Genomic DNA, 54,303 nt, shown 5'->3' on the forward strand with positions numbered 1-54,303 from the left:
TCGTCAGCGTCGTCTCTCCGGTCATGCCGTCTTCGTCCTCTCTTGCCGCCAGTGCCGTTCGGCCTGGCGCGTTCTCTTGTCCTGCTGTCGCTGCGCGGATGCCACCCGGCACGGCTCGCACCGGCACCTGTGATTCGCGTAGCAGTTCCCCGTCTCGGCATGCTTGTGCTCCGGCGGGCAGATCCCCATCGGCCGGCGCCCCTCCCACCCGGGAGCCTCCGAATGCAGCCGCATGCGGTACGACGGCGACACCGCGTAACGCGCGAGCACCCCGTCGATGAACACCGCGAAATCGAGATCACTCACCACGGCTCACCGTCCGGGTGATCCTCGTAGTGCTCCGTCAGCCGCTCCTCGTAGACCTTCCGCTGCATCCACTCGTCGCGCAGAAGGCGGGCATCCCGGCAGGGTCCACACTTCCGACGCCCCGCCCCGTGCGGCATGTGGTCGTCGCAGAACATCGGCGGCGCGTCCAGCACCAACGGCCGCGACGGCGGCTCGCCCTCGTCCGGCACCGGCTCGCGCACCGCTGCCCACGCATCGGCCCGCGCCGCGTCCTCGGCCCGCACCTGCTCCCGCGCACGCTCCCGCGCCCACTCGCCCGCCCGCGCATCCCGCCCGCGCGCACCTCCCCCCACAGCCACGGACTTCCATGGACGATCCGCCGGGGGCTCCGGGGTGTGGATCTTCGTACGCCGCAGATCGACCTTCAGCGGATGCAGCAGCAGCAGCCACTCGCACCCCTCGGCCCGGTACGTCGCCAGGAAACCGACGTCGATCAGCGTCAGCAGCTGCTCGAGCACCATGTCCGACGCCGTCGACACCGGCAGCGTCGGATGCATCGCCGACGCGATCCACTCCGGTTCCGCCGGCCCCCTCCCCATCGGGTCCAGATTCAGCCACAGCCACATCGCGAGCGGTTTCGCCCCGTCCGGCACCGGCTCGAGGTGCGCCCAGTCCTGCGGGCTTATCATGCGTTGCTTCGTTGACACCCTGATCGTTCCCTCTTGCGAATCCTCGAATGCACGCGTTCAGCGCGTGCTGCACGTCCTCCGGCTCGACATAGAACGACTCCGTCCACCCCGACCCGCCACGCCCCAACACCCACTCCGCGTCACGCCACCCACGGAACGCGGGCAGGAACCACCGCCGCAGTTCCCGCAGCGCCTCCCGCTCCCACGTGGCATCCGTGTTCCGGGCGCACACGATCACCTGCCCGCCGTGCCGAATCATGTGCTCGATCCGGGACCACTTCCACGCCCGACCGACCTTGAACGTCCACGACTTCTCGAACCACACGACGTACGTCATCGCGAACTCGCGGCGCTTCATGCGGCACGTCCCGAGAACACCGACCACGCCCGCGCGACGCCGCCCGACCCAGAGAACAGGTCGTCGAACTGATCCTGCGGTTCCGCGCCGAGCAGATCGAACACCCACCGGCAGAACGCCGCCGGCTTGGCACCGACGACACGCCCCGGCTCGGTTGTCCGCGCGCCCGGCCGGTACGCGAGCACGTCGACACGTCGCGCGGATCCGAGCGACGCGTCGGCGGCGGCCACCAGCGACGCATTCGCGGCCGCGCGGCGCGACGCGTCGCGACCGCCGGCCGATGCTACGGGTCGCGGCGTGCCGGCGTCACGCGACGCGTCGGGCAGGTCCTCCACGACGCGTTCACCTGGTCGACGCGACACCTTCTCGCCCGCCATGGTGGAACGCGACGCATCCCGCCGGCCGCCCCAATAGATGACCGGCTCCCACGCGTTCAGCGGGCCCGCGCTACGCGTCGGCCGCTCACCGCGCACCCACACCGCCACACGCGACCCGGCCGGGCACATCGCGAGCACCGACTGTAACGCCTCGGCCGACGTCGACAACGCCCACCCGTCATATCCGTCGCAGAGCTGCTCGATCAGACGCCTGTGATCGACCTCGCCCGCATAGTCGGGGTGGCTGCCGTAGTACCGGCGCGACTTCCCCGGGTAGGGCGGGTCGGCGTACGCCAGGCGCAACACGTCCTCGCCGACGTCGGTCGCGACGCCTACACCCGAATTGAACCGGTGCCGAGCCTGCCGGCACCGGACCGAGCAGCACACGGCATCCCGGCGCGCGGCGGTCGGGATCGGTCCACGGCACCACGCGCACGTGCGATCGGTCATCACTGCTCCCGCTCATTCGCGGCCGCCCACCGGTCGGCGCGCTCGCACCACTCCCGGTACGCGGCAGGCTCGAAGTAGCGGGACGGTCTCCGCTCCACCTCGAGCGCGTAGCGCTGCCGGTTCTCCCCGACGGTGGTCATCGCCGACCCCCTCGGCCCGCGGGCGCCGGAACGGGCGGCAGCCCCATCCGCACCCGGTACGTCTTGTGCGACTCGGTCACCTTCGAGCACAGGCCCGCGGCGTCGAGCGCGAGCGCCGGCTGACCGCATGCCTTGCACTTCGGGTAGTCCGCGTGCATCCGGTCGATCCGCGCCGACGTCGCCGCCCACAACCGCCGGTTGTGCTCGGCGCGACGCGGGTCGATCGTCAGCCCGTCCTCGGACCAGCCACCCCGCGGCAGCCGCTCCGCGGTCGGCGTGCAGCAGCCCAGCTTGCACGCGCTCACGCGGCACCCCGCCACTCGGCCTCGTGCGCCTGCATCCACTGCCGCTCGAACTCGTCGAACGTCACCCGCGGGAACACCTGCCAGTGCTCGACGAGCTCCGGTGACGCGTACGCGAGCGCCCGCACCGCCGGCCCCATGAACAGCGACTCCCCGTCGATCCCGGCGCGGCGACCCCGATCGTTCAGCAGGGCGCCGTTCGTCGCGTCGACCGCGCGCGCGTACGCCGCCTCCCGGTACGTGTCGAAGTCCTCCCGACAATCCCGCCACAGGTCGAACGCCTCCCGAATGATCCGGCTCACGCACGGCCCCCTCCGTGCACGCGACGGCGGGCGCCGTCGAACATGACGGAGAACGCCCACATCGCCGCGACGAGCGCCGCGAGCCGCTCACCCTCGAACCCTGCGATCACGGACGCCGCCGCCAGCAACACGAACATCACAAGCGCCTCCATCACTGATCACCCCGCCGCGGAGCCTCGAGCGCCCGGTGCGTCAGCATCCAGTCGCGGCGGGCACGCCGGGCCTCGGCCGCGTTCCACACGATCACCCGCCCCACCCCGGCGAACACCTGCACGATCACCTCGGCGACACCGCTCAACGCGGACACCATCACCTCGGCCGCCGCGCGGAACACCGCGCCGATCTCGCCCCACTTGATCGCACCGACTGCGGCCACCGCGGCGCGCGCCTCCCGCTGCGCCTTCCGGATCGCCCGCCCCTTGTACCGGCGCTCCCGCCTCGTCTCACGCATCACGCCGCCACCTCCGCGGGCTCCTCGACGGGCGCGAACCCGCCGTCGTTGTCCAACAGCACCCACCCGTGCAGGAAGTGCTTCAGCGGCACCTCCAACGGGCGGCGGATGCCGATACGCGGCACCCGGAAACCGAGCCGTGCGGGCACCTCGTTACGGGTCACCTCGCCGTGGCATCCGGTCACGCCGTCGCCGCACAGGACGACACCGTTCGCCGCGTTGGCGAGGTACGCGCGCGGCTGCACACGGCCCCGACTGGCTCGCTTCACGCCGCCCTGTCCGCGGTCCTCCCTGTGGTGAATGGACCAGCCGCCCGGACCGCGGCCCCGACGCTCCCACACCTGGAACGCACCGCACAGCGCGCAGCGGCCTCGGTCCCGATCCCAGATCAGTAACACCGTCGCCGGCTTGAACTCCCCCGGGCCGGTCATGGGCGAACCATCCGCTCGGCCAGATCGCGTAGCGGTCGCTCGACTCGACGCGCTCGACTCGTGTCCCGCATCCGCATGGCCTCGCAGCGGCGCTCGTGGCGCAGCATTGCGTAGCGCGTCGACACGTCAATTCGTTCGCGGATGCGCCGCTCAGCCAGGACGAGCAGGTTCTCGATCGTGTACAGCATCGGTACCCGCTCGTCGTCCTCGTCGTCCTCGTCCATCGCCGACCAGACCGTGTGCTCGTAGCAGTAATCTCCGAGATCCCCCGAGTACCCCTGCGCGTCGTTCCACTCATCCACGGCCGCGCTGATGTCACCCCAGAACGCGTAGTCGCCGAGATCGCTCGTGCTCGTCCCGCACCCGGGGAAGTCGCACACCAGGGCGTAGCCCATCTGCTCCTTGACGCTCACCGCTGCTCACCTCCGCGGCGGTCCCGCTGCGCGCGCGACTCGGCGCGACGCCCGCGAGGCTTCTCGAGGTGCGGCACGTCGGGAGCCGGGGGCCGCGGCACGACCGCCGACGGTCGGCGCGGGGCTGACATCACGGCCGCCTCGAGCGCTCCCGGCTCGAGGTGCACGACAGGCCCGACCCCGAGGCGCGCGAGCAGCCCGTCGGCCAGCTGCTCGATCTCGGCGGGCGGCGGCGGCGCGGGATACCACCCCTCCTCACCCCGTTCGGACGCGGCGCGCGGCTTACCCGGTTCGGGGCGGTCGCCGATGACGTCGGCGAACGCGCGTCCCAGCGCCGCACGCAGCACGTACGACTCGAGCCGCTCCGTCGGGTTCGCTTCCCAGATGTCGCGCCACAGGCGGCCGTCGTTGGTCAGCACGGTTTCGCCGGGCAGCGCCTCCACCCAACGGCGGAACACCACCGTCGGGATGCCGTCGCGACGGACCGTGGCGCGCGCCGCGGCGGGCGGCCCGTCGTGCAGCCACAGCGGCACCCACACCTCACCATCGGCGGTGAACTCCACCGGTTCGATCTCGAGGCGGGCACCTGTCGACAGGGCATACCGGGTGTACTCGGCGAGCGTCTGCGCGACGTCGTCGACCGGAAGCGGCACCGGGGCCGCGGTCGGCCGGTGGATGCGCGACGGCTTGTCGTCCGTGGGCAGCTGGATATCGGTCATCGTTCGGCCTCCGTGGCGTCGATGTGGTCGTACACGGCCCACTGCGGGGGGCGTGCAATCTGAATCTGTGACGGGTATCCGGGCCACACGCCCGAATCCCGGGATGCCGCGAACAGTTCGCGTGCACGCTTGGCGCGGGCGGTGCCGATCTCGCGGTAGTCGTCGTCGAGCACGAACACGGCGACGAGGTACGGGGGATCCTTCTCGACGACGACGAACGCGAACGCGTCGATCTGCTCGCCGATGAAACCGAGGGTGTCTTCGTAGTGCGCGGCCTGCACGTGATACCCGTGATCGGCGACGGCCTTCGCGAACTTGACCGACGTCGCCGCCCCGTGGAACGTCTTCAGGTCGACGCCGACGCGGCCGAGGAAATCGAACCGGGCGCGGCACTCGACACCCGTCTCCGGATCGGTGCCGAACACCGAAACCTCCGGATGCCCGGCCTGCTCGAGCAGCACACGCGCCGTCGGGTGCGACAGCACCGCCTCAGCCATGCCGTCGACCTCCGCGGCCTCGGCGCGCTTCAGCGGAACCATCCCGCCCGCACGTGCCCACCCCTCGAACGCCTTCGCGAGCTTGGTCGACGCGGCACCGTTCGACGCGAGCACGTTGTCGTGCACCTCGCCCGTCTCGGGATCCTCGAACACGTGATCTCCGGTGCCGTCCGGGTACACGGCCACACCCGCACCGACGCCGAGCACCTTCGAGTGCGCCAGCGTGCCGACGTCGAACGCCTTCCGCGGTTCCCTCGGCTGCGACTGAGCGAACTCGAACCGGGCGGGCGCCTCGAGCAACTGCCGGGCACCGGTCGACGACAGCGCCGGGTGCGCGTGATACACGTCCTCGGGGAGCCCGTGCACGACCCGCCCCTGAGCGCGGGTCACGATCGCACCCCCGCCAGCGTCGCGACGATCTCGCCCCTCACAGCCGACCAGCGACGACCAGCGACGCGAGGATCTCCGCCCCCGTCACCAGCCCGAGCCCCTCCGGGCGCGGCCGTCGCTGCGGCGTCGCTCCGCGGCCCCGGAACTTCGACCGGGCGCGCTTCCGCGGCCCCCTCTTGGCGTGCCCCACGGCCGCTCCCTCTCGTACGGTCCAGGTGCCAGCGCACCGCCAGCCACCCCCACAGGAACCCCGCGATCGGCAGACCCACCTGCCACGGGAAGTAGTCCGGATTCATGCGCTCGGCCCCTTCGGGATCGCGTCAGCCGGGATCCGCGGCGGCCACGACCTGCCGCAGATGCAACGGTGATCGCCGACGTGATCCGCCGGCAGCTTGCAACGGTGCGTGTACGACGACTGCGGCGCGTGCGGACGCGACTCGATGTCGAACGACTTGCACCGGTACGACGGAAACGGGACGGGCGTGCCGTCGCCGTACTTCCGGCCAGACGGGGGCGTGCTCACGGCCGGGCCTCCCTCGCGGCTTCGAGGACGTACCGCATCCAGTGCGCGTCCGACCAGTCCTCGCCGCATCGGCACTTCTCGGTCGCGTAGAGGTAGATGTGGAATTGCGACATCGTGGCTCGCGCGTCCAGCGCTGCCGCCACCTCGGCGTCGGTGACCGTCCCGCGCTGGTGGACCCCGGCGGCGGCCGTGAGTGCGGCGCGCGTGCGGGTGCGCCAGAACTCGGCGTCTTCGTAGTCGGTGTCCGGTCGGTTCTCCGGGTGCGCCTCGCGCTCCCACTCTTCGAGCGCTTCCCACTCGTCGATACGGAGGAAGCAACCTTCGTAATCGGCGTGGAGAGCTGCGGCGCGCGCCCCAGCTTCCACCTCGGCGTCGGTCGGTTCGTTGACCGTCCCGCGTAGGCGAACCTCGGCGAGAGCGGCGGCGACGGGGTTGTGCTCGGCGGCCACTTCGAGCCACTGCGCCAGGTCTTCCTGGTTTTCGGGCATGCCGTCCGATCCCGATACGCACCATCCGGCGGCACAGCACGGGCATGACTCGCACGCCCCGCTGCCGCACCCGTGTTGACAGCAGTACGCAGCCTGGCGACGCGCGTGCTCGACGAGCGCCTGGACGCCGTGATCCTCGATCACGACCTCGTAGACCTGTTCGATGGTTAGTGCTTCGCGTACGTCGTCGGCGGGCGGGGTGACCGTCCCGCGTAGGCGAACCTCGAAGCGGGACACCATGTCATGCAGGGCCACGTAGTCGGCGTATTGGATTCGGCCGGACTCGTTCAGCACATCGAGCTGGTCGAGCGCTTCGCGTACGTCGTCGGCGGGCGGGGAAGACAGGGCATCGATCGCGTCGGCCGCGTCACGCATCAGCGACGCGCGCGCTGACGTGCTGCCTTCCGCGAATCCGCGAAGCTCCGCGATCAGATCCCGAGACATCAGGCGTTCCTCTCGTCGCTCGTGTACGTGCAGAGCAGGCACCCGAACATGCGGGTCGTCGTGTCGAACGTGCGACCGTCCGCACCGCAGCACGGGCACGCGACGCGCACCATCACGACGGGGTCGGCGTCATCCCGCCCGCGGGTGTAGGCGGCGAACGGCCCGTCGGTGGACTCGGGCGGGGTGAACGCCGCGGCGATCGCGGCGGCGGACACCGGCCGGGACTCCGCGGCATCCAGGGTGAGCAGTGCCATGTCGACCTCCTCAGGTCGGATTCGGGCAGCACGGAACATCGGCCGTGTCGCCGGGGAAGGGGTGAGGGTCAGGGGGTCAGCGGGCGAGTGCCCACACTTCGGCGCGGCGGGTGCCGGTCGGGCCGGGCTTGAACGTCGGCGTCCGTGTCAACCAGCGCTTGCGTTCAAGCTCGGGGCAGCAGGACCGCAGACGCTGGTCCGAGTAGGTCGATCCGAGGCGGCGGCCCCACTCGATCACCTCGTGCTCGGCGAGAGCCGTCACCCCCTCGCCGCGCGCGATCTCGAATATCGCGAGGACTTCCATCTGCGACCGGGCGAGATCCGCGTCGGCGACCGCCTCGGCCGAGGTGACCGGGTCCGCGTCGCGCGTGCGCAGCGTCTGCCCCATCAGGCCACCCCCTCGACTCGGATACGATCGTGACGTTCGGCCCACCGGTCAGCGCGACCGATCACCTTCGCAGCCCGGGACCGACGAGCGATCCGCTCGCCCCGCTCCACCCGCACCCTCGCCGACTCCGACGCCGAATACGGGGGCACACCCGGCACGGCCACCGTGCGCACCGTGTGGCTCACGGCTTCACCGGCCGAGTGAATCCGTGCGTACGATCGGCGGCCTTCATCGCCACCACACACGCGAGGTTGTCGGCCGCGCGGTGCGATGCCTGCGCGAACTGCCGGGCGTACCCGTCTTCGGCGAGCACGCTGTGCACGGTAGCGAGCGCCATGCGGTCCCGCTCCATCCGCAGCGCCTCGTCGTCGAGGAGATCGACGGATGCCTCGGCGATGCGCCGGGACCGGGCGAGCACCTCACGCGGCGTCGGTGCGACCGGGCGAGGACGCTCCTCGACGACCGGCTCGACGACGGCGACGGCGCTCACCGGTCGCCCCCCTCGGGGAAACCGACGTACGCGAGGCGGGACAGCAGCGCACGGGAGAGCGCGAGAGTCTCGGCCGCGGTGAGGTAGCGAACGCCGTCCTTCTGCTGCATGACGACGACGCGCTGACCGTCGATCGTGGTCGTGTCGATCGTGAACGTGTCGCTGTCGAACGATGCATCGACGACGAGAGCGACAGGTCGCTCGGCGGTGAGAACGGTTTCTGCGTGGCGGTCAGACTGCATGTGCTGCCCCTTCAGGCGTGGTGGACTGTGACGCCGCGGCCTGCGTCGGGTCGGTGAGTCGGCGCTTCAGCCAGGCGTCGAGATCGACGGGATAGAACGCGTTCAGGCGGCCCTGCTTGAACTTGCGCGGCCCCTCCCCCGCGGCCAGGAGATTGCGGAGGGTCTGATAGCTCAGACCGGTGTAGAGCGCCGCCGCCCGGGTCGATAGAACCGGGCCGCTCCGCTCGCAGGTTTCGCTCACGAGGCCACCGCCAGAGCGGGACGCTCGGCGGGCCGGATCAGCGACACGATGTCAACCGCGAGTGCCGCCGCGATATCGGCCAGTTCGTCGAGCGACATCGCCGAGGGGTGCGTCTTGTGAAGCCGCCGGGCGAGCGTCCGCATCGGGATGCCGGTTGCCTCCGAGAGCCACTCCTGCGTGCGCCCCTGGGTTTCGAGCGCCTCGCGGATACGTCCGGCGGCTCGTTCTGTGATGGTTGCTCGTGCCATATGGCAATCGTAAGAGTCCGCTTGCCACTTGGCAACCAACCTGCCAAAGTTGGCACATGCCCTCCGGTACTCGCCCACTGCCCGGCCCGCTCAGCATCGAAGTCGCCCGCATACTCGCCGCATCCGTCCGCGCGAACGACGTCGCGCAGGCCGATGTCGCCGCAGCGGCCGGAATGTCCGCATCGCAGCTGTCCCGCATCCTCGCGGGACTCAAGCCCCTCACGCTCGACCAACTGGATGCCCTGTGCACAGCGCTCGGCGACGACGTCGTGCAAATAATCTCCGAGGCGGATGCCTCCACGCGTGCCGCCACCCACGCCGATAACGTCTCGCCCTTCCGACGCCGCAATGTCGGAACCCCCGCGCAGGATGTGGGAGACCTCGCCGCCGTTGCTCGCCCCGCCGACCCCGAACCAACCGACGAACAGCCCTCCTATGACGACCCCAGTTGATCGCCTCCTCCTCGACTTCGCCGACACCATCGGCGTGACGATCGAGTACACGCGCATGCCTTCCGAGCACGACGGCATCTATGACCACGACGCCCGGCGCATCCGCCTTCGCCGCGGGATGTCAGCGCGCCACCATCGCTCCGTGCTCGCACACGAGCTCGGCCACGCCGCGTTCGGTGACGAGCCGACCCGCTTCGGACCGGTGCGCGCGAAACAGGAGCGCCGCGCCGAGGAATGGGCGGCGCTGCGCTTGATCGATCTGGACGACTATCGCCACCTAGAGTCCGTTCACAGCGGACACCCCGGCGCGATCGCTGTAGACCTCGACGTCATGCGCAGCACGGTGATCGCCTTTCAGGGGCTGCTCGAGCGACTCGGTGACGCTGTCTACGTCCGCCCACGCATGGGCGCAGGTATGTGGGATCGGCGCGAGGGTGTCGCCTAATGGCCCGCCCACCGCTTGAGCTCGAGACGTGGGGGCGCGTCCGTCGTATGACGGTGAACGGCAAGCCGACGGCCCGCGCCTATTACCGGGACTCGGACGGGGTCACGCGGTCGATGGACCGCCAGGGCAAGACGCCCGCCGAGGCCGAACGCAACCTAGTGCGGGCGCTGAAACAGCGCCTCGCCCCCTCGAGCGATGACCTGACCGCGGACACCACCGTCGCCGACCTCGCGACACGTTGGCTCGCCTCACGAACTCGACTCGCCGAGGGCTCGGTGCGGATCTATCAGAACGCCATAACGAAGCACATCACCCCGGGCCTCGGCAGCGTGCGCCTGCAAGAGTGCAGCGTGCCACGGCTCGACCGGTTCCTCGTCGCGCTCGCGCGATCGTCCGGCCCGGGCACAGCGAAGACGACGCACGTCGTGCTGAGTGGGATGTTCACCCTCGCCGCCCGCCACGGAGCCGTGCGCGCCAACCCAATGACCGACGTGCCGGCGCCCGAGCGCGCGAAACGGAAGACGCGGACCACCGCCCCCGATCGCGCGGCCGTTCAGGGCATCCTTGACCGGTTCGAGCAGTGGGACGCCGGGTCCGAACCTCGCGACGAGAGCGATCGTCGGCCGCGGCGAGCGCGCGCGAGCGACCTCGCCGAAACCGCGAACATGTTTGTCGGCTCAGGCATGCGAACCGGCGAAGTCTTTGCGCTCCGCTGGGATGCGCTCGACCTCGTCGCGCAGCGGGTCATCGTCCGAGGCACGATCGCGCAGGACCGCGACGGGAAGATGTTCGTTCAGGAGGTGACAAAGAGCGAGGCGGGTTACCGCGAGCTCGAACTACCTGCCGAGACGGTCGACATGCTTATGCGGCGACGAGTCTCGTCGTTCTCGCAGTTCGTGTTCCCCTCGAGCGTCGGTACGTTCCGACACCCGAACAACTACCGCACGACGTGGCGCGATGCCCTGAAGGGAACCGCATGGGAGGGCGTCACGCCGCGCAGCTTCCGCAAGACCGTCGCGACCGTCGTCCGCGACGAACTCGGGATCGAAGCGGCCCGCGATCAGCTCGGCCACGAGGAGACGAAGACGACCGAGCGCAGCTATGCCGACGAGATCCACCGCGGCCCCGCCGCCGCATCCGTCCTGTCGAAACTGCTCGCGCGAAAACCGTGAGTAGATCGTGAAACGGCCCCGCACCTAGCGATGGATGCGGGGCCGTTTTCCGTCTTTTATCTGCACTTTTCCGTGCCGGCTACAGGACTTGAACCTGCAACCCCCGTATTACAAGTACGGTGCGCTACCAATTGCGCCAAGCCGGCGAGACGGTCAGTCTATCGGCGCGCGAGGCCGTGGCCGGAGCGCGTCAGCCCGCGGGAGTCGCGCTCGGCGTCGGCGTGGGCGTCGCGGTCGAGTAGTAGGCGTTGCTGTCGACCGTGAGCACGAACTGGGCGAACTCCTTCGGGTCGTCCATGCGGCCGACGTAGGGCGTGCCGTTCACGAGCACCGTGGGCGTCGCGGTCAGCGCCTGGCCCTTGGTGTCGGGCAGACCCTTGATGGCGCGGTCGGTGGCGGCCTTCGCCCACGAGGTGAAGGTCTCGTCCTCGATGCACGCGCGCACGGTGTCGGGGTCGCTCACGCCGGCGCCCTGGGCCATGTCGGCGAGCTTCTCGTCGCTGTAGCCGTCGGAGTCCACCGCGGGCTGGTTCACGAGCAGTTCGTGGTTGAACGCGAAGAACTTGTCGGACGCGTGGGTCGCGACACAGGCCGCTGCCCCGGCGGCGCGGAGGCTGTACTTCGTGCCGTTCGACTTCGAAGTGAGCATCGCCACCGGGTAGTACGTCAGGGACGCGGCATCCTGGGACACCCACTTCGAGAGCTGCTCGGCGTTGGCGAGCTGGAACTCCCGGGCCTCGGTGGAGAGGTAGTCCACGTACACGCGGATGTCGACCGGGGCGGCCGTGGTCGACGGCGTCGGGGTGGGTGTGGGGGTCTCGGTGGGCGTGGCCTCGGCGGCCAGCGCGGAGGCATTGCCGTCGACGGTCTGGTCGGCGCGGGGGTCGGCGATGCCGGTCGCGGCCGTCACGACGAAGCCGTCGTCGGAAGCGGCATCCGGGAGCGCCTGCGAACGACCGTCCCGCGACGACAGCGCGTACGTGACACCGGCGGCACCGATCGCGACCACCGCGACAGCGCCGATCGTCACGAGCGAGCGACGGACGATCCGCGCCCGCGTCTGCCGCGCCTTGACCTGCTGCGCCTTCTCACGGACCGCCTCCCGGCGGGCGTTCTCGGCGGGCAGATTCGGCGTCTGGTCGTTGGACATGGGACCTCTCGGGCGCGGTCGGTGACCGCTGACGATGTTGGGAACGCACGGGTAGGCGAACGAGCACCGATGGTAGTAAGCCTGGCTGAGAAATGCCCAGACGCATGCCATACTGACCCTGCGCCCACTGTCGCGCGCGCTCGGGGTCGCCCCCGTTCATTCCATTCACTACGGATCGTCCGGCACGTACCTGCCGGTGAAGGAGAAGAAGAAATGGCGTCCGTCACCTTTGACAACGCAACCCGCCTGTACCCCGGGGGCACTCGTGCCGCGGTCGACAAGCTCAACCTCGAGGTCGCCGACGGCGAGTTCCTGGTGCTGGTCGGCCCCTCCGGCTGCGGCAAGTCCACGTCGCTGCGTATGCTCGCCGGCCTCGAAGAGGTCAACTCCGGCCGCATCCTGATCGGTGACCGCGACGTCACCGACGTGCCGCCGAAGGACCGCGACATCGCGATGGTCTTCCAGAACTACGCGCTGTACCCGCACATGACCGTCGCCGAGAACATGGGCTTCGCCCTGAAGATCGCCGGCGTCGGCAAGGAGGAGCGCGCCGCTCGCGTCCTCGAAGCCGCCAAGCTCCTCGACCTCGAGGAGTACCTGACCCGCAAGCCCAAGGCCCTCTCGGGTGGTCAGCGTCAGCGCGTCGCCATGGGCCGTGCCATCGTGCGTCAGCCCCAGGTGTTCCTCATGGACGAGCCGCTGTCGAACCTCGACGCCAAGCTCCGCGTGCAGACGCGCACCCAGATCGCGTCGCTGCAGCGCCGCCTCGGCGTCACCACGGTCTACGTCACCCACGACCAGACCGAGGCCCTCACCATGGGCGACCGCATCGCGGTGCTCAAGGACGGTCTGCTCCAGCAGGTCGGCACCCCGCGCGACCTGTACGAGAAGCCGAAGAACGTCTTCGTCGCCGGCTTCATCGGATCGCCCGCGATGAACCTGTTCCCGGTCGACCTGGCCGAGGGCGGCGTCCGCTTCGGCGACCTGGTCGTCCCCGTCGAGGCCGACGTCATCGGCAAGGCGCACGGCAGCGAGGTCACCATCGGTGTCCGCCCCGAAGACATCCAGGTCGCTCCCGCCGACGGCCGCGGCCTCTCGGTCGTCGTCGACCTCGTCGAGGAGCTCGGCGCGGACGGCTACCTCTACGGCCACACCGACATCAACGGCAAGCGCACCGACATCGTCGCGCGCGTCGACGGCCGCCGTCACCCCAACGCGGGCGAGACGGTCGTGCTGGCGCCGGTCCCCGGTCACGTGCACGTCTTCGACCTCGAGTCGGGCGACCGTCTGACCGACAAGGCCATCGCCTCCGCCTGATCTCACGCACCGTCGCGGCGCGGGGAGTCTTCCACGACTCCCCGCGCCGCACCCTTTTCCCCGGAGGAACCGTGGCCGAATCCCTCAGCATCACCGCCAGCGCGGTCGATCCCGGACTCTTGCAGCTGCCGTGGTCGACCGGCCTCGCCGACTGGCCGAGTTCGCACATCGTGGCCCTCCCCAAAGGCATCTCCCGGCACCTCGTGCGGTTCGCGAACCTCTCCGGTCGCGTCGTCGCGATCAAGGAGACGACGGAGGAGATGGCCCGGCGCGAGTACGACATGCTCGGCAACCTCGACCGTCTCGCCGCTCCCTGCGTCGACCGGGTCGCGGTGATCGCGGGGCGCACCGACGCCTCCGGCCGGCCGCTCCCGGCCGCGCTGGTGACCGCGCACCTGAAGTTCTCGCTCCCCTACCGTGCGCTGTTCACCCAGGTGCTCCGGCCCCACACGGCCACGCGCCTGGTCGACGCCCTGGCCGTGCTGCTCGTGCGCCTGCACAACGTGGGCTTCTACTGGGGCGACGTGTCGCTGTCGAACACCCTGTTCCGTCGTGACGCGGGCGAGTTCGCCGCCTACCTCGTCGACGCCGAGACGGGCGAACTGCACGGCAACCGTCTCACCCCCGGCCAACGCGCGCACGATCTCGACATCGCCCGCACCAACATCGCGGGCGAGATCATGGACCTCGAGGCCGGCGGACGACTCGAGGGCGGCGTGGATGCCATCGCCATCGCCGACGGTCTGGTGTCGTCGTACCATTCGCTGTGGGGCGCACTCACCGACAAGGAGACGTTCGCCGTCGACGAGTCGTGGCGCATCACCGAACGCGTGCACCGGCTCAACGCCCTCGGGTTCGACATCGGCGAGATGTCGATCAAGACCGCGAGCGACGGCACGCAGGTCTCGATCCAGCCGAAGGTCGTGGATGCCGGGCACCACCAGCGTCGTCTGCTGCGGCTGACCGGACTCGACGTCGAGGAGAACCAGGCGCGGCGCCTGCTCAACGATCTGGACGAGTTCCGCGCGCGCGTGTCACGGCTCGGCGCCGACGAAGAGATGGTCGCGCACGAGTGGCTGACCCGCGTCTTCGAGCCGATCGTCATGGCGATCCCGTTCGACCTGCGGGCGAAGCTCGAACCCGCCGAGGTCTTCCACCAGGTGCTCGAGCACCGGTGGTACATGTCGCAGGCGCGCGGTCGGTCGGTCCCGCTGGCCGAGGTCGTCACGTCGTACATCGACGACGTGCTGCGTCACCGGCGCGACGAAGCGACCGTCATGGGCCCGCCCACCGACACGATGTCGCTCGCCACGATCGCGGATGCCGCTGCTCCCGCGACGGGCGAGGTGCCGACCACCGACACCGACGTCATCGACTGGCGCGACCTGGTCTGACGACGCGACGACGGCGCCGCCCCCGCGGGAGCGGCGCCGTCGTGTTTGCCGGGTCAGTATCCGACGGCGAAGTTGTCGCGCGAGTGCTTCGGGTTCTCGATCTCGTCGAGCACGGCGACGGCGAAGTCGGCACCCGAGATGAACGAGTCGCCCTTCTCGTCGACGACCAGCACGTGACCGCCGTCGCGGTATGTGCCCGTGCGCTCGCCCGGCGCCCATACGCCGAACCCGCCGGCGGGGTGCACGTAGAACCAGTCACGGTCCGCGGAGCCGGCCTGAAGGTCTTCCAGGACGCCGATGGCCTCGGCGGCCTCGGGCTTGTACTCGTCGGTGAACCCCTCGGTGTCGATGAGGCGCGGGCCGCCTTCGGCGACCAGCGATCCCCCGGCGCCGCCGACGACGCCGAGGCGCACGTTCTCCGGCAGCACCGAGTTCAGCTGCGCGATGGCCGGGCGGAGCTTGCCCAGCATGTCGCCACGGGGAGCGACGGCCGAGACCACGACGTCGACTCCTTCGATGCCGGCGAGGAGGCCGGGAACGTCGAGGACGGTGCCCTCGATGTAGGTCGCGCCCTCCACGCGCTCGGCCGGCACCGATCGGGCGACCGAGACGACGGTGTGGCCGCGGCGGACGGCCTCGGCGACGATGTGGCTACCGGCGTAGCCGGTTCCTCCGATGACGGCGATGCGGGTCACGGGTGTTCCTTTCCTCCGGTCCGCGATCCCCCGCGGACGTCTCCCCCCAGCGTGCCGGTTCCGGGCCCCATCGCGAAGCGCGGACGCCCGAAACCGACACGATTCACAGCAGGATCTGCAGAGGATTCTCGATGCGCGCCACGAACGCCGCCAGCCACTGGGCCGCGAGCGCACCGTCGAGTACTCGATGGTCGGCCGAGAGCGTCACCGACATGACCGTCGCCACCGCGAGCGACCCGTCCTCCTCGACCACCGGTCGCCGCGTCGCGGCTCCGACGGCGAGGATGCCGGCGTGCGGAGGGTTGATGATCGCCGAGAACGACGTCGTGCCGTACATGCCGAGGTTCGACACCGCGAACGACCCTCCCTCGAGTTCGTTCTGCTTCAGCCGCCCCTCTCGCGCCCGTCCCGCCAGGTCACGGACCGTGGTGGCGAGCTCGCCGATCGACAACCGGTCGACCTCCCGGACGACCGGGGTGAGCAGCCCGCCCGGCACCGACACGGCCACGGCGATGTCCGCCGCGGAGAAGCGACGCGTGGTATCCGGGGTCCAGATCGCGTTCGCGTCGGGGACGTCGCGCAGCGCGCCTGCGACCGCCTTCACGACGAGGTCGTTCACCGAGATGCGCTGCTCGCGTCCCTCGTTGATCTGCGTCCGCAGGGCCAGCAGCGCGTCGACGCGGCAGTCCGCCTGAAGATAGAAGTGCGGGACGGTGGCCTTCGACTCCGTGAGCCGCCGCGCGATGGCACGACGCATGCCGGTGTGCGGCACGTCCTCGTACGCGCTCCCCGCCGCTGCCGGAGCGGGCGGTTCGGGGGCCTCGGGGGCGGGTTCCGGATGCCGCTCCGCCGACGCCGGGGTCCAGGCATCCAGGTCGCGGCGGACGATGCGTCCGCGCGGGCCCGATCCGGGGACCTCGGCGAGGTCGATGCCGCGCTCGGCCGCAAGGCGGCGCACGAGCGGCGAGGCGAACAGGCGACGCTCCTCGCCCGCCGGGGACGCGACGGGGGCCGGACCGGGTGCCGCGGGCGCGGGGGCTGCGGCCACAACCGGCGCCGCCGGTGCCGGTGCCGCCGGAGCCTCGGCCGCTTCCTCGGGCGCGGCGGCGACGTCGGTGTCGGACGGCGTCGCGGTCGCGGGGGCGGGCGCTCCCCCGGCGGCGGCGAGCGCGGCATCCACGCTCTCCCCCTCCTCGGCGAGAACGGCGATCGGGACGCCCACGGCGGCGGCGTCACCGGCGGGGAGCAGGATCCCGGCGAGGATGCCGGCGCGTTCGGCCTCGTACTCGACGACCGCTTTCTCGGTTTCGATCTCGACGATGGCCTGGCCGGCGCGCACGGGGCTGCCGACCTCGACGAGCCAGCTCTGGATGGCCGCTTCGGCGGCACCCGTGGCGATCTCGGGCATGCGGACGACGACGGCCATCAGCGGATCCCTCCCGCCGCACGCACGCGCTCGAGGCCTGCGACGACCTCTTCCGTGCGGGCGATGGCGGCCCGCTCGAGCACCTTGGAGATGCTCGGGCTCGCCTCGCCGCCGGTGACGCGTTCGACGGGCTGGTCGAGCCAGTCGAAGAACCGGCGCTGTATCTCGTCGGCGAGCCAGGCCCCGTAGGACGGTCCGCGGGAGCCCTGCTCCACGATGAGGACGGCATTGGTCTTGCGGATGCTCTCGCCGATGGTGTCCCAGTCGAGCGAAGCGCGGTCGAGCCAGCGGAGGTCGATGACCTCGGCATCCGTCCCGGTCTGCTCGACCGCTTCGAGCGCGTGTCCGACCATCGACAGGTAGGTGAGCACGGTGACGTCGTTCCCCTCCCGGCGCACGGCGGCGGATCCGGGCGGGATGACGTAGTCGAGGTCGGCGTCGGGGACGCGGTCGGGCGTGCCGTAGAGGTCGACGTGCTCGATGACGAGCACCGGGTCCTCGAGGGCGAGAGCGGCGTTCATGAGCCCGACGTAGTCCGCGGCGGTGGAGGCGGCGACGATGCGCCACCCGGCCTGCGTCGCGAAGATCCCGGCCGGATCCATGAGGTGCTGCGAGCCGTAGCCCGAGCCCATCGCGATCTTGGTCCGCAGCACGAGCGGGACGGTGTTGTTGTCGCCGAACATGTGCCGCGCCTTGCCGACCTGGTTGAACACCTGGTCGGCGGCCACCCACATGAAGTCGGGGTACATGAATTCCACGACGGGGCGGAACCGGCCGTCCATCGCGATGCCGCCGGCGGCGCCGAAGAAGCCGTTCTCGCTGATCGGGGTGCCGATGACGCGGTCGGGGCCGTACTTCTCGACCAGCCCCTTCGTCGCCCCGTTGGTGCCGCCGCCGAGGCGGTGCACGTCCTCCCCGAGCACGATGATGCGCGGGTCGGTCTCCATCCGGCGGTCCATGGTCTGCGCGGCCGCGTCGACGAACTTCAGGTCGCGCCACCCGCCGGTCCACTGCGCCGGTTCGGATGCCGTGAGGGCATCGAGCTCGGAGGCATCCCCCCGGATGCCGGTGTCCACCACCGCGGGATCGGGCCACAGCTCCGGGCGGATGCGGCGTCGGCCGGGACGCTCGGGGTCGGCCTCGACCACGGCCGCGACCGACTGCGCAACGGCGGCCACGGCCTGCTCGCGGACCGCCTGCGCCTCGGCGTCGTCGAGGAGGCCGAGGCGGCGCATCTCGGATGCCATGCGCTCCAGCGGATCGCGCGCGCGCCACTGGCCCTCCTCGTCCTTGGTGCGGTATCCGAATGCGCTGCCCGGGTAGGGGCCGTTCTGGTGGAAGAAGCGGTAGACCTCGGCCTCGACGATCGCGGGGCCCTCCCCCGCGCGCATGCGCTCGAGCGCTTCGCCGGTGGCGAGGTGCACGGCGAGGGGGTCCATGCCGTCGACCCGCCACGCGGGGATCGAGAAGCCCTGGCCGCGCACCGAGAAGCGGGTGTCGGCGCTCGCCTCGTCGGCGCGGGTCGACACCGCGTACAGGTTGTTCTCGATGAAGAACGCGACGGGGAGCTTCCACGTCGCGGCGAGGTTCATGGACTCCAGTACCGAACCGATCTGGCTCGACCCGTCGCCGAAGTAGTTGATCGACACGTCCGAGGTGCCGGCGTGCTTCTGCGCCCACGCATGGCCGGTGGCCAGCGGCGCGCCGCCGCCGACGATCGCGTTGGTGCCCAGCGCTCCGGCCTCGAGCCACTGCAGGTGCATCGAGCCGCCGCGGCCACCCGAGAAACCGGAGGCGAGCCCGAGGATCTCGGCCAGCGTGCGGTCGAGCAGCGTCTGCAAGTCCGGCGTCACGAGCGCGGCGGGGTCGAGCGCACCGCCGGAGACGTACGCGAGCGTCTTGGCGAGGAACTGGTGGTGCCCGCGGTGCGAGCCGTTCACGGCATCCGCGGGTCGGAGGGAGACGATCGAACCGACCGCGCCGCCCTCCTGACCGATGCTGGAGTGCGCGGGGCCGTGCACGAGGCCTGCGCCCGCCAGGTCGAGCACCGCCTCCTCGAAGGCCCGGATGAGATGCAGCTGACCGAGCATCGTCCCGAGCAGTTCCGGGTTGGCGGCCTTCCAGTCTGCGGCGGTCGTCTCCAGCTGCACCCACTCGACACCGGTGTTCAGCCGTTTCCGCTTGGCCATGTCGCTCCTCACGCGTCGTTGCGTCCACCTATACAGGTCGTTCGCTCACACTGTACGATCGGATTGTCTCCAATACAAGGCGCAACCGCCACGAGATACTGTCGAAAGACGCCATCGTCGGCGTCAGTGGATCCAATGGAGGATGCGACATGGGACTTCCGGGACTGCGCGGCAGCGACCACATCGGCTTCACCGTGCCCGATCTCGACGAGGCCGAGACCTTCCTCGTCGACGTCCTCGGTGCAGTGCCGGTGTACACGCTGCCCGGACGCAGCGGCGAGGGCGACTGGATGACACGACAGCTCGGTGTGCACCCACGCACGGCGATCCGCGAGATCCGCTTCTACCGTCTCGGCAACGGCACGAACCTCGAGGTCTTCGCGTACGACGCCGCCGACGGGCAGGCGCCGCCCCCGCGAAACAGCGACATCGGCGGGCACCACCTCGCGCTCTACGTCGACGATCTGGATGCCGCGGTCGCCCACCTCCGCGCCCACGACGTCGACATCATGGGCGAACCGGTCGTCAGCGGCGCCGCGTCAGCGGGACAGCGCTGGATCTACTTTCGCGCGCCGTGGGGCATGCAGTTCGAACTCGTCAGCTACCCCGACGGCAAGGCCTATGAGCAGGATGCCGACACGTTGCTGTGGCACCCCGCGAGGCCCGCCGAGTGAGCGGCCCGCTCACCGTCGCCCGCGATCACGGGCGCGCCGGATCGGGGATCGCCGACACGCTCCGCGACGAGATCCTCCGTGGCATCCATCCGCCCGGAACCCGGATCCGGCAGGAGGACCTCGCGGCCCGGCACACGACGAGCCGCATCCCGGTGCGCGAGGCGCTGCGGATCCTCGAGGCCGAGGGCCTCGTGACGCTAGTCGCCAACTCGGGCGCGTGGGTGTCGCGCCTGACCCTCGCCGAGTGCGAGGAGCTGTACCTCGTGCGCGAGCGCATCGAGCCGGTGCTCCTCGGGATGAGCGCGCCGCTCCTCTCCCCCGACGACCTGGACGCCCTCGACGACTTGGCGGCGCGGATGGAGCACGCGGATGCCGAGGACTTCCTGCGCCACGACCGGGAGTTCCACTTCGCCACCTACGCGCCGGCGCACACCGTGATGCTCGGCGACACGGTCGTGGGCCTGTGGAACCGGACGCACCACTACCGCCGCGCCTTCGTCACCGCGGCGCACGCCCGTCACGACGGCACCGCGCACCTGGACCACCGGCTGCTCGTCGCCGCCCTCCGCCGCGGCGACGCCGAGGAGGCCGCCCACGTGCTCGAGCGGCACATCCGGCGCACGCGCATCGAGCTGGAGCGGCATCCCGAGATCTTCGGCGAGGAGCAGGGCGTCAGGTGATGCGCCATCCCCGGTCGACGTAGAGGTTGGTCGCCGAGACGCCCTCGTTGTGGAGCAGGAAACGCGTGGCATCCACCACGTCGTTCATCGTCGCGAGCTCGCCGCCGGGCGTGCGGGACGAGTAGCCGTCGAGGACCCCCGCGGGCTTCCCGGCCCAGAACGGGCTGTCGCCGATGATTCCCGGGTGCAGCGCGTTCACGCGCAGCGGGGCGAGTTCGAGCGCGAGGGCCGTCGTGAGCCCCTCGACGCCGCCGTTGATGGTCGAGACCGTGACCGAGCCGGGGTACGGGGCGTCCTTCGCGCGTCCGCCGAACAGCACGATGCCGGTTGAGCGCTGCGGAACGAGCCGGTCGAGGAGCGTGTGGACGGTCTCGGTGTACCCCACGAGCTTGAGTGTCACGAGGCGCCGGGCGCGCGCGATGTCGTAGTCGCGGACGGTGTTCGCGTCGCGCTCGATCGCGGCGAGCACCAGGCCGTCCAGTTCGCCGACGTCGGCGAGCGCGGGCGCGATGTCCTCCGGCTCGGAGATGTCGACCGCGATACCGCGGACGTTCGGGCCGATCTCCCGGGCGATCGCCTCGGCTGCTGCCGCGTCGCGACCCGTGAGCGTCACCTCGTGCCCGTCGGCGGCGAGCGACGCGACGATCTCGCGTCCGATCCCGGATGTCCCGCCGACCACCAGATACCTGCGGCTCATGCCGCACCTCCCTCTCTCTCGTCATCGGATGCCGGCAGGAGGCCCCGCCGGGTGACCTCCGCAGCGGCACCCCAGTCGAGGCGCGCGAGGTCGGGTTCGGCCAAGGCTCGCTCGAACACCGCCGTCAAAGCGGCGAGCGTCGGCAGGTGCGTCCCCGTCTCGCCCGCGATCTCGGCGCTCAGCCGGAGATCCTTGTAGCCGAGGGCCACGTCGAACCCCGGCGGGTCGTACGCCTGCCGCGCGATCATCCCGCCGTAGCCGCTGTACACGACCCCGGCGAACAACGTCGACGTGAGGATCTCGACGAACAGTCCGGGATCCACGCCGCGCGCTTCGACTAGGGCGACCGACTCCCCGATGGCCTGGATCGCGTGGATGATGTCGTAGTTCACCGCGATCTTCACGGCGTTCGCGGTCGATGGCTCCGCGCCGAGCGGCCACAGGCGCGCGGCGAACAGCTGCAGGAACGGCTCGACCTCGGCGACGTCGTCGGGCGCGCCCGCGACGAGCACGTTGAGCTTGCCCTCCGCAGCGACAGTGGGGCGCCCGAGCACCGGAGCGGCGACATAGCGCGCGCCCGCCGCCGCGAACCGGCGCTGCAGCTCCCCCGCCCCGGCGGGGCTGATCGACGCCATGTTCACGTGCACCCCGCCCGACGCGGATGCCACGGATTCGGCATCCAGGACGGACAGCGCCGCGGTGTCGTCGGCGAGCATCGAGAACGACACCGGGTGCGCGAGCGCCTCGCCGGGCGTCGCGCAGGCCACGGCACCGGCGGCGACGAGGTCGTCGACCGGCCCGCGCGAGCGATTCCACACGTACACGTCGTGCCCGGCGTCGACGAGGCGGCGAGCGAGCGCCGCGCCCATCGAGCCGAGGCCGAGGAATCCGACCGACGCCATCACGCCTCCCCGCGGCCCCACGTCGTGTTCAGGTGCGACTGCGAGTCGCGCTGGTTGTTGAGCGGGCCGCCGACCGCGATGTACCGGGGACCGGCGATCAGCAGCTCCTCGGCGGGGAACTTCGTGATGACCTCGCACCCGTCGGCGGTCACGACGACCTCCTCCTCGATGCGCGCCGCGCCCCAGCCGTCCGCGGAGGGCCAGTACGTCTCGAGGGCGAACACCATGCCCTCCTTGAGCTCCTCGGGGTGGTCGAACGACACCAGCCGCGAGAAGATCGGCTTCTCCCAGATCGACAGGCCGACCCCGTGGCCGTACTGCAGGGCGAACGCCGCTTCCTCGTCCGCGAAGCCGAACTCCTGCGCCGTCGGCCACACCGAGACGATGTCGGCGGTCGTGGCGCCGGGACGCACGAGGGCGATCGCCCGGTCCATGTATTCGCGGGCCCGGGTGTAGGCATCCTTCTGCTTCGTGCTCGCCGACCCCACCGCGAAGGTGCGGTAGTAACACGTGCGGTAGCCGTTCCAGCTGTGCAGGATGTCGAAGAACGCCGGGTCGCCGGGGCGGATCAGACGGTCCGAGAACACGTGCGGGTGCGGGGAGCAGCGCTCGCCCGAGATCGCGTTGACGCCCTCGACGTACTCGGACCCCAGGTCGTACAGCGTCTTGGCGACGAGCCCCACGGCCTCGTTCTCGCGGACACCGGGGCGCAGGAACCGGTAGAGGTCCTCGTAGGCCGCGTCCACCATCGACGCGGCCTGCGTGAGCAGCCGGATCTCGTCGCCCGTCTTGATGCGGCGGGCCTCCATGAAGATCTGCTGACCGTCGACCACCCGGATGCCGACCTGCTGCAGCGCGAACAGGATGGGCAGCTCGATGACGTCGACGCCGAGCGGCTGGTCGGCGACCCCGAACTTCTCCAGCTCGCGCTTGATCTTGCGGGCCACCTCCTCGGCGATGCCGGCATCCGGCGGGAAGGCTCCGCGGAGGGTCGAGATCCCCGCGCGCGCCCCGGACTCGAGCCGCGGACGCTTGGTGCCCTCGTGTGGCGCGTGGGGATCGGCATCCATCTCGGACGAGGTGACGTCCAGCCACGGGTTGTACAGCGCGTGGTGCTTCGCCGCCGACCCGAAATCCCACGAGATCGGGTCGGTGTTGCGGGTGAGGAGGCTGAAGCGGATCAGCTTGTCCATGGCCCACGTGCCGATGTGCGTCGCGGTCATGTAGCGGATGTTGGAGAAGTCGAACGCGAGCACCGCGCCCAGCTCGGAGCGCTCCAACTCCGCCTTGACGCGCGCGAGGCGCTCGTCGCGGAGGCGGTCGAAGTCGACGCGCGCCTCCCAGTCGACGCCGTTGGTGCCCGTGGTTCCGGTGTTCTTCATGATGGCCTTCCTGAGGTCAGAGGGTTTCGATGGGGATGCGGACGCGCGGCGGATCAGCCGCCCCGCACCCCCGGTGAGCGACCGCGGCGCACGAGCACCATGACGAGCGGGACGACCGCGGCGAAGAGCACGAACGCCCCCTGGATCCAGTACTGCCACGACAGGCCGAGCGAGAGGAACGCCAGGGAGCTCGTCACCGTCTGCAGGAGCAGCCCCGCCGCGGCGACGGCCAGGGCCGAACCGGAACCGCCGAAGATGCTGGCGCCGGCGATGACGACCGCCGTCACCGAGGTGAGGGTCAGCGCCTGCGCCGCGTTGGCGTCGCCGATGCCCGACCGCGAATACACCGCGAGCCCGGCGAGCGCGGCGAGGACGCCCGCGGTGACGGAGGCGAGCAGCCGCGTCCGCGGGACCCGCACGCCCATGCGATTGGCCTTGACGGGGTCGGAGCCGGCGGCCCGCAGCGCGCGTCCCCCGCGGGTGCGCTGGATGACGAACCACATGACCACGGCGATCGCGACGGCCAGCGCCAGGATCAGGGGCACGCCGGCGACGGCGAGACCGAGGGTCGTCAGGACGTCGGCGCGGGCCGATCCGCCGGGGCTCGGCCGCAGCACCTGCGCGAGACCGAGCACCGCGATGGAGCTCACGAGCGTCGCGATGACGGGCGGGAGGGAGAGGCGCGTGACGAGGAGGCCGTTCACCCACCCCACCGCGGCCCCCGCCGCGAGCGCGAGCGCGACCCCGATGAGGAAGTAGCCGATCCCCTGCTGCGCGAAGAACGACAGGATGACCGCTGAGAGAGCCGTCACCGATCCGATGCTCAGGTCGATGCCCCCGGTCATCACGACGACGAGTTGCGCCAACCCCACGAAGATCAGGACGCTCGTCGCCGCCAGCAGCTGACTGATGCTCAGGGGACTCAGGAACGCGGACGACACGAACGAGGTGACGATCGAGAGGGCCACCGCCAACCCGAGGAGCACGACGGCCTGCGTCTCGCCCGCCAGGATGCCGCGCGACCGGCGCCGTGCCGTCACCGCGACCTCGACCGACGCCGTCTCGTGCGACAGCACCGCCGCTCCCGTGATGGCGCGCTCGTCAACGTCGTCCCCGACCAGCGTCGCCTGGACACGACCGCGGGAGAACACCACGACCCGGTCGCACAGCCCTTCGAGCTCCACGGCATCCGTCGACAGGACGACGACGGCGACGCCCGAGGCGGCGAGCTCCCGGAGGAACGCGTAGATGTCCACGCGGGCACCCGCGTCGACACCCTGCGTCGGGTCCTCGACGAGCAGGACCTTCGGGTCGCCGAGGCGTCCGCGCGCGAGCAGGACCTTCTGCTGGTTGCCGCCCGAGAGCGCCGAGACCGGCACCTCGAAGTGCGGGGTCTTCACCGCGAGACCGGCCACGCCCTCGCGCGTCAACGCGTACTCGCGGCTGCGGCGGACGAATCCGCCGGGCATCGCGGCGCGAAGCGCCCCCGCGACGGCGTTCTCGCGGATCGACATCTTGCCGAACATGGCCTCGCCGATGCGGTCGCCGGGCAGGAACACGACCCCCGCGGCCGACGCCGACCGGCGGGAGCGCGTCGAGACCTCCTGGCCGTTCACCAGGATGCGGCCTCCCGTCGAGCCGCCGCCGGCGATGCCTCGGAGCACGCGGCGCTGACCGTTGCCCTCGACCCCGGCGAGACCGACGATCTGCCCCGGGTAGACCGAGAACGAGACGTTGTCGTAGCCGGGGCCACTGAGCTCGAGCACCTCGAGGGCGGGGGTCGCGTCGGCGGCGGGGGCGAGAGGCTTGTCGGGGAACGTGGTCTCCAGCGACCGCCCGACGATGAGCTCGACGACCTGGTCGGCGGTGAAGTCCGCCACGAGGCCACGACCGACGACGCGCCCGTCGCGCAGCACCGTGAGATCGGTGCCGATCTCCATCACTTCGGGGATCCGGTGAGTGATGTAGACGATCGCCACGCCCTTCTCCAGCAGCCCGCGGACCTGACCGAACAGCCACGCCGTCTCCTCGGGCCCGAGGGCCTCGGTCGGCTCGTCCAGCACCAGCGCACGGGGATCGGATGCCAGGGCGGCGGCGATCTCGACGAGGTGCGCCTCGCGCAGCGACAGCGACGACACGAGCGCGTGCGGGTCGATCTTCAGCGACAGGCGCTCGAAGTGCGCGGTGACCCAGGCGGCCGCCGTGCGGCGCGAAGGGCGCTTGCTCGCGGGAAGCAGCAGCAGGACGGCATCCACCACGCTCAACGAGGGGGCGAGCGCGGGGATCTGGTACACGATGGCGAGCCCGGATTCCCGCGCCTCGGCGGGGCGGATGCGGTCGAACTCGCGCCCGGCGAGGCCGATGGTGCCGGAATCCGGCACCACCGACCCCGCCGCGATCCCCACGAGGGTGGACTTCCCGGCGCCGTTCTCGCCCAGCACGGCGTGCACGCGACCGGCGGCGATGTCGACCGAGACCGCGTCGAGCGCGGTGACACCGGGGTAGGTCTTGGTGATGCCCGAGAGGGTGAGCGCGGATGCCACGGTCGTGGGGGTCTCGTTCATCAGCCGAAGAGCTTCGTGATCTCGTCGGCGGTCAGCAGCGTCGAGGGCGTCGCGTCGGACGGCGCTGACGACAGGCACGCCTTATCGGGCGTGACCGCCCCGGCCGTCTTGCCGGTGGAGTCCTCGAAGAGCGCGAGCTCGTACAGCGAAGGCTCGGTGTCCGAGGTGCCGGAGACGGCGGCGAGCGCCTTGCGGAGCGCGACGCGGCCGATCCAGGTGCGCGAGGAGACGGTGGCCAGCTCGTACCCCGGGTTCTTCGCCTTGAGGTCGGCGTACCCGCAGCTGAGGGAGTTGTCGTCGGTCGAGGTGAGGATCGGGAGCTGCTGACCGGCCGCCTCGTAGGCGCGGATGATGCCCGAGGCAGAGGCGCCGTAGTCGGCGATGATCGCGTTGATCGGCGTGCCCTGCGACAGGACGCCGGCCATCGCCTGCTGCGCCTGCGCCGGGTCCCAGTTGGTCCAGATGGGCTCGGTGTTCACGAGCGTGATCTGCGGGTTGGCGTCGAAGACCTCCTTGGCCCCGGCGAACTCCTGCGTCGAGACCAGGGCGCCCGAGGGACCACCGAAGAACACGACGTTGCCGCCGGCGCTGCCCAGCTGGTCGACGATCCACTGCGCCTTGGACTTCCCGACGAACTCGGGGATCTGGTCGGTGTAGTCGAGGTAGTCGGTGCCGGCGGTGCCCTGCGGGTCGGAAGCGAACGCGACGACCGTGGAACCCGCCTGGGTGGCCTGCCGGATCGCGGGGAGGTGCGCCTCGCCGGGACCGGCGTCGGGGATGACGAGGATGATGTTCGTGCCCTTGGCGGCGAGGCTCGTGATGCCCGAGGTCGTCGCCTCGAGGTCGCCGCGGCCGGCGATGAACTCGACGCCCGAGATGGCGGAGCACTTGGCAGCCTCGCTCTCGATCTCCGCGAGAACGGTCTTGGACCACGTGTTGGTGCCGTAGCCGTCGACGACGCCGACCGAGACCTTCGTGCCGTCGGTGGGGCAGACGGCCGAGATGTCGGTGAACTGATCGACGGTGCCCTTGCTGCCGGCGGCGATGTCGGCGGTGAGGTTGCTGGCGCCCTCGGAGCTGCCGCCGCCGGCGCTGTTCGTGGAGGAACAGCCGGCGAGGACGAGCGCGCCGAGCGCGATGACGGCGAGACCTGCTCGCCGTGCGGGTGCTGTGGTGATCATGGAGGTACTCCTCTTCGAGTGGGTGATCGGGTGTGCAGGGTCGGATGAGGGCGCGACGGACCGCCCGTCGACCCGGTGGGGGTCGCGGTGGCGGATGAGCCGGTGTCAGGCTCCCGGACGCCGTCGCATGAGGTTCCGGATGCGGGAGGTGGAGCCGCCCAGCTGCAGCTGGGCGACGATGCCGACGCCGATGATCAGCGCCTGGACGATGTTCTGCACGGCGGTGGCCTGCGTGAACGTCTGGACCAGCTGGGTCAGCTGCGCCAGGAAGAGGGCGCCGAGCGCGGTGCCCACAACGCTGCCGCGCCCGCCCGTGAGGGCGGTGCCGCCGAGCACCACCGCCGCGATCGAGGGCAGGAGATAGTCGTCGCCGGCGGTGAGGGTCGGGGTGCGGAGCAGCCCCGCCAGAAGCACGCCGCCGACGGCGGCGAGCCCGGCCGAGAGGACGTACGCCACGATCGTGTATCCGCGCGTCCCGATGCCGAGGTTGGCGGCGCTGCGGGGGTTCTCCCCGACGAGCTCGAACCGCCGACCGAGACGCGTCAGCTTCAGGACGACGTGGACGGCGAGGGTCAGAGCGAGGGCGAAGAACACCAGCACCGGGATGCCACCCCACCGGCTGAGCGCGAACTGGTTGAGCGCGTCGGGGCTCTGCGTCGCGAATCCCCCGGACAGGGCCTGGACCGTGCCGATCATCAGGGCGTTCACCGCGATCGTGACGACGAGGGGCGGGAGGCCGAACAGGGTGATGACGAGCCCGCTCGCCAGACCGAACGCGGCGGTGGCCACGATCGCGGCGGCGATCGCCGCGGGAAGACCCAGGGCGTCGTCGCCGCCGAAGCGGGCCACGATCAGGGCGCCGAGCGTGACCGCGCCCGGGATCGACAGGTCGAGGCCGCCCTGCTGGATGACGAGGGTCTGGCCGATCGCCACGATCGCGATGAGCGCTGCGAACGGCAGCATCGAGACGATGGCGGTGGGTCCGACGCTGCCGGGGGCGATGAGCGGACTGATGAGGAACAGCGCGGCGACCGCGATGAGCGCCCGGGTTCCCGGCCACGCGAGCACCATCCGCGCCGTCGGACCGTGGTCCTTCGGCGCGATGCGCGCGGGAACGGCGAGGTCGGTCATGCCGTCACCAGCGTGGGGTGCCACGTGCCGTCGAGGCGCGCCTCGGGCATCTCACCGAGCAGGTAGCTGCGGGAGGCCTCGGCATCCGCCTTCAGCCGGGCGATGTCCACACCTACGAGTTCGCCGTCCTTCTTCACCCGACGCCCCTGGACGAAGACGTCGCGGACGAGGCCCGGGTGAGCCGAGTAGACGAGGCTCCCGATCGGGTTGTTGAGCGGCGTGAGGGCCAACGACCGGTCGTCGAGCACGACGATGTCGGCGGCCTTGCCCACCGCGATCGAGCCCGTGGTGTCCGCGAGACCCGCGGCGTGCGCACCGTCGATCGTGGCGAACTGCACGACGTCGGCACACGTGAGGCTGATGCGCTCGAGCACCTCGCCGGTGTCGACGGACGGGGCGTTGTCGAGGGCGCGCTGCATGCCGATGGCGGTGCGCATGGTGGCGAACATGTCGCCGCCGTTCGAGCTGCACACGTCGATCGAGAAGGTCGGGCGGATGCCGGCGCGCAGCAGCCGGCCGGTGGCGGGGAAGCCGTGGCCCATCTGCATCTCGACGTCGGGGGCGACCGAGGCGGTGCCGCCGCTGTCGGCGATGAGCTTCAGCTCGTCGTCGCCGAGGGTGCAGCAGTGCACGTAGGTGATGCGGTCGGACAGCAGGCCGTCGGCGTGCATCTTGCGGATCGGGCCCGACTTGCCCCAGTACCCGTCACCGGCGTGCATCGTGACGCGGAGGTCCAGGTCGGCGGCGAGGCGGAAGTCGGCGACGTTGACCTCGGGGGTGACGAACTGCGGTCCGCGCAGGGCGAGCGCCATCGTCACGAGGCCCCCGTCGGAGGAGAAGTGCTCGTCGCGGACGCGCCGCGCGTCGGCGGGGTGCACGTTGGCCGACGGCAGGCTCCCCCACTGCTCGGCACCGCCGCCGTGCGCGAAGACCGCACGCATCCCGGTGTCCTTGAGGGCTGCGACCGCCGCGTCCGCGTGCGCGGGGGTGGCGAGGTTGTGCGACCAGTCGACGAGCGTCGTGATGCCGGAGTCGAGGGCCTCGAGCGCACCGAGGTAGTTGCCGGTGTAGGTGTCCTCGGGGCGGAAGTGCTTGCTGAGACCGGTGTGCAGGCCCGCGAGGTACTCGGTGAGCGACCAGTCCGACGCGAGGTTGCGGACGACCGACTGCCACGTGTGGCGGTGCGTGTCGACGAAGCCCGGGTGCACGATGCGGCCGTGAACGTCCACGACCTCGGCGTCGCCGGCATCCAGGCCATGTCCGATGGCCTCGATCGTTCCGTCGGCGCCGATCAGGATGTCGGTGTCGGTGAGGACCTCGCCGGGGCGGACCGCGGTGATGACGGTTCCTCCCCGCAGCAGCGTGCGCGTGCTCATGTGGTGGTGACTCCCTCGTCGAACCGGAGCGTCGTCGCGCCGGTGGTGTTCGTTGATTGGATGCTAGAAAGCAGGACTGAACGTGTCAAGTATTAGTTATCACTCTGTGCAATTCGTCCAGCACGACTGAAAGCTCACGCGCGCTCGCGGTACAACGGGATGTCGATCGGAGGCTGCGGGATGAAGTCCCCCGCACCGCCCATCCGGTCGTACAGGTGCTCGTGGGAGCGCTCGAGCGTCGCCCTCGCGGCACCCACCTCGACGTGGGTGAGCACGCCCCGCCGCTTGACGACGCGCCCGTCGACGAACACCGTGTCGATGCAGCCGGCGTGCGCCTGCGACACCACCGCGCCCGTCGGATCCGCGCGGTTCCAGCCGACCTGGCTGATCCCCGACATGTCCACGAGCACGATGTCGGCGCGCTTGCCCACGGTGAGCGACCCGACGAGATGATCGACGCCGGCCGCTCGGGCACCGTTCAGCGTCGCCCACCGCAGCGCGTCCTTCGTCGTCCACGACATGGTCTGCGGCGCCCGCATCGCGGCGTACTCGGGTTCGTCGGCACGGTAGCGCGAGGCCTGCAGCACCAGCCTGCTGTGCGAGACCATGTCGCCGCCGTTGCCCGACACGCAGTCGATGCCGAGACTCGGACCCGGCGTGTGGGCGGTCGCCTCGGCGATGGCGGGGTACCCCATCCCCATCTGCATCTCCGTCTCGGCGCACACCGACACCGTCACCCCGCTGCCGTCCAGCAGGTCCCACTCGTGCGGGGTGTTGAAGGTGCAGTGCACGAGCAGCAGGTCGTCGGCCAGCAGCCCGTGGGCGTGCAGCACCTCGACGTCCTGGAAGAGCTGGCGCACCATGACCTGATTGGCGTGGAACGTGATGCGCGCCCCGAGATCGCGGGCGAGTCGGAACTCCGCCGCCACGTCGGCCACGGGGGCGATCGCGAGCTCCTGCGGGGCGATGCCGAAGCGCAGCAGCTGGTCGTCGCTGGAGAAGTACTGCTCGCGGATGTGGCGGGCGAGCACGGCCCGCGTGGCCAGGGCCGCGGGGTCGGCACCCCTCGCCGACCCGCCGCGGGACTGACTCCACGTGTTCGTGGTGATGGGGGTCAGCCCGTGGGCGTAGAGGGCCCGGATGCCGGCATCCCGCAGCCCCGTGACGGCGGCGTGCGCGCCGTCGGGGTCGAGGATGTTGTGGCAGTAGTCGACGATCGTGGTGATGCCGGAGTTGAGGGCGTCCAGCGCTCCGACGTAGTTGCCGGCGTACATGTCCTCGGCGCGGTACAGCGGGGCCATGTGCAGCCGGATGCCGCGGAGGTAGTCGGGGATGTTCCCGTCGGCGAGGATGCCGCGCAGCGCCGTCTGCCAGGTGTGGCGGTGGGTGTCGACCATGCCGGGGATGGCGATCTTGTCTCGCCCGTCGACGATCTCGGCGTCGTCGACGGCGATGTCCGGACGGATCTCCCGGATGACGCCGTCCTCGATGAGGATGTCGGTGCGGGCCAGGTCGCCGAGTTCCGGGTCGACGGTGGCCGCCGCCACGTTGCGGATGAGTGTGCGCATGGTCGCTCCCTCGCGATCCGATCAGGTCTGCGTCGACCCGACGTTGTGCTGAACTACACACGAATGTACAGTCGCATCCAGATTTGTAAAGTCTGAGCGAACGTTCAGTCGGTGTCGAGGAGGACCCATGTCACGAACGAGCCCCCGCATCGCCGTGCTCGGCACCGGTGCCCAGGGAGCCAGCATCGGCGCGGACCTGCTGCGCGCCGGTCTCGACGTCACCTACATCGAGCAGTGGCCCGCCCACGTCGAGGCCATGCGCGCGCGCGGCATCGAGGTGCGCCTCCCCGATGAGACGCACGTGACCCCCGTCCACCCCCTCCACCTGTGCGAGGTCGCGACGCTGCGCGAGCCGTTCGACATCGTGTTCATCGTCGTGAAGGCCTACGACACGCGCTGGGTCGCAGAGCTCATCGCCCCGCACGTCGCCGAGGACGGCCTGGTCGTGGGCGTGCAGAACGGGATGACCCAGGATGCCATCGCCGCCGCCGTGGGGGCGCACCGCACCATGGGCGCCGTGATCGAGGTGGCATCCAACATGTTCGAGCCGGGCATCGTGAACCGCCAGACGCCGGTCTCCGGCTCGTGGTTCGCGGTCGGTGCGTACGACGACGCGGCGCGGGGGCGCGAGCACGAGGTGCAGGCGGTGCTCTCGCACACGGGGCGCGTGGACGTCTCCCCCGACATCCGCTCGTCGAAGTGGATGAAGCTCGTCGCCAACGCGGGCGAGCTCGTCCCGTCCGCGATCCTCGACCTGCCCCTGGCCTCCGCCGTCGCGCTGCCGGGTGTGCACGACTTCATGATCGAGTGCGGCAAGGAGGCCGCGCGCGCCGCCCTCGCCGACGGCAGCCGGCTCGTCCCGATCTTCGGGCTCTCCGACGACGCCGTGACCGACCCCGACCGCTACGCCGCCGACCTCCTGGGCGCGGTGCTCGACAGCTTCTCGCTCCCCGACACGAACACCACGGTGCTGCAGGACTGGATGAAGGGTCGCCACGCCGAGTACGACGAGGTCAACGGGCTCGTCGTGTCGGTGCTGGCCGCGGCGGGTCAGGAGGCGCCCTACAACGCGCACACCGTCCGGCTCGCGAAAGAGATCGAAGCCGGACGGATGCCGCGTTCCGCCGCCAACCTCGACGTCCTGTTGGACGTTCCCGGACGCGGGTGAGGCTCGGCCGTGTTCAGGCGCGGCGCACAGGATGTGCGCGAATCGGCCGGTAGCGTGTTCTCGCGAAGGGCGGGGTCCCGGTGATCGGGTTCACCTCCGTCGGACGAGGAGGCGCGGACATGACCGACGACATCGGCAGCAGGCTGCGCGACGCGCGGCTGCAGCGCGGCATGAGCCTGCGCAGCGTCGCCAGCTCGCTGGGCGTCTCGGCGAGCCTGATCTCGCAGGTCGAGACGGGCAAGACGCAGCCCTCGGTCTCGACCCTCTACGCGATGGTCACGCACCTCGGCATCTCGATCGATGAGCTGCTGGGCGTCTCCCCCACGCCGCCGGCCGGTACTGCCGTTCCCGCGCCCGAGCCCCTTCCCGCGGATCTCACGGTGCAGCGCGCCTCCGACAACGCCGTCCTCGACATGGAGAACGGCGTGCGGTGGGAGCGCCTGGCCGCGGGCGTCGGCCCGGCCGACTCGCTGCTGGTCACGTATCAGCCGGGGGCGTCCAGCTCCGTCGAGGGCAAGATGATGCGCCACGCGGGGGTCGAGTACGCCTACCTCCTCGAGGGCGAACTGACACTCCGCCTCGAGTTCGACACCTTCACGCTCCGCGCGGGCGACAGTCTGCACTTCGACTCCGTGCGTCCGCACCTGTACGTCAATCAGAGCAACGCGATCGCGCGCGGCATCTGGTTCGTGGTCGGGCGCCGCGAGCAGAACCAGACCATGCCGTCGGCCGGGCAGCAGTTCAGCGCCCCGCGCGAAACGATCGGGTCAGCGGTCGACGTCCTCCGGGCGATGGACGACCTCGACCGCTGACCGCGTTGTTCGGCGGTCGGTCTCACGCCCTCGCGGGCGCGACACCGTGCCGCGCCACTCGACGCCGCGAGGCCGTCGGGTCGATCACCGTCTTGATCTGACGGGAGCCGCCCCGGGTGAGCGGCTCCAGCGCCCCGTCGGCGACCTCGTCCAGGGGCAGCACCTCGTCGGCGACGTCGGTCCAGTCGGGACGGTCGGCCAGCAGTTCCACCGCACGGGGCAGGTCGACGCCGATCGCGTGGGCGACGGTCCCGACGATCGTGTACTCGCGCAGCGTCCAGGCCCCCAGGGGGATGGGGACGTCCTCGCGCTGGATGCCGACGGGCACGAGCACCGCGCCCGGCAGCGCCGCGGCGACGACCTCGTCCCACCCCGCGCGCGATCCGCTCACCTCGAACAGCACGTCGGCCTCACGGCCCGCGGCCGTGAGCTCGGCCGCGACGGACTGCTCCCCCGCGAGCAGCGTGCGCTCGGCGCCGAGATCGCGGGCGAGGGCGAGACGCGCCTCCGACCGGTCGACGGCGAGCACGCGTGCGCCGACGGCCGCGGCAGCGTACGTGAGGAACGCGCCGATCCCGCCGATCCCGAGGACGACGGCATCCTGCCCCGCCGACAGACCGCTGCGGGATACCGCATGCACGGCGATGGCCATGGGCTGCGCGAGGGCGAGAGTGTCGGATGCCAGGCCCCACGCCGTGACGTCGAGCAGGGTGGCGGCGGGCACGCGGACGAACTCCGCGAGCCCGCCGTCGATCTGCAGCCCCGCCGTCCGGTAGCGGCGGCACAGGTTCGTGCGCCCGGTGCGGCACGGCTTGCACTCCCCGCACGAGATGCCCGCCCCGGAGACGACCTGAGCGCCCAGCGGCAGGTCGACGCCTGCGCCCACCGCCTCGACCGTGCCGGTGAACTCGTGGCCGAGCACGACCGGCAGATGCGTGAGGACCGGGCCGCGGGAGTACTCCGTGGCATCCGATCCGCAGACGCCGCACCCCGTCACCCGCACGAGCGCCTCGCCGGGGCCGGGCACCGGAACGGGGCGATCCTCGATCCGCAGGTCGCCGGCGCTGTAGAGGACGGCGGCGCGCATGCGCGTCACAGGGCGGTCCCGTCCGGCACCTCGAGCTGCACGGCCTGGCGCGACTCGATCATCCGCGCGAGGTGCGCCTCGTACACCGCGGCGTGCGCGGGCGAGTCGAGGTACGCCGCGAGCGCGTCCGCGTCGGCGACCAGCGCGACCACGGCGTAGTCCGCCGGGCTCGGGCGCATTCGCAGGTTCACGCCGCAGCGGTAGCCGCTGAGCATGGGCAGCGCCGCGGCCATCTCTTCGAGTGCCCCGGTCAGTGCCTCCACCTCCTCGGGACCGACCTCGGGTCTCCAGGTGAACAGTGCGGCGTGCAGGATCATGCGGTCCTCTCAGTCGTTGGCGCGGGCGACGACGTGCGCGTCCCCGTCGGTGTAGCGGTACGGGTTCTCGATCTCCTCGTCGAGGGGGATCTCGGGGTGCATGCCCTCCGCCCACGCCTGCTCCCCCAGCTTCGACCGCACGTACTCGACCGACGCCGCCACCTTGTCGCGGACGGGCGCGAGCGGCAGACCGATGCGCTTCCCCTGATACTTCACGACCTTGCCGTCGACGACGACGGTGTGCACGTCGGCCGTCCCGGCCTGGTAGACCACATGGGCGTAGGGGTGCAGGATCGGGGTCATCGCCGGGGACTCGTCGTTCTTGATGAGCACGATGTCGGCGCGCTTTCCCGGGGTCAGCGATCCGATGCGGTCCTCCAGACCGATCGAGCGGGCGCCACCGACGGTGGCCATGCGCAGCACGTCCTCCGCGCGCAGGCGGTTCGCCACGATCGTCTCGCCGCGCGCGTGCGCCTCGAGGTGGTCGCGTGAACGGTCGGCGCTGAGGGTCGCGCGCATGGCCGAGAAGAAGTCGGCGCTCCACCAGACGCTGGTGTCCATAGACAGGGATGCCGGGATGCCGTGTTTGCGGATCGCCCACGTCGAGGGATAGCCCTGGCCGGCGCTCTGCTCCGACTCGGTGGCGACCGACACGGTGCCGCCGGTGGCCGCGATCTTCTGGTAGCTCTGCTCGTTGAGCGACGCGGAGTGGACGTAGCAGATCTCGGGCGTCATGAACCCGGCGTCGTACATCTGGGTGATGGCGGTGTCGGTCGTGGCGCCCCAGACTCCCGCGTGCGTCGTGACGCGCAGGCCCAGCTCGCGCGCCGCCTCGAACGCGCCGCGCTCGGGGAAGTCGGAGGCGCCCGGCACGTCGAACGCCAGCTGCAGCGTCAGCATGTCGTCGTGCGAGGAGAAGTTCTTCGACACGAAGTCGCGGAACTCCGGGGCGTTGGCCCACTCCCACGGGGCTCCGAGGTAGTTGCCGTACCCGAGCACGAAGCGGCCCGGGATCTCGCGCAGCGCCTGTAGCGCCGCCTCCCCGTACTCGGGGGTCCGGAGACCGTGCGACCAGTCCAACGTCGTCGTGACGCCCGTGTCGACGGACTCGAGCGCGCTGAGGAGGTTGCCGGCGTACACGTCCTCGGGGCGGAACACCTCGCCCCAGTTCAGGTAGTAGAAGACGAAGTACTGGCTGAGCGCCCAGTCGCCGCCGTACCCTCGCAGCGCCGACTGCCACATGTGGCGGTGGGTGTCGATGAAGCCGGGGGTCACGACGCCCCCGGATGCGTCGATCTCGAGCGTGCCTTCCGGCACCTCGAGACGGTGCCCGACCGCGGCGATGTCGCGGCCGATCACGAGGACGTCGGCGTCGTCCAGAACGCCCTGCTCATCCATGGTGATGACGGTGGCGTTGCGGAAGACGAACGGGCGGTCAGCCGAGAACTGCTCGGCGGCGGGTGTGCTTTCGGTCATGGCCTTCTCCCCATCGAGAATGTTCGTTCCTGGTTTACACTCTCCTCAGGGTCGAGGCAAGAGTGCGATTTTCGTTCAGCCCGTATACATGAACACGCGATCTCGCCTCCATCGCGTTCGCTGACACTCCAACGAAGGAGCGACATGTCCACTCCGTCCATCGCTGTGCTGGGCGCCGGCGCCAACGGGGCCTCGATCGGTGCCGACCTCATCGACGCGGGCCTCGACCCTGTACTGATCGAGCAGTGGCCCGCCCACGTCGAAGCCATGCGGCGCGACGGTCTGCGCATCGAGATGCCGTCGAGGACCCGCCACGTGCATCCGCGCACGCTCCACCTTTGCGAGGTCGCGACCCTGCGCGAACCGTTCGATCTGGTCCTGCTGGTGACGAAGGCCTACGACGCCCGCTGGGCCGCCGCGCTCATCGAGCCCCACCTCGCCGCCGACCGCGCGATCGCCGCGGTCCAGAACGGCATGACGACCGACGCCGTGGCCGACGTCGTCGGCGCGCACCGGACGGTCGGCACCGTGATCGAGATCTCGTCGACCATGACGGATCCCGGGATCGTCCACCGCCACGTCGACCCCGAGCGGTCCTGGTTCGCTGTGGATGCCACGGCGCCGCGCGGGCACGACGTGGCCGACGTCCTGTCGCACTCGGGAGAGGTCGCCCGCGTGGACGACATCGCCTCCGCCAAGTGGATGAAGCTCGTCAGCAACGCCTCGGTGCTCGTGCCCACGGCGGCACTGGGCCTTCCCATGGTCGACGCGATCGAGGTCCCCGGGATGCGGGACCTCATGCTCGAAGCCGGGCGCGAAGCGCTCCGCGTCGCCGGCGACCACCGTGTCCTGCCGATCTTCGGGCTCACCCCCGAGTCGATCGCGAGCTCGCCCGACGTCGTCGAGACCATGCTCGACGCGCTCTACACGCGCTTCACCGTGCCGGGCGCGACGACCACCGTGCTCCAGGACTGGCGGAAGGGCCGCCACAGCGAGGTCGACGACATCAACGGCGCTGTCGTCGCCGCCGGCCGGAGACTCGGCATCCCCACCCCCGTCAACGACGCGATCGTCGAGGTGGGCCACGCCATCGAGCGCGGAGAGATCGAGCCCGCCCTCACCGCGCTGCAGCTCCTGCAGCGCGGTTAAGGGGTCAGTCGGCGTGACGCAGCGTCGACACCTGGTACAGGGCGACGGATGCCGCGATGCCCGCGTTGAGCGACTCGGTCGAGGCCGAGATCGGGATCGACACCACCTGGTCGCACGTCTCGGTCACCAGGCGCGACAGGCCCTTGCCCTCGGATCCGACGACGATCACGACGGGGCGGTCAGCGAGCTGGAGCTCGGGCAGGGCGACGTCGCCGTCGCCGGCGAGACCGAGGATGAAGACGCCCTGCTTCTTGAACTCCTTCAGCGTCGCGGTGAGGTTCGCCGCGAGGGCGACCGGCACGCGCGCGGCCGCGCCGGCGCTCGTCTTCCACGCCGCGGAGTTCACGCTCGCCGAGCGGCGCTGCGGCAGGACGAGGCCCTGACCGCCGAACGCGGCGGTCGAGCGGATGATGGCACCGAGGTTGCGCGGGTCGGTCACGCCGTCGAGGGCGACCAGGAGCGGGAGCTCGCCCCGGTCGATGATCTTCTCGAGCAGGTCCTGCGGGTGGGCGTACTCGTACGGCGGCACCTTCAGCGCCACGCCCTGGTGGACGCCGTCGAAACCGGCCATGCGGTCGAGCTCGGGGCGGGTCACCTCGAGCACCGGGATGCCGCGGTTCGTCGCGATCGACAGCATCTCCTTCACGCGGTCGTCCATCTCGACGCGCTGCGCGATGTAGAACGCGGTCGCGGGGATCTTCGCGCGCAGCGCCTCGAGCACCGAGTTGCGGCCCGTGACCGTCTCGGTGTCGTCGCTCTGCTTGGCGCGGGGGCGACCCTGCGACGAGCCCACCGGGCGCACGCCGGGCTTGCCCTTGCCGCCGGCGGCGGCGTAGCGCTCCTGGGCGGCCTTGCGCTTCCCGGCGACGTGCCAGGCGCGGTCCTCGGCCTTGGGCGTGGGGCCCTTGCCCTCGAGCGCCTTGCGCGAGTGTCCGCCGGTGCCCTTGAGCGGGCCCTTCTTCTTGCCGGGGTTACGGGCTCCCGGACGTCCAGGCTTAGGCATCGATACTCCAATTGGTTCCGGCCGGAGTGTCCTCCAGCGTGATTCCGGCGGCGGCGATGGCATCACGGATGCGATCGGCAGCGGCCCAGTCCTTGTCGGCGCGCGCGCGGGCGCGCTGCGCGATCATCTCGCGCACGAGTGCGTCGAGCGCGGTGTCGGTTCCGCCCGCGGGGGCGGGCTCCGCGGCATCCAGTCCCAGCACCGACAGCATGGCGGACACCGCGCGGCCGGCGCGGGCCGCCGCGTCGAGGTCTCCCCCGTCGACGGCGATGTTGCCGGCGCGCACGGTCTCGTGCACGACCGCGAGGGCCTGCGGGACGCCGAGGTCGTCGTCCATCGCCGCGGCGAACGCGTCCGGCAGATCCGCGGGCCCGTTCGCGACGGCCGATTCCCCCGCGGTGCGCTGCACCCGCTGCAGGAACGTCGCGATGCGGTCGAGCGCCGCACGCGCCTCGTCGAATCCGCGGTCCGACACGTCGAGACTCGAGCGGTAGTGCGCCCCGGCGAGCGCGTACCGCACGACGAGGGGGTCGCGCTCGGCGAGCACATCGGCGGCGAGCGTGAAGTTGCCGAGCGACTTCGACATCTTCTGTCCGTCGACGGTGACCAGGCCGTTGTGCACCCAGTAGCGCGCGAACGCATCGCCCGCGGCGGTGGACTGCGCGATCTCGTTCTCGTGGTGCGGGAAGCGCAGGTCGAGTCCGCCGCCGTGGATGTCGAACTCAGGGCCGAGGTAGCGCCGCGACATCGCGGAGCACTCGATGTGCCAGCCGGGGCGACCGGCGCCCCACCGCGATGTCCACGTCGCGGACGCCGGCTCCCCCTCCTTCGCGCCCTTCCACAGGGCGAAGTCGCGGGGGTCGCGCTTGCCGCGCGGGTCGGCATCGGTCGCCGACTCCATGGCATCCACGCTCTGGCGGGTGAGCTCGCCGTACGCGGGCCACGACCGCACGTCGAAGTAGACGTCGCCGGCGGCGGCATACGCGTGGCCGCGCTCGATGAGTTCGGCGATCAGCTCTTGCATCTGCGTGACCGATGCGGTCGCGCGCGGCTCGTACGTCGGGGCCAGGATGCCGACGGCGGCATAGGCCCGCGAGAACTCCAGCTCCATGCGGTACGCCAGCGCCCACCACGGCTCAGTGTCGGTGGCGTTCGCGAGGATCTTGTCGTCGATGTCGGTGACGTTGCGCACGAACGTCACACGGCCGAAGCGGTGCGCGAGCCACCGGCGCAGCAGGTCGAATGCGAGGGCGGCGCGGACGTGCCCGATGTGCGGACCCGACTGCACGGTGGGACCGCACACGTACATCGTGACGTTCGCGGGGTCGACGGGGACGAAGTCGCGCAGAGCCTGCGCTTTCGTGTCATACAGCCGAACGGTCACCGCACAAGCCTACCGGCCGCCCCTGGAGGCGACCCGTGCCCGAAACACGGCCACGCTAGGGTCGCTGCATGCCGCTGGAGATCCGCCTCGATGACGTGTCCGTCGCCGACACCCGCGCGCTCGTGACCGCGCACGTGTCGGGCATGCTCGAGAACACCCCGCCGGAGAGCTGCCACGCCCTCGACGCCGACGCGCTCGTCGACAAGGGCGCCCTGCTGTGGTCCGCCCGGGTGGACGGGGAACTCGCGGGTATCGGTGCGCTGTCGCCGTTCGGCGCGGACGCCGGGGAGCTGAAGTCCATGCGCGTCACGGACCGTTTCCTCGGCAAGGGGATCGGCCGCGCGATCCTGCGGCACATCGTCGCCGAGGCGCGGGAACGCGGCATCCGCAGCCTCTGGCTCGAGACGGGGAGCGGCGACGATTTCGCGGCGGCCCGGGGCCTCTACGCGAGCGAAGGATTCGTGGAGTGCGCGCCGTTCGGGTCGTACCGGCCCGACCCGCTCTCGACGTTCATGACCCGCGAGATCTAGACCGGGAGCACGAGCGCCGTCGCGAACGCGGCGACGCCCTCGGTGCGGCCCGTGAACCCGAGTCCGTCGGTCGTCGTCGCGCTGACTGAGACGGGGGCGCCCCCGAGCGCGGCGGACAACGCGCGCTCGGCCTCGGCGCGGCGCCCCGCGAAGCGCGGACGGTTGGCCTGCACCTGGACCGACACGTTGCCGATGCGCCAGCCCGCCTCGCCCAGGAGATTCCGCGTGTGCGCGAGGAAAGCCTCGGCGTGCGCTCCGGCGAACTCCGGACGATCGACGCCGAAGTGCGTGCCGATGTCGCCGAGGCCCGCGGCGGCCAGCAGAGCATCGACGATCGCGTGCGCCACGGCGTCGCCGTCGGAGTGGCCCGAAAGTGCCTGCTCCCCCGGCCATTCCAGACCCGCGAGCCACAGCGTGCCGTCACCGCCGAAGCCGTGCACGTCGGTGCCGATCCCGACGCGCGGCGCACCCGCCGCGGGAGCGGTCGGGGCGGGAGCGGACGGAGCGACGGCCGGCGCGGCGTCGGCGAGCAGGGCCCGCGCGCGGTCGAGGTCGGGGCCGGTCGTGATCTTGAACGACGCCGCGTCTCCGGCCACCGTGATCACGGGGTGACCCGCGGCGGCGACCAGCGCCGCGTCGTCGGTGTGGTCGGCGTCGGCGGAGCGGAGCGCCTCCTCCAGGATGCCGCGGCGGAAGCCCTGCGGCGTCTGCGCGGCGGCGAGCTCCGACCGATCCACGGCCGCGACGATCGCGCCCTCGGCATCGACACGCTTGATGGTGTCGACGACGGGCACCGCGGGGATCACGGCATCCGCCCCGGCGTCGAGTGCCGCGACGACCCGCTCGAACACCGCCGGTGGGGTGAGGGCGCGCGCCGCGTCGTGCACGAGCACGGTGTCGACGTCGGCCCGGAGCGCGGCGAGCCCGGCCGCGACCGACGACTGACGCGTCGCTCCGCCGGAGACGACCGACACGAGATCCCGGCGATCACCCGCGACCGCGTGCACGTCGGTCATCGCGGCGCCCTCGAATCCCGAGGGGACCACGACGACCACCTGCGCGCGCGGAGCGGAGAAGACGCCGCTCAGGGAGTGACGAAGGATCGAGTGCTCGTCGAGGCCGACGAACGCCTTCGGGGCGCCCCCGTTCAAACGGGTGCCGGAGCCGGCGGCGACGACGATGACGGCCAGACGCGGAACGGGTGCGGGGATCACCCGACCACGCTAGCGCGGACGCGCGGCGAAGCCGTGCGGCGTCAGGACGCGAGGACCTCGTCGAGGACGACGCTCGCGCGGTCCTCATCAGTCTTCTCGGCCAGAGCGAGCTCGGACACCAGGATCTGGCGGGCCTTGGCCAGCATGCGCTTCTCACCGGCGGACAGGCCGCGGTCCTGATCGCGGCGCCACAGGTCGCGGACGACCTCGCTCACCTTGATGACGTCACCCGAGGCGAGCTTCTCGAGGTTCGCCTTGTAGCGGCGCGACCAGTTGGTCGGCTCCTCGGTGAAGGGTGCGCGCAGCACCTCGAAGACGCGGTCGAGACCCTCTTTGCCGATCACGTCGCGCACGCCGACCAGGTCGACGTTGTCGGCGGGGACCTCGATGACGAGGTCGCCCTGCGTGACGTTGAGCTTCAGGTATTTCTTCGTCTCGCCCTTGATGACGCGTTCCTTGACCTCGATGATCGTGGCCGCGCCATGGTGCGGGTAAACGACGGTCTCGCCAACCTCAAAAAGCATGGAGTTATGTCCTTTCGGCAACATCCAGGATACCACAGGCCCCGATGCGCTAAGGTTCCGCCCCACCCCGCGACGACCCCTCTCCCGCGCGTGAGCCCCTGCGTGCGAGCGCCCACGGGAGCGGGCCCCGGTCCCCGACCCCGTAGGATGATCAGGATGCCGTCTGTCGTTCCGGGAGGATCCGTGAAAACGCGCCTGTTCGCGTCCCTGGCCGTGGGGGCCGCCGTCGTTCTCGGAACGACGGGATGCAATCTCATCGCCCCCCAGGCGACCACCATCGACTACTCCGCCTCCGACGGGGTCAATGTCCCCGAGTCCGGTCCGCTGAAGGTGCGCAACGCCCTCATCGTCACCGACGAAGAGGGGTCCGGTGGCAACCTCGTCGCGGCCATCGTGAACAGCACCACCGAGGCCCAGACCCTGCGGGTCGAGGTCGGCGAGGGCGGCAGCACCGTCCGTGCGTCGGTCCAGGTCCCGGCGAGCAGCACCGTGAGCCTCGGCGATCTCGCCAACGACGTCGCCCCCCTCGCCCTCGACGGTTTCGAGGGTGCGGCCGGGTCGACCGTCCCCGTCTACTTCCAGTCCGGCGACGGCCAGGGCGCGCTCATCGACGTGCCCGTCCTCGACGGCGCTCTGGAGTACCTCCGGACCCTCGCGCCGACCCCCACGCCGACGAGCATCCTCGTCCCGGCCACGACGCCCTCGGCCACCCCGTCGCCGACGCCGTCGTCCTGATCGCAACGACGAAGGCGCCGACGGTGATCCGTCGGCGCCTTCGTCGTTCCCGCGGCTGTCAGGCCTCGAAGCGGTAGCCGAGTCCGCGGACCGTCACGAGCATCGACGGCTCGCTGGGGCTCTGCTCGATGCGGGAGCGGATGCGCTTGATGTGCACGTCGAGCGTCTTGGTGTCGCCGAAGTAGTCGGTGCCCCAGACCCGGTCGATGAGCTGGCCGCGGGTCAGCACGCGGCCGGCGTTGCGCATGAGGACCTCGAGCAGTTCGAACTCCTTCAACGGCATGCTGATCTCGGCCCCGTCGACCGAGACGGTGTGCCGGTCGATGTCGAGCGTCACGCGCCCGCCGCTGAGGATGCGTTCGTCGAGGTCCGACTCCTCCGGGTTGCGGCGGCGCAGGACGGCCCGCATGCGGGCGAGGAGCTCGCGCGTGGAGTAGGGCTTGGTGACGTAGTCGTCGGCGCCGAGCTCGAGCCCCACCACGATGTCGACCTCGGAGTCCTTGGCCGTCAACATGATGATCGGCACGTGCGAGGTCAGCCGGAGCTGGCGGCACACCTCGGTCCCCGGCATCCCGGGGAGCATGAGGTCCAGCAGCAGGATGTCGGCGCCCCGCTCGCGGAAGGCGGCGAGAGCGAGCGCGCCGTCCTCGGCGATCTCGACCTCGTACCCCTCCCGTCGCAGCAGGTAGGCGAGCGGGTCGGCGAGATCGGGCTCGTCCTCGACGATCAGAACACGGGTCATGCGGTGTCTCCCTTCACGGGTGCGGGGCGGGCGGCGGAGCCGGACTTGCGGCCCTTGCGGCGCGCCTTCGGACGAACCAGATCGAGGTCGGGCGCCTCGGTCCGGGGCAGGCGGATGGTGAATGTCGAGCCGCGCTCGGGTCGCGACCAGAGTCGGACCTCGCCGCCGTGCCGCTGCACGGCGTGCTTGACGATCGACAGGCCGAGACCCGTGCCGCCGGTGCGACGGGAGCGGGCCTGGTCGGCGCGGTAGAAGCGCTCGAAGACGCGGTGCTGGTCGCTCTCGGGGATGCCGATTCCCCGGTCGGTCACGGCGATCTCCACGACGTCCTCGTCGAGCTTGACCCCCACCCCGACCTTCGAGCCCTGGGGAGAGTAGGCGATCGCGTTGGCGATGAGATTGCCGACGGCCTCGGTGAGGATCTGCGGTTCGCCCCGTACCCATAGCCCCTTGACGCCGCCGCGCACGACGGTCACCTGGGCCGAGTCGGCCTGGATCGTGTGCGACTCGATGGCCGCGGTCACGACCTCGTCGATCGACACGTCGCGCACGTCGCGGAGCTCGTCGGAGGCCTGCAGACGGGAGAGGCTCAGGATGCGGTTGGTCAGGGCGGAGAGCCGCTGGATCTCGGCCTGCATGCGGCCGGAGAAGTACCGCACCTGCGCGGGGTCGTCGGCGGCGGATTCGATCGCCTCGGCCAGGAGGCTGACCGCACCGACCGGCGTCTTCAGCTCGTGGCTGGTGTTGGCCACGAAGTCGCGCCGCATCTCTTCCACGCGCTCGCGCTCGGTGATGTCGCGCAGCACCAGCAGGACCAGGCGCGGCGAGACGGGGGCCGCCCGCACGGCCACGAGGCGCGGCTCGGCGGGAGCGGCACCGCGACGCAGGCGCAGCTTCTCGCTGACCGGGGCGCCGTTCTCGCGCGCGGTGCGGGCGACGCGTCGCAGATCGTCGTCGGCGATCGCGCTGCCGGCATCCAGTCCGAACACCTCGGCGGCGGGAGAGAGAGCCAGCACGGTGGCGGACGTGTCGCACACCACGGCGGGGTCGTCCAGGGCGCCGAGCATGGACTCCACGCCCTCGGGGAGTTCCGACGACCCCTGGGCGAGTGCCCGGTCCCGGGCGCGCTGCGCGACGACGATGAGGCTCACGACGGAGCTCCCGACGATGATTCCCACGAGGAGCGCGAGCAGCGAGAGCTGCGTCTGATCCATGGCTCCAGCGTAGAGCCGCCCATCGGACGTCACCGGACGTTCAGACAGGGGCGACCGTGCCGAGCAGTTACTATTCACTGTCACAGCACCACTCGTTAACCTTCGCTCGGAAGAATCCCGGAGGGTCGCGGGACGTATGTGTGCCGTGCCGCCGACGAGGAAGGTATCGCGATGCGCGAAGTGTTCCACCAGTCCCTCGAGGACGTCCAGGGCCGACTGGTCGAGATCGCCGAGCTGGTCGCCGTCGCCATCGACCGCGCGACCCGCGCGTTCGGGTCGAGCGACGTCTCCCTCGCCGAAGAGGTCATCGAGGCCGACGCCGTCATCGATGAGAAGGCCGTCGCCCTCGACGAGCTCGCGATCGAGATCCTCGCCCGCCAGCAGCCGGTCGCGCGCGACCTGCGCATCGTCGTCACGGCGCTGCGCGTGAGCGCGTCGCTCGAGCGCATGGGCGACATGGCCGAGCACATCGCGCAGCTCGCGCGCTCGCGCTTCCCCGAGCGCGCCATCCCGAAGGGGCTCAAGAGCACCTTCACCCGCATGGGCGAGCTCGACGTCCAGGTCGCACGGAGCCTCGCCGAGCTGCTCCGCACGCAGGACCTCCGGATCGCCGAGGAGATCCGCGACGTCGACGACGACATCGACGAGCTGCACGTCAGCGTCTTCGAGAAGGTCCTCGGCGACTCGTGGAAGGGCGAGGCCACGGCCACCGTCGACGCGACCCTCGCCAGCCGCTACCACGAGCGCTTCGCCGACCACGCGGTCTCGGTGGCCAAGAAGGTCGTCTACCTCGCCACCGGCGACTGGGCCGGCGCCGACGAGGTCACCCCGACCCCGGTCGTCTGACCCGCGAACGTCGAAGGGGGTGGATGCCAGTGGCATCCACCCCCTTCTCGTTGCGGGGCGGGTTACTTCTTGTTGCCCTGCGCGGCGACGGCGGCGGCACCGGCCGCGGCAGCCTCGGGGTCGAGGTACTCGCCCGGACCGAGCGGCTTCAGGTCGTCGTCGAGCTGGTAGACGAGCGGGATGCCGGTGGGGATGTTCAGCTCGGCGATGTCGGCGTCGCTGATGCCCTCGAGGTGCTTGACGAGGCCGCGCAGCGAGTTGCCGTGCGCGGTGACGAGGACCGTCTTGCCCGCCTGCAGGTCGGGGACGATGTCGCTGTGCCAGTACGGCAGCATGCGGTCGATGACGATCTTCAGCGACTCGGTGTCGGGCACCTCGCCGTCGATGCCGACGTAGCGGGGGTCGCCGACCTGGCTGTACTGGTCGTCCGCCGGGAGCGGCGGCGGCGGAACGTCGAAGGAGCGGCGCCAGAGCATGAACTGCTCGTTGCCGAACTCCTCGAGCGTCTGCGCCTTGTCCTTGCCCTGCAGGGCACCGTAGTGGCGCTCGTTGAGGCGCCAGGAGCGCTTGACGGGGATCCACAGGCGGTCGGCCGCGTCGAGGGCGATGTTGGCCGTCTGGATCGCGCGGCTGAGCACCGAGGTGTGCAGGACGTCGGGCAGCACGCCCGACTCCTTCAGGAGCTCGCCGCCGCGCTGGGCCTCGGCCTTCCCCTGGTCGGTCAGCCGGACGTCGACCCAGCCGGTGAACTGGTTGGTCTTGTTCCACTCGCTCTGCCCGTGGCGGAGGAGGATCAGCGTGTGAGGCATGTCTCCATGCTAGCGACGCCGACGGCTCTCCTCCGGGTCGCGCCTGGCATCATGTCGGAGTGACTCCCTCCCCCGTCGGCCGCCCCACGCGCGGGACGACCGGGGTCAACCGCCTCCGACGGGTCGACCGGTGGATCGCGCGGCATCCGGTGCTCCGGCGCGCGGACGACCCCTTCGTCATCGACCTCGGATTCGGGGCGAGCGCGGCGACCCCCCTCGAGCTGCACGCGCGGGTGACGCGCGTGCGGCCGGACGCCACGGTCCTCGGTCTCGAGATCGATCCGGAACGCGTCGCCCGGGCCCGGGCGCAGGCCGAAGGGATCGACGGGGTGAACTTCGCCCTCGGCGGCTTCGAGGTGCCGACGCCGGCCGGCCGGCGGCCGGCGATCATCCGGGCGATGAACGTGCTGCGGCAGTACGACGAGGCGGACGTCGCCGACGCGTGGGCGCGGATGTGCGCGCGGCTCGCACCGGACGGCATCCTCGTCGAGGGGACGTGCGACGAGATCGGCCGAGTCGTGACCTGGGTGGAGGTCGGCGCGGATGCCGTGCCCCGGTCGCTCACCGTCTCGCTGCGGCTCGCCGAGCTCGACGACCCGGCCATCCTCGCCGAGCGACTGCCGAAGGCGCTGATCCACCGGAACGTCCCGGGTGAGCGCGTGCACGACTACGTCGCCGCGCTGCAGCGCGAGTGGAGCCGCGCCGCAGCCGTCGCGCCGTTCGGGCCCGTGCACCGGTGGCGGACCGCGATCGAGGCGCTGGCCGCAGACGGGTGGCCGGTGCGCGGACGGTCGCGCTGGCGGCTCGGCGAGGTCGGCGTCGAGTGGAGTGCCGTCGCGCCGGCCTGAGTCAGACGCGCGGGAGCAGGGCTTGGGCCTCGGCGAACGGCATCCCGGTCGCCACGAGCAGATCGACCGTCAGCGGGCGCATGGCCGCGACGAGGTTGAGCTCGCCGATGTTCCCGTCGGGGAGGATCTGCGCCGGGTCGAGCCGCACGGCGAGAGCGGCGAGGGTCGCGCGGGCCGCGGGTTCGGCCGCGACGTCGTCGAGGGCGTCGCGCACGAGACCCGCCCCCCGTTCGATCTCCGCCAGCAGATCGGCCGGGACGGCCCGCGGCTGCCCGTCGGCGCAGAGGTAGGCGGCACGCCGGGCGACCACCCGGAGATTGCGGGTGGCGAGGTCCATCGCGGCGCGGACGCGCGCGTGGCGCTCCAACTCGGTGCGCTGACGGCGCAGGAACGGGGAGATGCGCGCGACCTCCTGACCCGATTCGAGGGAGCCGCTCCAGGCGTCGACGTAGGTCTGCAGCGCCCGCGCGCGTTCGAGTCCCCGCTCGGCCCGGGCGCGGTCGCCCCGGCGCAGCGCGCGCACGATCGTCGCGGTCGCGACGTCAAAGGCGTCGAAGAGCTCGTCGGCATCCCGGAGCTCGGTGCGCCGGAGCGTTCGCGGGATGAGCGCTGTGACCAGCAGTGCGGCGGCTCCCCCGATCGCGCCGTCGAGGAGCCGGACGAAGGGCGCGCCGGTCACCAGGACGAGGGCGATGAGCGACTGCACGACGGCGGCCAGCGCGAACCCCGGCTGCGGCGAGAGGAAGCGAGCCACGACGAGCGTGACGAACATCGCGAGCGCGATCTGCCACCATCCCGCTCCCGCGACCAGCAGGACGACTTCGGCCAGGAGGATGCCGACGAGCATGCCCGCGACCGTCTCGGCGACCCGCCACGGGCGGGCGTCCCGGACCAGCCCCAGGCTCGACACCGTCACGGTCGCGGCGAGCAGCGGCACGGGGTGGCCGAGGACGAAGTGCGCGAACGCGAAGGCCGCGGTCGCGGCCACGACGATCTGCACGATCGCCGGCAGCGACTCGCGCACGCGGCCCCACCGGCGCCGCAGCGTCGTGCGCACGCGCGAGCGCGGAACGACGACGCCGAGCGTCGTCGAGGACTCTTCGCCGGTCATTCCGCGGCGCGGCGGCGCCCCAGGCGCGGCAGCCGGGGAACCCCCGCGGTCGCACCCGCGTCGGAGGGGACGACCGTCTCGACCGCCGCGGCGATCGGACCGTCCGCCGTGTCGACGACGTAGGCGACGTCGGCCGGGGCCGTGCGTTTGACGAGGGCGAGGGCGATGGGCCCCTCCTCGAAGTGCACCGCGACCGAGGTCACGGCGCCGATGGCGTCGTCACCGACGCGCACGACGTCTCCGCGCGCGGGCAGCACGCTGTCGCTCCCGTCGAGCTGGAGCGCGACCACGCGACGGGGCGGGTGGCCGAGGTTGTGCACCTTCGCCACCGTCTCCTGCCCGCGGTAGCACCCCTTCGACAGGTGCACGGCGGTGCGGAGCCAATCTATCTCGTGCGGCAGCAGCCGCTCGTCGGCGTCGACCGAGACGCGCGGACGCCACGCGGCGACGCGCAGCGCCTCCACCGCCTCGCGTCCCGCCAGGGCCACCTCGCCGGCCACGGCCGCGGTGACGATGCGGTCGAACTCCGCGGCATCCACCACCGCCTCGGCCCAGTCGCGGTCGGCGCCGGGGTGGTCCTCGACGCGCGCGTACGCCCAGCCGCCGGGAGAGACCTCGGGCCACGGGTCGACCCACACGACCGGAACGCCGGCGGGCGCGACCGCGCCGAGCGCGGCGACCGCGGCGCGGGTGCCCCCGATGACCGACAGCTCGTCGGAACGGTCCGTCACCTCGACGCGCAGGCGGAACCGCATGCGGGAGAGCCAGGTCGCGAGCGGTTCGGCGTCGACGGCATCCACGAGGAGCCACGCGGTCTCGCCGTCGTCGATCACCGCGGCGGCGTGCTCGACGCGCCCGTTCGGGTCGAGGATGAGCATCTCGGTCGACACGCCCGCGGGCAGGTGGGTGAGCGCCTGAGACGAGAGCGAATCGAGCCAGCTCAGCCGGTCGGGGCCGGATACCGAGAGCACACGGCGGTCGCCCAGCGGAGCCAGGGCGGCACCGGAGGCGAGACGGCGCTGCTCCGCGAGGGGCGAGCCGACGTGGCGCAGACCGCCGTCATCGACGACGGCACCGGGGACCTCGGACAGCTCGACCATCACTCGGCCCGCGCCAGACGGGCCGACGCGTGCGAGGCGAGTTCGCGCCCGAAGGCCGAGACGTCCCACGCCCAGAGCAAGTGGTCGTCGACGAGTCCGTACAGACGCGTGGCGGAGGTGTACGTCTTGGCTCCGGCGGTGCGGACGACCGCATCGCTGGCCATATCGATGCGCGGACCCCGAACCTGACCGAGATAGAGCTCGAGGATGCCGTCGGAGTGCGCGAGGCTCACCTCGAGCGGGAAGCCGCCCTCGGGGGTGCGCAGCGTCTCGACGTCGTCGGCCGTCCGGCGCGGGGCGGTGTCGGTCGGCGGCAGGAGCGCGGGACCCGCGTCGGCGTCGGTCGCGGGGCGCGCAACGCGCCAGTAGCCGGTCTCGGCCACGAGCGGACGACGGTGCTCACCGTCGAGAAGCCAGGCGTGCCCGGTGTAGTTCAGGAAGTCGCCGCCGTCATGGCTGAAGCTCACGCGGTGTGCGAACTCACCCGAGAACGTGCGGCCGTCGGCCTCGTAGTCGATGACGCCGGTGCCCTCCCAGACGCCGATCAGCCACGAGAGCGGGACGAGGTCGGCGGGGAGGTCGGTCGGAATCTCGATCACGACGGCGCTCGTCAGCGCTGGCCGCGGTAGAGGTTCCAGATGACCGTGCCGGAGACGAAGGCGATCGCGAGCGAGGCGAGGCCGAGAAGTCCCACGAAGAAGAGTTCGAGCGCGAGGAGGTCCATGACCCAACTCTACCGGGGAACGATGGATGCCAGTCCGAACCCGGCCGTGACGAGACCGAGCACGATCAGGGCGCCCAGGACGCTCGCGGCGACCCGCTGGATGAACGCCTGCGACCGGCCGTACCAGAGCTGCACGGCGAAGGCCGCGATGACGCAGCCTCCGAGCGCGACGGTGATCCACTGCGCACGCCACTCGGCGGGGACGAAGACGCCGATCGCCACGCCCGCCACGAGAGCCAGCACCCAGACCGCGATGACGCCGCCCAGGGTGCGGCGCGGCGCGAGGTCGGGAGTCGACATGTCCCCATCATGTCGCACACCGCCCCGTTCGCGCGCGCAGGCGGCTCGCGACGCGTCGCGGGGCGCCCGGCGAGGGGGTGACGGCAGGACTGCGCGCCTCACCCTAAGATGGGCGGGTGCGGCAGGCCCGCACGGGGAGGTCCGTTTGGCTCAGCTGCTCGTTCTCAGCTCCGCCCCCGGCGGTGGCGCTGTTCTGCCTGCGCTCGAACTCCTGAGCCACCGCGTCCGGCAGATTCCCGCCGAACCCGCTCAGCTGGTCAATGCGCCCAGTGCCGATGTCGTCTTCGTCGACGCCCGCATCGATCTGGTCGGCGCCAAGTCGCTGTGCAAGATCCTGACCACGACCGGCATGGAAGCGCCGCTCGTGCTCGTGGTCACCGAGGGCGGCCTCACCGCCGTCTCGACGGACTGGGGAGTCGACGACGTCGTCCTCGTCGGCGCCGGGCCGGCCGAGATCGACGCCCGCATCCGCCTCGCGATGGGGCGTCGCAGCGCCGAGCAGGTCTCGTCGCGCATCTCGACCTCGGGGATCACGATCGACGAGTCGTCCTACTCGGCGAAGGTCCACGGCAAGCCCCTCGACCTGACGTACAAGGAGTTCCAGCTCCTGCACTTCTTCGCCACGCACCCCTCCCGCGTCTTCACGCGGGAACAGCTGCTCAGCGAGGTGTGGGGCTACGACTACTTCGGCGGCACGCGAACGGTCGACGTGCACGTGCGGCGGCTCCGCGCGAAGCTCGGCGACCTCGAGCAGCTCATCGGCACGGTGCGCAACGTCGGCTACCGGTTCAACGTCTACGAGGACGACCAGCCGCCCGTCCCGGCGCCGTCCGCCTGAGCCCGCCGGCGCAACCGTTCACGCGCACGTCATCCACCCCTGCAATGATGTGGGAATGATCGAACACGACGTACTCGACGCGGGCTTGGGCGATGCGGACGACGACGACTTCGACGAGGCGATCGAGGCTGCCGACGAGCAGTTGCCCGACAGCCGGTACCTCGACCGCGAGATCAGCTGGCTGGCATTCAACCAGCGCGTGCTCGAGCTCGCCGAGGACCCGACGGTCCCCGTCCTCGAACGCGCCAACTTCCTCGCGATCTTCGCCAGCAACCTCGACGAGTTCTTCATGGTGCGCGTCGCCGGCCTGAAGCGGCGCATCGTCACGGGTCTCGCCGTGCCGACCAATGTCGGCCGCGCCCCGCTGGACGTGCTCGCCGACATCTCGGCCGAGGCCCACCGCCTGCAGCTCCGGCACGCCGCCGCATGGACGGATCAGGTGCGCCCCGCACTGGCCGACGCCGGCATCGAGGTCGTGTCGTGGAACTCGCTCGACGAGGACTCCGCGGCGCGGCTCACCGAGTACTTCCAGCGCAACGTCTTCCCGGTCCTGATGCCCCTGGCCGTCGACCCGGCGCACCCCTTCCCGTACATCTCCGGGCTCTCGCTGAACCTCGCGATCCGCATCCGCAACGCGCGGACGGGTCGCCAGGAGTTCGCACGCCTCAAGGTGCCGCCGATGCTTCCCCGCTTCGTCGAGGTGCCGAGCGACGGCCCCGGCGTGCGCTATCTCCCCCTCGAAGAGCTCATCTCCAACCACCTCGGCGACCTGTTCCCGGGAATGGAGGTGCTCGACCACCACGCGTTCCGCCTCACCCGCAACGAGGACATGACGATCGAGGAGGACGAGACCGAGAACCTGATCCAGGCGCTCGAGGCCGAGCTCCTGCGCCGCCGGTTCGGGCCGCCGATCCGCCTCGAGATCACCGAGGACATGGACGACCTGACGCGCGACCTGCTCCTCAGCGAGCTCGACATCACCGAGCAGGAGGTGTACCGGCTACCGGGCGCCCTCGACCTGCGCGGGCTGTTCGATCTCTCGCGCATCGACCGCCCCGACCTCCACTACCCGCCGCACGTGCCGAAGACGGCCCTGGCCTTACAGCCGGCGGAGCAGAACGGCCGGGCCGACCTGTTCGGGGCGATCCGCAAGGGCGACGTGCTCGTGCACCACCCGTACGAGTCGTTCGCGACGAGTGTGCAGGCCTTCCTCGAGCAGGCCGCGCGCGACCCCCACGTCCTCGCCATCAAGCAGACGCTGTACCGCACATCGGGCGACAGCCCGATCGTGCAGGCGTTGATCGACGCCGCCGAGGCGGGCAAGCAGGTGCTCGCCCTGGTCGAGGTCAAGGCCCGCTTCGACGAGGCCAACAACATCGTGTGGGCACGCAAGCTCGAGAAGGCCGGCGTCCACGTGGTCTACGGCCTCGTGGGCCTCAAGACCCACTGCAAGCTCGCCCTCGTCATCCGTGAGGAAGAAGGGCGTCTGCGCCACTACAGCCACGTCGGCACGGGCAACTACAACCCCAAGACGAGCCGCATCTACGAAGACTTCGGCCTGTTCACGGTGGACGACCAGGTCGGCCGCGACCTCACCCGCCTGTTCAACGAACTCAGCGGCTACGCGATCGAGAAGAAGTTCAAGCGCCTCCTCGTGGCGCCGCTGCACCTGCGCAAGGGTCTGCTCCGTCACATCGAACGCGAGCGCGCCAACGCCCTCGAGGGGAAGCCCTCCGGCGTCCGCATCAAGGTCAACTCGATGGTCGACGAACAGATCATCGACGCCCTCTACCGGGCGAGCCAGGCCGGTGTGCCGGTCGAGGTGTGGGTGCGCGGCATCTGCTCGATCAAGCCCGGCGTCGAGGGCATGAGCGAGAACATCCGCGTGCGGTCGATCCTCGGCCGCTACCTCGAGCACTCGCGCATCTTCACGTTCGTGAACGACGGCGACCCGCAGGTGTTCATCGGCAGTGCCGACATGATGCACCGCAACCTCGACCGCCGCGTGGAGGCGCTGGTCCGCGTCGTCGACCCCAAGCAGGTGCAAGAGCTGTCCGACCTGTTCGACCTCGCGATGGACGACGGCACGAGCTCGTGGCACCTCGGCCCCGAGGGCGAGTGGACGCGCCACAGCGTGGATGCCGACGGCGCGGCGCTGATCGACCTGCAGGAGCACACGATGGCGCGCGTCCAGCGCAAGCGCCGGTCGCGGGCGGTCCGGTGACCGAAACCGCCGTCTACGCCGCGGGCGGTGTGGTCTGGCGCATGGTCGAGGGCAAGTACCGCGTCCTCCTCATCCATCGCACCAAGTACCGCGACGTGACGCTCCCCAAGGGCAAGGTCGACCCCGGCGAGACGCTGGCCGAGACCGCCGTGCGCGAGATCCGGGAAGAGACCGGCATCCGGGTCTCGCTCGGCGTGCCCGTGGGGGTCTCGCGGTACCGGATGCCGAGTTCGCGGACGAAGATCGTCCACTACTGGGCGGCGGAGGCAACCGACGCGGCGGTGCGCACCTCGACGTTCGTGCCGAACAAGGAGATCGCCGCGATCGAGTGGGTGGGGCTGAAGAAGGCGCGCAAGCACCTCAGCTACCCGGTCGACATCGAGATCCTCGACGAATTCGTGCGCCTGGTGGACGAGCAGGCCCTCCCGACGTTCCCGATCATCGCGTTGCGCCACGCCAAGGCCCGCACCCGCGAGGAGTGGGACCAGGAGGATGCCGCGCGCCCGCTGAGCCCGCGCGGTCGGCGTCAGGCGAACGCGATCGTCGGTCCGCTCCTCGCGTTCGGCGTGCGGCGGATCGTCTCGAGCCCGGCCGAGCGGTGCGTCCGCACCGTCGTGCCGTTGTCCGCCGC

The 54,303-nt window shown here is 71.0% G+C and carries 62 protein-coding genes and 1 tRNA gene (2 of these 63 running past the window's edge); 17 read left to right on the forward strand and 46 right to left on the reverse strand.

Annotated features, from left to right (window positions below; genetic code table 11):
- The 19 genes from CSIV_RS14330 to CSIV_RS14415 all read right to left on the reverse strand — a co-directional run.
- Positions 1-25, reverse strand: partial view of a single-stranded DNA-binding protein gene (locus tag CSIV_RS14330; RefSeq protein ID WP_077052036.1) — the 5' end (the start) only. It extends 428 nt beyond the left edge of the window; the window shows 25 of its 453 coding nt (coding positions 1-25); it begins with the start codon at positions 23-25; its stop codon lies beyond the left edge, outside the window.
- 277 nt (positions 26-302) lie between these two features.
- Positions 303-974 (reverse strand): hypothetical protein, encoded by a 672-nt coding sequence (locus CSIV_RS14340; RefSeq protein ID WP_077052038.1) that lies wholly within the window; start codon positions 972-974, stop codon positions 303-305.
- A gap of 354 nt (positions 975-1,328) precedes the next feature.
- Positions 1,329-2,159 (reverse strand): hypothetical protein, encoded by an 831-nt coding sequence (locus tag CSIV_RS14345; RefSeq protein WP_077052039.1) that lies wholly within the window; start codon positions 2,157-2,159, stop codon positions 1,329-1,331.
- Complete coding sequence (locus CSIV_RS18465; RefSeq protein WP_175627625.1) at positions 2,159-2,299, reverse strand: hypothetical protein; 141 nt, start codon at positions 2,297-2,299, stop codon at positions 2,159-2,161. Before CSIV_RS18465 ends, CSIV_RS14345 begins: the two co-directional genes overlap by 1 nt.
- Entirely contained in the window at positions 2,296-2,604 is a 309-nt protein-coding gene (locus CSIV_RS14350) for a hypothetical protein (protein WP_139340723.1), read from the reverse strand. Before CSIV_RS14350 ends, CSIV_RS18465 begins: the two co-directional genes overlap by 4 nt.
- The gene (locus CSIV_RS14355) at positions 2,601-2,903 is read right to left on the reverse strand and encodes a hypothetical protein (RefSeq protein WP_077052041.1); all 303 of its coding nucleotides are present in this window, start codon (positions 2,901-2,903) and stop codon (positions 2,601-2,603) included. Before CSIV_RS14355 ends, CSIV_RS14350 begins: the two co-directional genes overlap by 4 nt.
- Positions 2,900-3,055 carry a hypothetical protein gene (locus tag CSIV_RS18470; RefSeq protein ID WP_175627626.1) on the reverse strand — a complete coding sequence of 52 codons (156 nt, stop codon included), beginning with the start codon at positions 3,053-3,055 and terminating at the stop codon, positions 2,900-2,902. The genes CSIV_RS14355 and CSIV_RS18470 overlap by 4 nt, the downstream gene beginning before the upstream one ends.
- A complete protein-coding gene (locus CSIV_RS14360; RefSeq protein ID WP_077052042.1) occupies positions 3,055-3,354 on the reverse strand; it encodes a hypothetical protein in 300 nt (99 codons plus the stop codon). The genes CSIV_RS18470 and CSIV_RS14360 overlap by 1 nt, the downstream gene beginning before the upstream one ends.
- Positions 3,354-3,623 carry a hypothetical protein gene (locus CSIV_RS14365; RefSeq protein ID WP_139340724.1) on the reverse strand — a complete coding sequence of 90 codons (270 nt, stop codon included), beginning with the start codon at positions 3,621-3,623 and terminating at the stop codon, positions 3,354-3,356. The genes CSIV_RS14360 and CSIV_RS14365 overlap by 1 nt, the downstream gene beginning before the upstream one ends.
- Before the next feature lie 158 nt (positions 3,624-3,781).
- Positions 3,782-4,198, reverse strand: a complete 417-nt coding sequence (locus CSIV_RS14370) for a hypothetical protein (protein WP_077052044.1) — start codon at positions 4,196-4,198, stop codon at positions 3,782-3,784.
- Positions 4,195-4,917: a hypothetical protein gene (locus tag CSIV_RS14375; protein ID WP_077052045.1), complete on the reverse strand. Its 723-nt coding sequence runs from the start codon at positions 4,915-4,917 to the stop codon at positions 4,195-4,197. Before CSIV_RS14375 ends, CSIV_RS14370 begins: the two co-directional genes overlap by 4 nt.
- A complete protein-coding gene (locus tag CSIV_RS14380) occupies positions 4,914-5,804 on the reverse strand; it encodes a PD-(D/E)XK nuclease-like domain-containing protein (protein WP_175627627.1) in 891 nt (296 codons plus the stop codon). The genes CSIV_RS14375 and CSIV_RS14380 overlap by 4 nt, the downstream gene beginning before the upstream one ends.
- A 519-nt stretch (positions 5,805-6,323) precedes the next feature.
- A complete protein-coding gene (locus CSIV_RS14385; RefSeq protein ID WP_175627628.1) occupies positions 6,324-7,358 on the reverse strand; it encodes a hypothetical protein in 1,035 nt (344 codons plus the stop codon).
- Positions 7,259-7,513, reverse strand: a complete 255-nt coding sequence (locus tag CSIV_RS14390) for a hypothetical protein (protein WP_077052048.1) — start codon at positions 7,511-7,513, stop codon at positions 7,259-7,261. The genes CSIV_RS14385 and CSIV_RS14390 overlap by 100 nt, the downstream gene beginning before the upstream one ends.
- A 76-nt stretch (positions 7,514-7,589) precedes the next feature.
- The gene (locus tag CSIV_RS14395; protein WP_077052049.1) at positions 7,590-7,901 is read right to left on the reverse strand and encodes a hypothetical protein; all 312 of its coding nucleotides are present in this window, start codon (positions 7,899-7,901) and stop codon (positions 7,590-7,592) included.
- A gap of 181 nt (positions 7,902-8,082) precedes the next feature.
- Positions 8,083-8,391: a hypothetical protein gene (locus CSIV_RS14400; RefSeq protein ID WP_077052050.1), complete on the reverse strand. Its 309-nt coding sequence runs from the start codon at positions 8,389-8,391 to the stop codon at positions 8,083-8,085.
- Positions 8,388-8,633 (reverse strand): hypothetical protein, encoded by a 246-nt coding sequence (locus tag CSIV_RS14405; protein WP_077052051.1) that lies wholly within the window; start codon positions 8,631-8,633, stop codon positions 8,388-8,390. The genes CSIV_RS14400 and CSIV_RS14405 overlap by 4 nt, the downstream gene beginning before the upstream one ends.
- A complete protein-coding gene (locus tag CSIV_RS18125; RefSeq protein ID WP_077052052.1) occupies positions 8,623-8,874 on the reverse strand; it encodes a helix-turn-helix domain-containing protein in 252 nt (83 codons plus the stop codon). Before CSIV_RS18125 ends, CSIV_RS14405 begins: the two co-directional genes overlap by 11 nt.
- Entirely contained in the window at positions 8,871-9,122 is a 252-nt protein-coding gene (locus tag CSIV_RS14415; protein WP_077052053.1) for a helix-turn-helix domain-containing protein, read from the reverse strand. Before CSIV_RS14415 ends, CSIV_RS18125 begins: the two co-directional genes overlap by 4 nt.
- 56 nt (positions 9,123-9,178) lie before the next feature.
- Here CSIV_RS14415 and CSIV_RS14420 point away from each other — a divergent pair, with 56 nt between their 5' ends.
- The 3 genes from CSIV_RS14420 to CSIV_RS14430 are packed head-to-tail and all read left to right on the forward strand — an operon-like array spanning position 9,179 to position 11,191.
- Entirely contained in the window at positions 9,179-9,574 is a 396-nt protein-coding gene (locus tag CSIV_RS14420; protein WP_077052054.1) for a helix-turn-helix domain-containing protein, read from the forward strand.
- A complete protein-coding gene (locus tag CSIV_RS14425) occupies positions 9,558-10,019 on the forward strand; it encodes an ImmA/IrrE family metallo-endopeptidase (protein ID WP_077052055.1) in 462 nt (153 codons plus the stop codon). The genes CSIV_RS14420 and CSIV_RS14425 overlap by 17 nt, the downstream gene beginning before the upstream one ends.
- The gene (locus CSIV_RS14430; RefSeq protein ID WP_083735150.1) at positions 10,019-11,191 is read left to right on the forward strand and encodes a site-specific integrase; all 1,173 of its coding nucleotides are present in this window, start codon (positions 10,019-10,021) and stop codon (positions 11,189-11,191) included. The genes CSIV_RS14425 and CSIV_RS14430 overlap by 1 nt, the downstream gene beginning before the upstream one ends.
- A gap of 73 nt (positions 11,192-11,264) precedes the next feature.
- Here the strand turns inward: CSIV_RS14430 and CSIV_RS14435 are convergent.
- Both CSIV_RS14435 and CSIV_RS14440 read right to left on the reverse strand, forming a co-directional pair.
- Positions 11,265-11,337, reverse strand: a tRNA-Thr gene (locus CSIV_RS14435).
- A 44-nt stretch (positions 11,338-11,381) separates the two neighbouring features.
- Positions 11,382-12,341 carry a DsbA family protein gene (locus CSIV_RS14440; protein ID WP_077052057.1) on the reverse strand — a complete coding sequence of 320 codons (960 nt, stop codon included), beginning with the start codon at positions 12,339-12,341 and terminating at the stop codon, positions 11,382-11,384.
- A gap of 213 nt (positions 12,342-12,554) precedes the next feature.
- Here CSIV_RS14440 and CSIV_RS14445 point away from each other — a divergent pair, with 213 nt between their 5' ends.
- Together CSIV_RS14445 and CSIV_RS14450 are read left to right on the forward strand one after the other, a co-directional pair.
- On the forward strand, positions 12,555-13,658 hold the full coding sequence (locus tag CSIV_RS14445; RefSeq protein WP_077052058.1) for an ABC transporter ATP-binding protein: 1,104 nt from the start codon (positions 12,555-12,557) through the stop codon (positions 13,656-13,658).
- Between the two features lie 71 nt (positions 13,659-13,729).
- Positions 13,730-15,052 (forward strand): DUF4032 domain-containing protein, encoded by a 1,323-nt coding sequence (locus CSIV_RS14450; RefSeq protein WP_077052059.1) that lies wholly within the window; start codon positions 13,730-13,732, stop codon positions 15,050-15,052.
- Between the two features lie 53 nt (positions 15,053-15,105).
- Here CSIV_RS14450 and CSIV_RS14455 read toward each other — a convergent pair whose 3' ends face one another.
- The 3 genes from CSIV_RS14455 to CSIV_RS14465 form a co-directional block, all read right to left on the reverse strand.
- Positions 15,106-15,747, reverse strand: coding sequence for an NAD(P)-dependent oxidoreductase (locus CSIV_RS14455; protein ID WP_077052060.1), 642 nt, complete (start codon positions 15,745-15,747; stop codon positions 15,106-15,108).
- A gap of 103 nt (positions 15,748-15,850) precedes the next feature.
- Complete coding sequence (locus CSIV_RS14460; RefSeq protein WP_077052061.1) at positions 15,851-17,173, reverse strand: 2-oxo acid dehydrogenase subunit E2; 1,323 nt, start codon at positions 17,171-17,173, stop codon at positions 15,851-15,853.
- Positions 17,173-19,362: an alpha-ketoacid dehydrogenase subunit alpha/beta gene (locus CSIV_RS14465; protein ID WP_077052062.1), complete on the reverse strand. Its 2,190-nt coding sequence runs from the start codon at positions 19,360-19,362 to the stop codon at positions 17,173-17,175. Before CSIV_RS14465 ends, CSIV_RS14460 begins: the two co-directional genes overlap by 1 nt.
- Positions 19,363-19,511: 149 nt before the next feature.
- Between CSIV_RS14465 and CSIV_RS14470 the strand changes: the two genes are divergently transcribed.
- Positions 19,512-20,036, forward strand: coding sequence for a VOC family protein (locus tag CSIV_RS14470; RefSeq protein ID WP_077052063.1), 525 nt, complete (start codon positions 19,512-19,514; stop codon positions 20,034-20,036).
- Complete coding sequence (locus CSIV_RS14475) at positions 20,033-20,716, forward strand: GntR family transcriptional regulator (RefSeq protein ID WP_077052684.1); 684 nt, start codon at positions 20,033-20,035, stop codon at positions 20,714-20,716. The genes CSIV_RS14470 and CSIV_RS14475 overlap by 4 nt, the downstream gene beginning before the upstream one ends.
- On the opposite strand, the gene CSIV_RS14480 is transcribed toward CSIV_RS14475, so the two are convergent.
- From CSIV_RS14480 to CSIV_RS14515, 8 genes are all read right to left on the reverse strand, one after another.
- Positions 20,709-21,413, reverse strand: a complete 705-nt coding sequence (locus CSIV_RS14480) for an SDR family oxidoreductase (RefSeq protein ID WP_077052064.1) — start codon at positions 21,411-21,413, stop codon at positions 20,709-20,711. The two genes, CSIV_RS14475 and CSIV_RS14480, sit on opposite strands and share 8 nt — an antisense overlap.
- The gene (locus CSIV_RS14485) at positions 21,410-22,315 is read right to left on the reverse strand and encodes an NAD(P)-dependent oxidoreductase (RefSeq protein ID WP_077052065.1); all 906 of its coding nucleotides are present in this window, start codon (positions 22,313-22,315) and stop codon (positions 21,410-21,412) included. Before CSIV_RS14485 ends, CSIV_RS14480 begins: the two co-directional genes overlap by 4 nt.
- A complete protein-coding gene (locus tag CSIV_RS14490) occupies positions 22,315-23,697 on the reverse strand; it encodes a M24 family metallopeptidase (protein ID WP_077052066.1) in 1,383 nt (460 codons plus the stop codon). Before CSIV_RS14490 ends, CSIV_RS14485 begins: the two co-directional genes overlap by 1 nt.
- Positions 23,698-23,750: 53 nt before the next feature.
- Positions 23,751-26,261 (reverse strand): ATP-binding cassette domain-containing protein, encoded by a 2,511-nt coding sequence (locus CSIV_RS14495; protein WP_077052067.1) that lies wholly within the window; start codon positions 26,259-26,261, stop codon positions 23,751-23,753.
- The gene (locus CSIV_RS14500; protein ID WP_077052068.1) at positions 26,261-27,442 is read right to left on the reverse strand and encodes a substrate-binding domain-containing protein; all 1,182 of its coding nucleotides are present in this window, start codon (positions 27,440-27,442) and stop codon (positions 26,261-26,263) included. The genes CSIV_RS14495 and CSIV_RS14500 overlap by 1 nt, the downstream gene beginning before the upstream one ends.
- Before the next feature lie 105 nt (positions 27,443-27,547).
- Positions 27,548-28,573, reverse strand: coding sequence for an ABC transporter permease (locus CSIV_RS14505; protein ID WP_083735151.1), 1,026 nt, complete (start codon positions 28,571-28,573; stop codon positions 27,548-27,550).
- On the reverse strand, positions 28,570-29,949 hold the full coding sequence (locus CSIV_RS14510; RefSeq protein ID WP_077052069.1) for an amidohydrolase family protein: 1,380 nt from the start codon (positions 29,947-29,949) through the stop codon (positions 28,570-28,572). Before CSIV_RS14510 ends, CSIV_RS14505 begins: the two co-directional genes overlap by 4 nt.
- Positions 29,950-30,083: 134 nt before the next feature.
- The gene (locus CSIV_RS14515; protein WP_077052070.1) at positions 30,084-31,517 is read right to left on the reverse strand and encodes an amidohydrolase family protein; all 1,434 of its coding nucleotides are present in this window, start codon (positions 31,515-31,517) and stop codon (positions 30,084-30,086) included.
- 127 nt (positions 31,518-31,644) lie between these two features.
- Here CSIV_RS14515 and CSIV_RS14520 point away from each other — a divergent pair, with 127 nt between their 5' ends.
- Both CSIV_RS14520 and CSIV_RS14525 read left to right on the forward strand, forming a co-directional pair.
- Positions 31,645-32,685 carry a ketopantoate reductase family protein gene (locus tag CSIV_RS14520; protein WP_077052071.1) on the forward strand — a complete coding sequence of 347 codons (1,041 nt, stop codon included), beginning with the start codon at positions 31,645-31,647 and terminating at the stop codon, positions 32,683-32,685.
- 119 nt (positions 32,686-32,804) lie between these two features.
- Positions 32,805-33,497 (forward strand): helix-turn-helix domain-containing protein, encoded by a 693-nt coding sequence (locus CSIV_RS14525; RefSeq protein ID WP_077052072.1) that lies wholly within the window; start codon positions 32,805-32,807, stop codon positions 33,495-33,497.
- Positions 33,498-33,519: 22 nt separating this feature from the next.
- Here CSIV_RS14525 and CSIV_RS14530 read toward each other — a convergent pair whose 3' ends face one another.
- The 3 genes from CSIV_RS14530 to CSIV_RS14540 are packed head-to-tail and all read right to left on the reverse strand — an operon-like array spanning position 33,520 to position 36,377.
- Positions 33,520-34,584: a zinc-dependent alcohol dehydrogenase gene (locus CSIV_RS14530; RefSeq protein ID WP_077052685.1), complete on the reverse strand. Its 1,065-nt coding sequence runs from the start codon at positions 34,582-34,584 to the stop codon at positions 33,520-33,522.
- Positions 34,585-34,589: 5 nt separating this feature from the next.
- Positions 34,590-34,901 (reverse strand): Dabb family protein, encoded by a 312-nt coding sequence (locus CSIV_RS14535; RefSeq protein ID WP_077052073.1) that lies wholly within the window; start codon positions 34,899-34,901, stop codon positions 34,590-34,592.
- A gap of 9 nt (positions 34,902-34,910) precedes the next feature.
- Entirely contained in the window at positions 34,911-36,377 is a 1,467-nt protein-coding gene (locus CSIV_RS14540) for an amidohydrolase family protein (RefSeq protein ID WP_077052074.1), read from the reverse strand.
- 144 nt (positions 36,378-36,521) lie between these two features.
- On the opposite strand from CSIV_RS14540, the gene CSIV_RS14545 reads away from it, so the two are divergent.
- Positions 36,522-37,526, forward strand: a complete 1,005-nt coding sequence (locus CSIV_RS14545) for a ketopantoate reductase family protein (protein ID WP_077052075.1) — start codon at positions 36,522-36,524, stop codon at positions 37,524-37,526.
- Positions 37,527-37,530: 4 nt separating this feature from the next.
- On the opposite strand, the gene rlmB is transcribed toward CSIV_RS14545, so the two are convergent.
- Complete coding sequence (rlmB, locus tag CSIV_RS14550) at positions 37,531-38,529, reverse strand: 23S rRNA (guanosine(2251)-2'-O)-methyltransferase RlmB (RefSeq protein WP_077052076.1); 999 nt, start codon at positions 38,527-38,529, stop codon at positions 37,531-37,533.
- On the reverse strand, positions 38,522-39,913 hold the full coding sequence (cysS, locus tag CSIV_RS14555; protein WP_077052077.1) for a cysteine--tRNA ligase: 1,392 nt from the start codon (positions 39,911-39,913) through the stop codon (positions 38,522-38,524). The genes rlmB and cysS overlap by 8 nt, the downstream gene beginning before the upstream one ends.
- Positions 39,914-39,981: 68 nt before the next feature.
- On the opposite strand from cysS, the gene CSIV_RS14560 reads away from it, so the two are divergent.
- Positions 39,982-40,443, forward strand: a complete 462-nt coding sequence (locus tag CSIV_RS14560; RefSeq protein ID WP_077052078.1) for a GNAT family N-acetyltransferase — start codon at positions 39,982-39,984, stop codon at positions 40,441-40,443.
- Here CSIV_RS14560 and CSIV_RS14565 read toward each other — a convergent pair.
- Both CSIV_RS14565 and CSIV_RS14570 read right to left on the reverse strand, forming a co-directional pair.
- The gene (locus CSIV_RS14565; RefSeq protein WP_077052079.1) at positions 40,440-41,657 is read right to left on the reverse strand and encodes a bifunctional 2-C-methyl-D-erythritol 4-phosphate cytidylyltransferase/2-C-methyl-D-erythritol 2,4-cyclodiphosphate synthase; all 1,218 of its coding nucleotides are present in this window, start codon (positions 41,655-41,657) and stop codon (positions 40,440-40,442) included. The two genes, CSIV_RS14560 and CSIV_RS14565, sit on opposite strands and share 4 nt — an antisense overlap.
- Positions 41,658-41,698: 41 nt before the next feature.
- Positions 41,699-42,181: a CarD family transcriptional regulator gene (locus CSIV_RS14570; RefSeq protein ID WP_056229249.1), complete on the reverse strand. Its 483-nt coding sequence runs from the start codon at positions 42,179-42,181 to the stop codon at positions 41,699-41,701.
- A gap of 183 nt (positions 42,182-42,364) precedes the next feature.
- Between CSIV_RS14570 and CSIV_RS14575 the strand changes: the two genes are divergently transcribed.
- Positions 42,365-42,916, forward strand: coding sequence for a DNA modification methylase (locus CSIV_RS14575; RefSeq protein ID WP_077052080.1), 552 nt, complete (start codon positions 42,365-42,367; stop codon positions 42,914-42,916).
- Positions 42,917-42,974: 58 nt separating this feature from the next.
- Here the strand turns inward: CSIV_RS14575 and CSIV_RS14580 are convergent, their stop codons facing one another.
- Together CSIV_RS14580 and CSIV_RS14585 are read right to left on the reverse strand one after the other, a co-directional pair.
- The gene (locus CSIV_RS14580; protein ID WP_077052081.1) at positions 42,975-43,658 is read right to left on the reverse strand and encodes a response regulator transcription factor; all 684 of its coding nucleotides are present in this window, start codon (positions 43,656-43,658) and stop codon (positions 42,975-42,977) included.
- A complete protein-coding gene (locus CSIV_RS14585; RefSeq protein WP_077052082.1) occupies positions 43,655-44,872 on the reverse strand; it encodes a sensor histidine kinase in 1,218 nt (405 codons plus the stop codon). Before CSIV_RS14585 ends, CSIV_RS14580 begins: the two co-directional genes overlap by 4 nt.
- A 171-nt stretch (positions 44,873-45,043) precedes the next feature.
- Between CSIV_RS14585 and phoU the strand changes: the two genes are divergently transcribed.
- Positions 45,044-45,718, forward strand: coding sequence for a phosphate signaling complex protein PhoU (gene phoU, locus CSIV_RS14590; protein WP_077052083.1), 675 nt, complete (start codon positions 45,044-45,046; stop codon positions 45,716-45,718).
- Between the two features lie 62 nt (positions 45,719-45,780).
- Here the strand turns inward: phoU and CSIV_RS14595 are convergent, their stop codons facing one another.
- The gene (locus CSIV_RS14595; protein WP_077052084.1) at positions 45,781-46,527 is read right to left on the reverse strand and encodes a phosphoglyceromutase; all 747 of its coding nucleotides are present in this window, start codon (positions 46,525-46,527) and stop codon (positions 45,781-45,783) included.
- A gap of 59 nt (positions 46,528-46,586) precedes the next feature.
- Between CSIV_RS14595 and CSIV_RS14600 the strand changes: the two genes are divergently transcribed.
- Complete coding sequence (locus CSIV_RS14600) at positions 46,587-47,375, forward strand: SAM-dependent methyltransferase (RefSeq protein ID WP_077052085.1); 789 nt, start codon at positions 46,587-46,589, stop codon at positions 47,373-47,375.
- Between the two features lies 1 nt (position 47,376).
- Here CSIV_RS14600 and CSIV_RS14605 read toward each other — a convergent pair whose 3' ends face one another.
- The 4 genes from CSIV_RS14605 to CSIV_RS14620 form a co-directional block, all read right to left on the reverse strand.
- Positions 47,377-48,486 (reverse strand): FUSC family protein, encoded by a 1,110-nt coding sequence (locus CSIV_RS14605; protein ID WP_175627630.1) that lies wholly within the window; start codon positions 48,484-48,486, stop codon positions 47,377-47,379.
- Positions 48,483-49,586 carry a CAF17-like 4Fe-4S cluster assembly/insertion protein YgfZ gene (gene ygfZ / locus CSIV_RS14610; RefSeq protein WP_077052086.1) on the reverse strand — a complete coding sequence of 368 codons (1,104 nt, stop codon included), beginning with the start codon at positions 49,584-49,586 and terminating at the stop codon, positions 48,483-48,485. Before ygfZ ends, CSIV_RS14605 begins: the two co-directional genes overlap by 4 nt.
- Positions 49,586-50,185 carry an FABP family protein gene (locus CSIV_RS14615; RefSeq protein ID WP_077052087.1) on the reverse strand — a complete coding sequence of 200 codons (600 nt, stop codon included), beginning with the start codon at positions 50,183-50,185 and terminating at the stop codon, positions 49,586-49,588. Before CSIV_RS14615 ends, ygfZ begins: the two co-directional genes overlap by 1 nt.
- A 134-nt stretch (positions 50,186-50,319) precedes the next feature.
- Complete coding sequence (locus CSIV_RS14620; protein WP_077052088.1) at positions 50,320-50,610, reverse strand: hypothetical protein; 291 nt, start codon at positions 50,608-50,610, stop codon at positions 50,320-50,322.
- Positions 50,611-50,755: 145 nt separating this feature from the next.
- On the opposite strand from CSIV_RS14620, the gene CSIV_RS14625 reads away from it, so the two are divergent.
- The 3 genes in view from CSIV_RS14625 to CSIV_RS14635 are tightly spaced (at most 55 nt apart) and all read left to right on the forward strand, a layout consistent with a single transcriptional unit that may run on beyond the window.
- Positions 50,756-51,448: a response regulator transcription factor gene (locus CSIV_RS14625; protein ID WP_076494173.1), complete on the forward strand. Its 693-nt coding sequence runs from the start codon at positions 50,756-50,758 to the stop codon at positions 51,446-51,448.
- Positions 51,449-51,503: 55 nt separating this feature from the next.
- Entirely contained in the window at positions 51,504-53,672 is a 2,169-nt protein-coding gene (locus CSIV_RS14630; RefSeq protein ID WP_077052089.1) for an RNA degradosome polyphosphate kinase, read from the forward strand.
- Positions 53,669-54,303, forward strand: partial view of an NUDIX hydrolase gene (locus tag CSIV_RS14635; RefSeq protein WP_077052090.1) — the 5' portion only. The gene runs 304 nt beyond the window's last position; 635 of the gene's 939 nt are visible here — the first part of the coding sequence; it begins with the start codon at positions 53,669-53,671; the stop codon falls past the right edge of the window. The genes CSIV_RS14630 and CSIV_RS14635 overlap by 4 nt, the downstream gene beginning before the upstream one ends.

The organism is Microbacterium sp. CSI-V (assembly GCF_001984105.1).
Lineage (GTDB): Bacteria > Actinomycetota > Actinomycetes > Actinomycetales > Microbacteriaceae > Microbacterium.

Bases quoted from the DNA above. Each gene is read 5' to 3' on its own strand.
- CSIV_RS14340 (WP_077052038.1), bottom strand. From the start codon at position 974: ATGATAAGCCCGCAGGACTGGGCGCACCTCGAGCCGGTGCCGGACGGG.
- CSIV_RS14345 (WP_077052039.1), bottom strand. From the start codon at position 2,159: ATGACCGATCGCACGTGCGCGTGGTGCCGTGGACCGATCCCGACCGCC.
- CSIV_RS18465 (WP_175627625.1), bottom strand. From the start codon at position 2,299: ATGACCACCGTCGGGGAGAACCGGCAGCGCTACGCGCTCGAGGTGGAG.
- CSIV_RS18470 (WP_175627626.1), bottom strand. From the start codon at position 3,055: ATGGAGGCGCTTGTGATGTTCGTGTTGCTGGCGGCGGCGTCCGTGATC.
- CSIV_RS14360 (WP_077052042.1), bottom strand. From the start codon at position 3,354: ATGCGTGAGACGAGGCGGGAGCGCCGGTACAAGGGGCGGGCGATCCGG.
- CSIV_RS14375 (WP_077052045.1), bottom strand. From the start codon at position 4,917: ATGACCGATATCCAGCTGCCCACGGACGACAAGCCGTCGCGCATCCAC.
- CSIV_RS14390 (WP_077052048.1), bottom strand. From the start codon at position 7,513: ATGGCACTGCTCACCCTGGATGCCGCGGAGTCCCGGCCGGTGTCCGCC.
- CSIV_RS14395 (WP_077052049.1), bottom strand. From the start codon at position 7,901: ATGGGGCAGACGCTGCGCACGCGCGACGCGGACCCGGTCACCTCGGCC.
- CSIV_RS14405 (WP_077052051.1), bottom strand. From the start codon at position 8,633: ATGCAGTCTGACCGCCACGCAGAAACCGTTCTCACCGCCGAGCGACCT.
- CSIV_RS14415 (WP_077052053.1), bottom strand. From the start codon at position 9,122: ATGGCACGAGCAACCATCACAGAACGAGCCGCCGGACGTATCCGCGAG.
- CSIV_RS14420 (WP_077052054.1), top strand. From the start codon at position 9,179: ATGCCCTCCGGTACTCGCCCACTGCCCGGCCCGCTCAGCATCGAAGTC.
- CSIV_RS14425 (WP_077052055.1), top strand. From the start codon at position 9,558: ATGACGACCCCAGTTGATCGCCTCCTCCTCGACTTCGCCGACACCATC.
- CSIV_RS14430 (WP_083735150.1), top strand. From the start codon at position 10,019: ATGGCCCGCCCACCGCTTGAGCTCGAGACGTGGGGGCGCGTCCGTCGT.
- CSIV_RS14440 (WP_077052057.1), bottom strand. From the start codon at position 12,341: ATGTCCAACGACCAGACGCCGAATCTGCCCGCCGAGAACGCCCGCCGG.
- CSIV_RS14445 (WP_077052058.1), top strand. From the start codon at position 12,555: ATGGCGTCCGTCACCTTTGACAACGCAACCCGCCTGTACCCCGGGGGC.
- CSIV_RS14460 (WP_077052061.1), bottom strand. From the start codon at position 17,173: ATGGCCGTCGTCGTCCGCATGCCCGAGATCGCCACGGGTGCCGCCGAA.
- CSIV_RS14465 (WP_077052062.1), bottom strand. From the start codon at position 19,362: ATGGCCAAGCGGAAACGGCTGAACACCGGTGTCGAGTGGGTGCAGCTG.
- CSIV_RS14470 (WP_077052063.1), top strand. From the start codon at position 19,512: ATGGGACTTCCGGGACTGCGCGGCAGCGACCACATCGGCTTCACCGTG.
- CSIV_RS14480 (WP_077052064.1), bottom strand. From the start codon at position 21,413: ATGAGCCGCAGGTATCTGGTGGTCGGCGGGACATCCGGGATCGGACGC.
- CSIV_RS14485 (WP_077052065.1), bottom strand. From the start codon at position 22,315: ATGGCGTCGGTCGGATTCCTCGGCCTCGGCTCGATGGGCGCGGCGCTC.
- CSIV_RS14490 (WP_077052066.1), bottom strand. From the start codon at position 23,697: ATGAAGAACACCGGAACCACGGGCACCAACGGCGTCGACTGGGAGGCG.
- CSIV_RS14495 (WP_077052067.1), bottom strand. From the start codon at position 26,261: ATGAACGAGACCCCCACGACCGTGGCATCCGCGCTCACCCTCTCGGGC.
- CSIV_RS14500 (WP_077052068.1), bottom strand. From the start codon at position 27,442: ATGATCACCACAGCACCCGCACGGCGAGCAGGTCTCGCCGTCATCGCG.
- CSIV_RS14505 (WP_083735151.1), bottom strand. From the start codon at position 28,573: ATGACCGACCTCGCCGTTCCCGCGCGCATCGCGCCGAAGGACCACGGT.
- CSIV_RS14510 (WP_077052069.1), bottom strand. From the start codon at position 29,949: ATGAGCACGCGCACGCTGCTGCGGGGAGGAACCGTCATCACCGCGGTC.
- CSIV_RS14515 (WP_077052070.1), bottom strand. From the start codon at position 31,517: ATGCGCACACTCATCCGCAACGTGGCGGCGGCCACCGTCGACCCGGAA.
- CSIV_RS14520 (WP_077052071.1), top strand. From the start codon at position 31,645: ATGTCACGAACGAGCCCCCGCATCGCCGTGCTCGGCACCGGTGCCCAG.
- CSIV_RS14525 (WP_077052072.1), top strand. From the start codon at position 32,805: ATGACCGACGACATCGGCAGCAGGCTGCGCGACGCGCGGCTGCAGCGC.
- CSIV_RS14530 (WP_077052685.1), bottom strand. From the start codon at position 34,584: ATGCGCGCCGCCGTCCTCTACAGCGCCGGCGACCTGCGGATCGAGGAT.
- CSIV_RS14535 (WP_077052073.1), bottom strand. From the start codon at position 34,901: ATGATCCTGCACGCCGCACTGTTCACCTGGAGACCCGAGGTCGGTCCC.
- CSIV_RS14540 (WP_077052074.1), bottom strand. From the start codon at position 36,377: ATGACCGAAAGCACACCCGCCGCCGAGCAGTTCTCGGCTGACCGCCCG.
- CSIV_RS14545 (WP_077052075.1), top strand. From the start codon at position 36,522: ATGTCCACTCCGTCCATCGCTGTGCTGGGCGCCGGCGCCAACGGGGCC.
- rlmB (WP_077052076.1), bottom strand. From the start codon at position 38,529: ATGCCTAAGCCTGGACGTCCGGGAGCCCGTAACCCCGGCAAGAAGAAG.
- CSIV_RS14560 (WP_077052078.1), top strand. From the start codon at position 39,982: ATGCCGCTGGAGATCCGCCTCGATGACGTGTCCGTCGCCGACACCCGC.
- CSIV_RS14570 (WP_056229249.1), bottom strand. From the start codon at position 42,181: ATGCTTTTTGAGGTTGGCGAGACCGTCGTTTACCCGCACCATGGCGCG.
- CSIV_RS14580 (WP_077052081.1), bottom strand. From the start codon at position 43,658: ATGACCCGTGTTCTGATCGTCGAGGACGAGCCCGATCTCGCCGACCCG.
- CSIV_RS14585 (WP_077052082.1), bottom strand. From the start codon at position 44,872: ATGGATCAGACGCAGCTCTCGCTGCTCGCGCTCCTCGTGGGAATCATC.
- phoU (WP_077052083.1), top strand. From the start codon at position 45,044: ATGCGCGAAGTGTTCCACCAGTCCCTCGAGGACGTCCAGGGCCGACTG.
- CSIV_RS14595 (WP_077052084.1), bottom strand. From the start codon at position 46,527: ATGCCTCACACGCTGATCCTCCTCCGCCACGGGCAGAGCGAGTGGAAC.
- CSIV_RS14605 (WP_175627630.1), bottom strand. From the start codon at position 48,486: ATGACCGGCGAAGAGTCCTCGACGACGCTCGGCGTCGTCGTTCCGCGC.
- ygfZ (WP_077052086.1), bottom strand. From the start codon at position 49,586: ATGGTCGAGCTGTCCGAGGTCCCCGGTGCCGTCGTCGATGACGGCGGT.
- CSIV_RS14620 (WP_077052088.1), bottom strand. From the start codon at position 50,610: ATGTCGACTCCCGACCTCGCGCCGCGCCGCACCCTGGGCGGCGTCATC.
- CSIV_RS14630 (WP_077052089.1), top strand. From the start codon at position 51,504: ATGATCGAACACGACGTACTCGACGCGGGCTTGGGCGATGCGGACGAC.